Raw genomic sequence first — 57,671 nt, forward strand, 5'->3', positions numbered from 1 at the left:
AACGGGCAATTGAAGATCATTTCGACAACGCTTTTGAACTGGAGCACAACTTGCTGGAAAAAGGGAAACTGGGCTTGCTTGAAGAGGTCCGCAAATCTTCTAACGTGGATATCCACTACATAAGACAAAAAGAGGCCAAAGGACTTGGTCATGCTGTCTGGTGTGCACGTAACTTTATCGGTGACGAACCTTTTGCCGTGTTGCTCGGAGATGACATCGTCGTATCGGAAGTTCCATGCACCAAACAGTTGATTGATCAATATGATCAGGTTCAACATTCCATTGTTGGCGTACAAACCGTACTTGCTGAACAAACAGACAGATACGGCATTGTAGACCCGCTTCAATCGGATGGCCGTTTGACAGAGGTTCTCAGGTTCGTAGAGAAACCTGCCCAAGGCACAGCGCCTTCCAACCTGGCGATTATGGGGAGATACGTACTGAGTCCAGAGATTTTCGAACATCTGGAGCAACAAGAGATTGGTCAAGGGGGAGAGATTCAATTAACAGATGCGATTCAGCGCTTAAATGAGACACAAGGAGTGTATGCTTACGATTTCGAGGGAGTACGTTATGACGTGGGCGAGAAACTGGGATTCATTTTGACAACCATCGATTTCGCTCTGCAAAAACAGGAACTTAGAATTCCAATGCTGCAAGCTCTGCAACAGATTCTGGAAAAAGAGTCGGTAGAACATGCAGCCGGGGGGGAGTTTGAATGAGTCCATCTCCCCAATCGAAGGAAGCGGAGATTGTTATGGACCCAAGTCTGGGGTACAATGCATCAACGATGTCAGGACAAAATGCGGATAAAGTGTATCTATTTATGAAAAGAATGCTCGATTTGCTGGGTTCTTTCATAGGTTTGATCATTTTGTGCCCCTTGTTTGCGGTCATCGGAATACTCATCAAAATAGAGGCCCCGCAGGGGTCTGTTTTTTTTCGTCAGGTACGGGTAGGACAGAATGGAAAAGAGTTTCATATGTACAAATTCAGGTCCATGGTTGCGAATGCAGAAGATCTGCTGGAACAGCTGATTGATCAGAATGAAGTGAACGGGAATATGTTCAAAATGAAAAATGATCCCCGCATTACCCGGATTGGCAAGTTCATTCGGAAAACCAGTCTGGATGAGCTGCCTCAGTTGTGGAACGTGTTCAGAGGAGAGATGAGTCTCGTTGGGCCCAGACCGGCTCTGCCCAGAGAAGTGAAGAACTACACTTCCTATGACAGACAACGCCTTCAGATGATTCCGGGATGTACGGGATTATGGCAAGTCAGCGGTCGAAATAGTGTTGGTTTTGAGGAAATGGTAGAGCTGGATCTGACGTATGCCCGTGAGCGCAGCATGATGGTGGATATCAAAATTATCTTCAGAACGTTCAAGGTGCTGGTAGGTTCGAAGGATGCGTTTTGAAACACGATTCTGGCTTTGAGGTGGCATAGCAGATATGCAAAAGACCGGTATACTTGCTGCATTAAATATGAAGTTGTTTAATATCATTCTTTTTTCGCTGGTAATTGTCTTCGCAGCAATCTATCTTCCGCTAGTCTCGGTTGTTGCACTCATAGCTGTGATTCTGCTGGGCGTTTATATTAAACAGCCCAGCTGGATTTTTATGATTCTCATTGTAAGTTTTTCATTGTCCATTGATAAAATATTTAGTATTCATTTGGCAGGACTGGATTCGTTGTCCTTCTACAAGCTGGCGATTCTGGGTTTTGTCGTTTCTCTTTTTCTACGCTTTGGTATTCGCAAAGAGTTGATATATCCTGCACTGGCGATTGGTTTTTTATTTGTGGAGAGTTATTTTCTATCTGATCTGCCCAGTAAGGTTAGTCCGCTCGATCCATTCAAGGCCTTTCTGGGAGTCATTGTTCCTTTTTTGTTGCTGATGCCCCACTTTTCAAGAGAGATCAGTCAACGAATTATACGTGTACTCGCATGGTTGCCGCTGTTCAGTCTTGCTGGTGGTTATATTCTGCAACTCGCCGGCATATTGTCCATTACTAACCTGGAGATGTCGGGAGTAACCCGGTTACAGGGAGCTAACATCGCCGCGCATCTGGCCATGTTGTGTTTTATCTCGATCTGTGTCTGTCTGATTCAGATCAAGCAAGGCCATCAGGTAGTTCTGTATTACATGCTTACCTTGACACATCTGGTCATTCTGGTCCAGACGGGAACAAGGGGGCCACTTATTGCGCTTATTCCGATTATTCTGGTCTATCTTTTTGATCAACTGAAAGCCTTCATCAAAGGCAGAGTCAGTGCCATTATTCCTCTCATTCTGTTTGTTGTCGCTGTGGCCTATATGGTGATTGCGCAGTGGGACAATTATGAGATGAGGTCAGAGAGCAAAGGCCTGTCGGGAAGGGATGTAGCCTGGAATTATTTTATTGGCAAAGCAAATGAGTATCCGATATTTGGACGTGGACTCGGCTCAACTCTCGTAGCGAATGATGGAAGTATTTTTTCTGGATTCGTCGTTCCGCATAATGAATACATTCGTTTTTATTACGATGGCGGGTTAGTTGGAGCCATCCTGTTGTTTCTATCGCTGCTGCTGGTGTTTCGGGCTGTTTACTTCCGATTGGGCGGCATGATCCGGTTGTATTTTGCCGGTATGATTATCGGTTTCCTGACCTATTCCTTTTTTGACAATACCCTGTCCACGGTTCATCTGATTGCTCCATTCTGTATCTTCCTGAACGCGTTATATGCTACGGGAAATGGAGTCCATTCCAAGTCAGGGGCTGAAGCAGAAGTGGATATACAGATACAGCGAGCCAAGGACGTATCCTTTTCAAAGGAGATTAGAACATGAAGGTCTGTTTGATCAGTTCTACAGGCGGCCATTTTGATGAATTAACCAAAATTATTCCTGCGGTTGAAGAACATGATTATTTCCTGATTACCGAGAAAAATAAAAGCAGAAAAGTCGATTCGGCACAGGGCAAAGTATACTTCTTAATGCAGCAAGAGCGTAAAAATGCGATGTTCTTGCTAATCTTTGTGGCTAACATTATCAAATCGTTCTTTTTATATCTGCGTGAGCGTCCAAAGGTAATCATTACAACAGGGGCAGGAGCTACTTATCCTTTTTGCCTCATCGGTAAAATCTTCGGTGCCAAGCTGATTTATATCGAAAGTTATGCCAAAATCTATTCCTCCAGCGCAACCGGGAGATTGATGTACAAAATCTCGGATGAGTTCTTCATCCAATGGGAAACGTTGCAGGATAGCTATCCCAATGCGAAATACAGGGGGGCTTTATTTTGATATTTGCTATCGTTGGAACGCAGCGCTTTCCCTTCAATCGGATGTTTGAGCTTATTGATGAGGCGATTGAGGCCGGAATAATTGAAGAAGAGGTTGTTGCCCAATCCGGATATACCGAGTATCAGCCGCGAAATTTCACTGTAATTCCTTTCCTCACGCAGGAAGAGATGAATGAATATGTGGAGCGCAGCAGATGCATTATTTCTCATGCGGGTGTTGGCTCCATTACAAATTGTCTAGAACGTGGCAAGCCGGTTATTGTCATTCCACGCCGGAAAGAATGGGGAGAGCATGTGGATGACCATCAGCTTGAGATCTCCAAGGTTTTTCAGGATAACGGCTATGTGGCCGTCGCGGAGAGTCAGGCTGAGTTGCAAAAGTTGGTTCCTTGCATAGAGGAGCTGACGTTCCAGCCCTATGTAAGAAAACAGTCTGATCTGATCTCATCCATTAAAAATTACGTGAATAGTCTGTAAGAGGTATGAAGATTAACCATGAAAAAAAGGAGTCTATCATGAAACCAAAAGTATTGGTTGTTGGATCATCCTTGAAGGATATGGGTGGAATTGTGAGTGTCATCAAAAACATTGAGGATTCCTCCATCTCGGAAATGTACGCCATGCAGCGGGTCGAAACGTATATCACGGGCAGCGTGTTCTCACGACTGCTTATTTTTATACGGGGATTCATTCAATTCTGGATGAAGCTGTACACGTTTAAGCCGGATATCGTGCATATTCATATGGCAAACAACGGGAGCTTTTATCGGAAGTCTCTATTTCTGCTAACCGCACGAAAGTTGTTTCGAAAGTCAGTCATTCTGCATATTCATGCGGCCAGCTTTGATGATTTCTACAATCAATTTGCTCTGCAGCGCAAGTATTGTCACTACATTCTGAATCAGGCAGACAAGTTGATTGTCTTGTCCCAGACGTGGAAAGAATACTTTGCTACGATTGTGCCGGAGACAGCCATTGAGGTTCTTTATAACGGGGTCTTTGTTAAAGAACCATTTGCCAAAGAACAACAGGCAGCCGTTAGCGCTCTCTTCATGGGCAGACTGGGTGAGCGAAAAGGAGTCTACGATCTGCTTCAGTCCATTCAGCAATTGAAGGCGCTGGGCGTTACAGCTACCTTTAATCTGGCAGGGGATGGCGAAGTCGAAGAAGTCAAAGCAATCGTGCAGCAGTATGGAATAGAGGATCGTGTCAATGTACTCGGCTGGATTAACGGAGAGCAAAAGGAAAAGCTGATGCTGGAAGCGGATCTACTGGTCCTGCCTTCTTATCATGAGGGATTACCTATGGCCATACTTGAAGCAATGAATTGTGGCTTGCCCATTATATCGACCACCGTCGGAGGCATCCCCGAAGTGATTACATCCGGTCATAATGGGCTGTTAATCGAGCCGGGAGATGTGCACGGGCTGACATCAGCGCTGGAATATCTCATCATGGATGAAGAGGTTAGAGCAAGAATGGGTTCACATAACAGAGCGATTATATCGGATAAGTTCGATATGAATCTTCTCGTGGGCAGATTATCAGGAATATATGATGCACTTCAAGTGAAGGTATCCTAGTGAACAGGAAAAGGTGATGAAATGAACCCCTTGGTATCTTGCATCATTACGACCCATAACCGGGCCGAGTTATTGAAAAATGCGTTGAGAAGTGTACGTGAGCAAACACATCCGTATCTGGAGATTTTCATTGTGGATGATGGTTCAGAAGATCAGACGCCAGAGATCTGTCAGGCGTGGACCCGGGAAGATTCACGGATTCGGTACATCCGGGTTCCATATCCCAAAGGAGCCAACCATGCACGGAATGTGGGGATATCCCAAGCCAATGGCAAGTACATTGCCTTTCTGGATGATGATGATGAATGGCTGCCTGACAAAATAAAAACCCAGGCGGAAGTGCTGGAACGAACAAAGGAATCATTCACCTTTTGCAGCAAGTATCTCGCATACACGAATGAGCAGCATCAGGTGGTCAAACGGAAATTGTCGGTGGAACCTCGCGATGTTATTCGGTATGAGGACCTGCTTACATTCAACTGGATTGGGGAAACGTCCAAAATCATGGTACTTACCTCACTGGCCCGTGAAGTTCGATTTGATGAAAATCTGACATCCGCTCAGGATTATGACTTTTATCTGCGTATATTGAAACGAGGCTACATCGCCGTGAATGTGAAAGAACCGCTGGTGGATATCAACATCCATAGTGGTCCACGAATTTCAACCTCTACAACGGCCAAGTACAAGGGCCAACGCAAGATTATTTTGAAATACTACAATGACATGTCCAAGGAACAGAAGCGCCGTCAGTTACACCATTATCGAATGCTCGAATGGTCGAGAAATACACTTCGCAATAACGTTTATTTGAAAAAAGCACTGTCGCTGTATCCTTGGTGGAAAGATTGGGTGCTGCTCAAGCGTAATACCAAAATTATGATGCAAGGATTTCTAATGAGATTTCATGCAAGACGTGCAGTTGGAACGTATACAGAGGAACCTGTGCGAATGAAACTAAAGTAAGAGGTGCCTGGATGGAAAATCCGACGGTGTATATGCTGCCTAAGATGATTGAGAACAATAAATTCAATGAGCTGTTATCCGATTCCATTGAGAACAAGGGATGGGAAGTGAAACAGTTTACCAAAAGAGATCTAATCAAACTGAAAAAAAATGATGTGCTGCATTTTCATTGGCCCAGCTTCTATTACAGAGGTTCATCCGTGCTGACAACAGTGATCAAGTCCATTCTATATGTATTGATGATTTGTTTTGCACGCTTGCGAGGGGCCAAATTGTTCTGGACGGTGCATAACATCTGGCCACACAACAGCGGCAAGACGCGGTTTGATTATTGGATGAGAAAAATACTGGTCCAAAATTGCTCCAAGCTGATTGTCATGGGTAAACCCTTGATTTCGGAGATCTGTTCGACGTTTGGGATTGATTCCAGCCGGATCGAGGTTATACCGCATGGACATTACAAGGGAGTGTATCAGGGAAAAGGAGTGAATATCCGTTCCCGGTTTGGCATCCCGGAGGATAGTTATGTGTATGCTTTCTTCGGTCAGGTGTCGCCTTACAAGGGCGTGGATGATTTGCTGGAGGCATTCAAGGATCTGGATTCCGAACAAGCCCATCTGTTGATTGCCGGTAAAAAGGTGAAGGACTATGACCTTGGAGATGAATTTCTCAAGAGTGGACATATTCATACCCATTTTCATTTCATCGAAGATGATGAATATTCGGACTATTTTGATGCAGTTGATTCTATCATTCTTCCATACAAGCAAATTGCAACTTCTGGCAGTGCAATTCTGGCATTGACCTTCTGTAAACCGGTGGTGGCACCACGGATTGGCTTGTTGGAGGAATACCTGCCTGAAGATTGTGCGGTACTCTACGAACCTTCGGATCCGGATGGATTGCTCAAGGCAATGAATATGATCCGGTTAAAACAATCGGAGTTTCAGGAAGGCAGTGGTTTTGTCAAAGCGTTGGAGCGGCTGGATTGGCCAGTGATTGCCCAAAGGACACTTACCCTGTACTCCAGTTAGTGCAGATGAACGAGTGGACCTAATTGAAAAATATGGGGATGAAATGATGAAGGTAACCGTCGCGATCTGTACGTATAACCGTGCACATGATGCGGTAGAGGCCATACGAAGTGCAATACAACAGAATTACGCAAGCAGCGACTATGAGATTATACTCATTGATAACAATTCAAAAGACAATACACGGGAAGTCGTGCTTCAAACCATCTTGCAGCATGAGAACCATTCGATCCGGTATGTGTTGGAAGAAAAGCAAGGCTTGTCTGTAGCCCGTAACCGGGCCATTCACGAGGCGCGCGGCGAGTATATCCTGTTTCTTGACGATGATGCTTTTGCTTGCAGGGATTGGATTCGCCAGATCGTTAGCGTGTTTGAGATGAATGAAAATATCGGTTGTGTCGGTGGCAAGATTGATCCGATCTGGGAAGTACCTGAGCCGATGTGGATTCCACCGGAGAACAGGTCGCTGTTCACCATTCTGGATTTTGCAGATGAAGTCACTGAAATGAAAAGTCCTTATATTCCATTTGGTGCAAATGTGGCTTTTCGTTTATCTGTCTTTGATCAACTGGCTCCCTTCCGTGAGGACCTTGGAAGAGTGGGGAATAATCTTCTCTCCAGTGAAGAGAGTGAGTTGATTGCAAGAATACGGACAAAGTTCAAGGTATATTACACGCCGTATGGCGCGGTACAACATAAAGTAGCCAAAGAGCGAACGACAAAGAACTGGTTTCTGCGCCGAATCTATTGGCAGGGTGTGAGTGATGCTATTCGGGATCAGGATCGTGGTGTTGTGCGTACGGCCAAACATGGCATCAAGCTTGCACAGGGGATCACAACCTCACTGATCTACATTTATAATGCAGATCGGTTCACACGTCAGCTCGCCAAAGTATGTTACCGAAACGGCATGATTGTTGGGTCGCTTCGTCAAAACAGTAAGGGATGAGGATCGCTATGGCGCAAGTTGCACTTCGCAAAGTATTCAGAGGAAACGGCTTAATGAGTGCCATATTTCAGACAAGTGGAACCAATCTGCTGGTCATGACACTGACGATGTTGTCTTCCATTTTGACGTCACGCATGTTCGGGGTAGAGGGAAAGGGTGCGTTCTCGGCCATCCTGTTCTGGCCTGCGCTCTTAACCGGATTGGTCGGATTTGGACTACCCACTTCTATCATTTATAACATCAAACAGAGCGCAACCGAGAAGAGTGCACAGTATGTTCGGTTAAGTTTTCTTTTTCAAGTTCCGGTGTGCATCATCATTGGTATTGTGGCCTGGTTTGGATTACCTTTCTGGCTCTCCAGCTTTCCGACGGAGGTCGTGCAGATATCCAGATGGTATACGATTGCTACCGTTCCTGTACTTATCGTCATCAATCTCATATCAGCGCTCTCGCAGAGTCGGGAGAAATTCGCTGTATATAATGGTATCCGGTTAATGATCCCCCTGTTTAATGTAGGCGGGCTTTTTGTGTTATGGGGCCTGGGCATGCTGAGCATTCAGCTCGCGGCTGCGATCTATTTTGTAACCAGCTTCTCAGTGGTGGCGTGGGCTATCTATGCCAACCGTAATGAATTGAGACTGAGATGGTTCAAGGATCGGGTGGACCAGAGTTCGGCCAAGAAGCTTTTTGGTTATGGCAGCAGGGTGTATGGTGTTGAATTGTTAGGAACGTTGTATACACAGTTTGATAAAATCATTATTTTGGCTTTGCTCACCCCGCGTGATTTTGGACTGTATTCCGTCGTATTTGCGTTATCCCGAATCTACAATGCCGTTCAGACGGCGATTAGCAATGTTGTTTTTCCAAAAGTGACCGGATTGCCCCAAGAGCAGATTATTCGAACAGTTGGCAGAGCCTTCCGTATCTCGCTCATGGTCATGATGATCATAGTAATACCCACCATGTTTGTGGGGAACTACCTGATGGGTCTTCTGTTTGGCTCCGAATTTTTGGAAGCGAGCGTTGCATTTTATATTTTGGCTGTGGAATGCATCATTGGTGGTGGCTCCTGGATTCTGGCATCTGCATTTAATGCACTTGGTCGGCCTGGACTTGTGATGATCAGACAGCTCATTGCACTCTCGGTTACGGTGGCTTTGTTTTTTGTATTCACCCCGCTGTGGGGGCTCAACGGAATTGCGATTGCCTTATTGATCGGGTCCATTGTACGAATGGTGGTTACTGTGGCTGCGATGAAGATTGTATTTAAGGTGAAGTTTGCCGCCATGTTCTATGACAAGGAAGATATACCGTTTCTCTATGAACGGTTAAACAAAAAAAGAAGAAGAGTCACCCAAGGAGGAGATGGAGATGCTGGGCACTAACAATATTCATCCAATGGAAGAGTTGAAGGGACATTTACGTCAAATTTTGAAGGTCATTCCACCGCGTACCGAAATCTATTATTTGGATTACCCGGTGCATAGCAACGGTGGCGACTTGTTGATTATGAAAGGTACTGAGGCTTTCTTCCGGGACAATGATATTCATGTACGTGCCAGATACAGCATTCTGGATTGCCCATTGTCTCTCAAGGTACCAGAAGGTATCACGATTGTGTTGCACGGGGGAGGTAACTTTGGTGATCTGTACCCTGCCCATCAGAAATTGAGAGAACGAATGATTGCCCAGCATCCGAATCACCGGATTGTCATTTTGCCTCAGACGATGTTTTATAAAAGTGATATTGAATTGAAAAAGACAGCCCAAGTATTCAATCGTCATAAGGATGTGCACTTTTTTGTCCGGGACACCTTATCTTATGAGATAGCCAGTAAAGAATTTCAACAAACCAATGTGTATCTATCCCCGGATATGGCGCATCAATTGTGGCCTCTTAAGTCCAAGAGCAAGCCTACCGCAGAGATGTTGTATTTCTTCCGTAAAGACATTGAGAAAACTCAGAATCAGGTGCATTACGAATCCGTCAGTGGACCTAAGGCCACGTTTAAAGACTGGGAGACATTGTACAACCGGGTAGACCGGAAGATCATTCGCATGATTACATCCCGGTTAAAGTCAGGGAAAGGCAGCTCTTTCGCCCGCTGGTTGTGGTACAAATACTCTGATCGGATGGTACATACGGCCATTAAGGAATTCAATCAATACCAAACCATCACGACATCCCGTCTGCATGGACATATTCTGGCCTGTCTCCTGGATCAACCGAACATCCTGCTGGATAATTCATACGGCAAGAACTCGAATTATTATGCAGCTTGGACCAAGAACAATCCGGCAGGCAGACTGGAGTCCAATCAGACCAGCACATATAACAAGCCAACCGAGACCGGCAAGGGAGCAAGTACGGTTGTGTTGTCGGATGGTGCAGCCCTATGAGAAGTATTCTGTTATCCGGTGGTTCTGGCAAGCGTCTCTGGCCGTTATCCAACGATTCCAGATCCAAGCAATTTCTTAAAGTTCTTCATGGCCCAGAGGGAAATCCGGAATCCATGGTACAGCGGGTATGGCGACAGCTGAATCATGCCGGACTTGCATCAGAGGCGCTTATCGCGACCAGTTTGCCACAGGTGGAGATTCTGACTTCTCAGCTGGGAGACGATGTGAGACTGGTTGTGGAGCCTGAGCGCAGAGATACGTTTCCTGCCATCGCGCTGGCAGCCTCCTATCTGTATTCCGTAGAGAGTGTGAGTCTGAATGAGACGATTGCAGTGTTGCCTGTAGATCCCTTTGTTGAAAAAGAATTCTTCGAAGTGCTGGCAACCTTACCGGAGATGCTTGATAAGTCTGGTGCTGATCTGGCCTTGATGGGAGTTGTGCCGACGTACCCGTCAGAGAAGTACGGATACATCATTCCGCAATCCCTATCTTCCAGTGAAAATAACAATGAATACGTGAATGTAGCGAAGTTCCAGGAGAAACCCTGCGAATCCGATGCGGTCCTCATGATTGAGCAGGCCGCATTATGGAATTGCGGGGTTTTTGCTTTTAAGCTTGGTTATTTGATTAATCTGCTCATTGAGATGGAACTGCCGATCCAGTATGACGAAATGCTGAAGCAATACGGAAGATTGAACAAGATCAGTTTTGATTACCAGGTTGTCGAGAAGGCAAATCAGATTATCGCTATTCCGTATAACGGCTTCTGGAAAGATCTAGGCACGTGGAACACACTCACGGAAGAGATGGGAAGCTCGGTTGTAGGAAAAGGGTGGATTACGGGAGATTCCTTGAATACACACCTGGTCAATGAATTGAACATTCCGGTTGCCATATTGGGATTGTCGGATGTGGTGGTCGCCGTGAGTCCGGATGGCATTCTGGTCAGTGACAAAGAAGCCAGCCCACGGATCAAGGAAATCTTGAAGAACGAGGATCAACGCCCCATGTATGAGGAGCGTAGGTGGGGTTGCTACCGGGTTCTGGATTACACAAAAAACGAAGCTGGCGGCGAGGTTCTCACCAAACGAATCTGCATCAGTGCCGGGAAAAACCTGAGTTATCAATACCATTTGCTTCGCAATGAGGTATGGACGGTTGTATCGGGAACAGGGGAATTGATTCTGGATGGGAAGAGCCGAATGATCGGGCAAGGAGATACGGTGATCATTGACCGGAGTATGCTTCATTCCGTCAGAGCCGTTACGGAACTGGAGATCATTGAAGTACAGATCGGCAGCCAGTTGATTGAGGAAGATATCGTTAGAGTGTCTACCGAATGGCAGGACATTGTTCAGACATATGTGAAGCACGCGTAACCAACACATTAGAACATGGGGGAGATTATGGAATGAATATTACGGTGATTGGCACAGGGTATGTGGGTTTGGTATCGGGCGTATGTTTTTCGGAACTGGGAAATAACGTGATCTGTGTCGACAACAATGTGGAAAAAGTGAATATGTTAATGGACGGTCATGTTCCGATCTATGAACCGGGTCTGAAGGATATCATGAATGCCAATATGAAAGCAGGAAGGCTGTCATTCACCACCAACATTCAGGATGCCATTAGTCGTTCGGATATCATCATTATCGCGGTGGGAACGCCATCCCTGCCTAATGGCGAAGCGAACCTGAGCTTTATTGAGCTTGTTGCGCGAGAAATAGGTTCTTATATGGATAATTATAAAATAATAATGACTAAAAGCACTGTTCCTGTCGGAACCAACGATCGTATTCAGGAATGGATCAGCAGTTTGACGAATCATCCATTCGACATGGCATCGGTACCGGAGTTCCTGCGAGAAGGTACCGCTGTCCAGGATACGCTCTATCCTGACCGGATAGTCATTGGGACACATAGTGAGCGGGCAGTCGCCACGTTGAAAGAGCTGCATCAGCCATTAACCGATCAGATTATTGTTACGGATATTCGCTCGGCCGAAATGATTAAATATGCATCCAACGCTTTCTTGGCAACCAAGATCTCATTTATCAACGAAATCTCTAACATCTGTGAAAAAGTAGGAGCAGATGTCAGTCGCGTTGCCGAAGGCATGGGCTATGACAGACGAATCGGTGCCTCCTTTCTCAAGGCAGGCATTGGTTACGGAGGTTCCTGTTTCCCTAAGGATACACAAGCTCTGATTCAAATTGCAGGTAATGTGGATTATGACTTCAAACTGCTGAAGTCCGTGGTGGAAGTGAACAAAGATCAACGCTTCAACGTCATTCGTAAACTGGAAGACGCACTAGGCTCACTCGAAGGGAAGGAGATTGCCATCTGGGGGCTCGCTTTCAAACCGGATACCGATGACGTTCGTGATGCTCCGGCGATTGAGATTATTCAACGTTTGCTTGAGCAGGGAGCGGTGATTCGGGCATATGACCCCATCGCTACCGAGAACTTCCGCAAAGAGGTGGATTCCCCATCCATTACGTGGGAAGAGCGTGCCATGAAAGCGGCGGAAGGTGCTGATGCACTCTGTGTTCTGACGGAATGGAAAGAGTTCATGGAGGTTAATCTGACTGATTTGGCAGCGCATATGAATCAACCCATTCTGATTGATGGAAGAAACATCTACGGAGAAGATCAGATTAAAGATACGTCCTTCCAATACTACTCCGTCGGTCGTCCAGGTCTAACCAATATTGATGGTAGAAAAACGGCAGTCATCTAACGGAGGCCATAACATGAGACGCGGGATCAAAATAACATTAGGTGCCATCTCCCTTGTTGCAGTTGTTATGATTGGATATTCTGTGTACCTGTATCTGCATGTTAAATCAGCGGCGGATCAAATGTATGAACCCCGGGAACCCATCAAGCAGGTATCTATTGTCGATCAGCGGGGTGGGGGAGATTTCCCTGTGGACATGGAGAATGAAGAACCTTTTAATGCTTTGATTCTGGGTGTGGATGAACGTTCCAATGATCGGGGGCGCTCCGACACCATGATTGTATTAAGTGTTAATCCTGCGAAACAATCCGCACTTATGTTTAACATCCCCCGAGATACCAGAACGAATATTGTTGGTCACGGCACGGAGGATAAGATCAACCATGCCTATGCTTTTGGGGGCGTTAACATGTCTGTGCAAACGGTGGAACAATTGCTTGACGTTCCCATACATTACTACATGAAAGTGAATATGGAGGGCTTTGCACAAGTCATCGACATGGTGGGTGGAGTGAATGTGAATAACCCGTTTGCATTTGACTATGAGGGTTACCGGTTCGAGCAAGGGAATATTCATCTGGATGGTGAAGCTGCTTTGGGATTTTCGCGGATGCGTTATGATGATCCGAAGGGAGATCTCGGGCGGAATGACCGTCAGCGGGAGATCATCAAACAAGTGCTGAAGAATACGGTCCAGGTATCTAACGTGTTGCAATTGGAGACGTTGCTGGACGAAGTCAGTGCTCACGTCAGAACCGACGTTACCTTTGATGAGATGAAGCAGATGTTCTCCAATTATCGTTCGGTACTGGATCATATTGAATCCGTTGAGATTAAAGGCACGGGCAAGAAAATAGACGGAGTGTATTACTATATCGTGGAACAGTCGGAACGAGACAGGATACATCAGATGATTGAAGAACATTCAAAATGATCGGATAGGGCGGTGAACCAGATGCGTATCTCCAGGCTAATGAAATTGTCCCTGATTGTACTACTAATGTATATGCTCATGATACCGGCAAGTACAAATTATGTTCAATCAGCTCAAAACTATGAGTGGAATAATATACCTATTGGTGGTGGTGGGTACGTTACGGGGGTGGTCATTCATCCGACTGAGCCTGATCTGGTTTACGCTCGAACTGACGTTGGAGGAGCTTACCGACTGGATGTAACTTCAGGAGATTGGGTTCCACTACTGGATCATTTTGGAGATGAGGACAGCAATCTGTACGGCGTGGATGGAATTGCGCTGGATCAGCAAAACCCCAATGTCGTGTATATCGCTGCTGGGAAGTACGGTAACGTGGGGCCGAGCGATATTCTGAAATCCACGGATCGGGGAGAGACCTGGATTCGAACCGGACTTAATCTTCGGAATGAATCAAATGGAAATATCCATCGAGCCATGGGAGAGAGCATCGCGGTTAATCCCACGAACTCCAATTACCTGCATGTGGGTACACGATATGATGGATTGTACACTTCCAGTGATGGTGCAGCCACATGGAGCAAGGTATGGGATGTACCTAGCGGACTGTCCGGTGAGGGAATTCGGAGTGTAGCTTATGGATTGAATCCCGTGACGAAGCAAGGTCAAGTTGTGTATGCGGGGGTTCGCGGCATTGGTGTGTACAGCAAAGCACCAAGAAGCAATGGGCAGACCACTTGGCAACTTACCGGGAGAAGTCCCGAATATCCTGCACGTATGACTGTGGCGAAGAACGGGACGTTGTATGTGACCACGGATAATCAGGGCGTCTACAAGTTCAATGGTGTGCAGTGGACGAATATAACACCCAGCTCCAGTTACTCATCTTATTATGGAATCACGATTGATCCCCAAAACGATAATCATATCTTGGCAGCCGTTCGAACAGGCGGAGATAATCTGCCACTGTATCGTTCCGTTAATGGCGGACAGAGTTGGACAACAGTGAGCAAAACGCTGGTATCCAAACCGTCCTGGTGGACACCCAACATGTTTTTCTCAGCGACATCCAGTATCAAGTTTGACCCACATAATCCGGGCACCGTATACGCTACAGACTGGTTTGGCGTGTACAAGACGGAAAATATCAATGGTACCACTGGATTGACTGGCAGTACTGCGAGTACTTGGGAAGCCATTACCGATGGTCATGAAGAAGTCGTCGCACTCACGGCATCCACACCACCACAGGGTGTTTCATTCTTTAGTGGTTTAACGGATCAGGTCGGATTTAGACATGAAAATGTAACCGATGTTCCTCTTAATAAAATCCCGCTCGCAGGTATGCGAGAAATTGTGAGTATTGACTATCATGAGGCAAATCCGAATTACATGATATTTCTGGGAAGCAGTGACTGGTATGGTACGACCACACGTTTATTTGTCTCTTCCAATAACGGAGTTACCGTAACTCCAGTAAACGTTCCGGCAGGTTCTACACTGGGGCGGGTGGCCTATTCAGCCATTAATCCAAATGTAATTGTTTATTACCCCCAGACCGGTAATCCGGTCAGAAGCACGAATCGTGGCGCAACATGGCAAAATATGAATGGTGCCCCTTTTCAGGCCATCGGGGGGAATATGGTTTTTGCCTATAATCATCCACTGGCTGCGGATCGCATCAATGGATATAAATTTTATATGTATGCTGCTGGTTATCTGTATCGGTCTACGGATGCAGGTGCCAACTGGTCCAAAGCGAATACAGTTCGCCTTCCTATTAATACGGATATCAATACAAGCTTCATTAAAGTCGAGGCTGCACCTGGCGTGGCGAATAATGTATGGGTGAGTCTGGGAACCGATGGATTATATGCATCAACGAACTCGGGAAATACATTTTCCAAGATCCAAGGTGTACAGAATTCCAAATTATTTGCCTTTGGTAAAGCTCAGCCAGGCAAATTTGTCCCAGCCGTTTATGTATATGGCACCGTAAATAATGTGAATGGATTCTTCCGTTCCGATGATATGGGGGTAACCTGGAACAATATAGGTCCTTTAGGTAATGGAATCGGGCTGGGCAATGAACCGCAAATTATGGCGGCAGACCGTCAAATCTATGGTCAGGTATATGTTGGTACAAATGGCAGAGGCATGTATGTTGGATCAATAGAATAACGAGAGAGATATGAAAGTGGTGAAGATCAAAATGATGGAGGAGGGCTCCGGGCGCACGAGACAAAAGCATGTACGAAGAACGTACGGATTTCTCATTGCTCTGCTGTTGATTGTGATCTGGATTCTGGTCATCTGGTCCATGTCCACGCAATCCTCTCAACAGCAAGACATTCAGCCTTGGCTTCATAAATGGTCTCAAAAATTGCACATCGGTTTTACGCTTCCCGATGTGCAATTCACTTACGGGGAGTATGAGTATTCGCTGAAGCAGCGGCCGTATGATTTTGCAGAGTTCATCTTTCGCAAGAGTGCGCACTTATTTGTATACGCTGTGCTTGCCGTGCTTGTGTACGGCGGGCTGCGGTACAGAAGAACATCCCTTGTGACCAGTATCGTTTCTGCTCTGGCTGTGGTGTTTGTTATAGCCTCCATTGATGAGTATATTCAGCAGTTCAGCCCGGACCGGACAAGCTCGATACGTGATGTTGGAGTAGACTTGCTCGGCGGCTGCTGTGGGATTGCCATATATGCAGGACTTCAGTCCATGATCCGAAGGATCAGAAAGGGAAAGCGTACTTCCATTCACAGTGAGTGATTTCCCAGGAAATTAGATGTATCGTTCAACTTCTACTTGTCTGTCATCCATCATAAGTATGGAGTAGGACAAGGAGGACTGGACATGCTGCGAAGAAGGAACCGGAATGCTTTGCTCAAAAAGATCGGCTTCATCACGATCATTGTATTATTGCTGTGGTTGATTGCCAGAACCATTCCGTATTTGTTTCAGGCAGATACAACGGATGAAGCTGCTGCTGTTGCCGAAGAGTTTTACAAATATGAGCAGACAGGTGACTTCGGCAGTTCGTGGGAACTCTTTCATCCCCTGATGAAAGAGCGGTTTCCCAAGAGTGCTTACGTACAGAACAGAGCACATATATTTATGCAGCACTTTGGCGTGGAAACGTTTGAGCTGGAGATGGAAAAGCCGGAGCGCGAGTTCGATGTAACCGTGATCGATGGCGTTAAGCCATTTTCTGAAGCCTACAGAATTCGGGTCACCCAGAAGTACTCAGGTACCTTTGGCCAATTCGATATTGTGCAAACCTGTTATCTGGTAGAGGATGGCGATGAGTGGACCTTACTCTGGTATTATCCAAATCAGAAAAATGAGGATACCTCGCAGGTCGATAATAGTGACTGATCAGGAAATAATATTAACCCATACATTGAACCGATTTGTATCATTTACCTAACATGAGGCTCCATAAATGCGAGACTTTTGTCGCATTTATGGAGCTTTTTTTGTGTTTTGCTTGTTTTTATGGCTGTAAAGCCTTGACATTAGTCCCGGTGTCAAGTAAATTACGAGATAGATACAAAATGTATCAATTTTCAGCGTCTAACGACAAATAACAAGGACTTCTAAGCTCCTTGTGAGGGGAAGGAATATCATTGATCGAAACGGGCCGCTTTTACTGTGTCAGTTGTGGGATGATTGTGTCGGTCACTAGAAGCTCTGTCGAAATGAAGGAAGAGGGCAATGGAGGCAATCACGTATTTCGCACCGGATTCTACCGGAGTGAAATGCCGCTTGGATGCTGTGAAGCGTGTGTAGTTGAAGCGAAACGTCAGGGGAAATCCCAGTTTGCGGGACAATATACTAAAGATTATGATACACTATGTTCATATGAGAAACGGGCATGAATGATGTGCTCGTCCATGAAGGAGGGGATTGAATGCAGCAGGAGCCGGTCGTCCGGATTCAGGGCGTCAGCAAGATCATATCCTCCCGATCATTGGTCAGCGACCTGACTCTGGATATTTCTCCGGGGCAGGTTTTTGGTTTTTTAGGACCTAATGGCGCGGGAAAAACAACGACGATTCGGATGATGGTTGGACTGATGTCCATCAGTAAAGGTGACATTTTCATCTCGGGACACAGTGTGAAGAATGAATTTGAGAAGGCGGTAGCCCAGGTAGGAGCTATTGTGGAAAATCCGGAAATGTACAAGTTTCTGACCGGGTACCAGAATCTCGTTCACTTTGCCCGCATGTCGCCGGGAGTTACGAAGGAACGTATTGCGGAAACAATTGAGCGTGTGGGGCTCACAGCTCGTATTCACGATAAGGTCAAAACCTATTCACTGGGCATGCGCCAGCGTCTGGGGGTCGCGCAAGCGATATTACATAAACCGAAGCTGCTTGTACTGGATGAGCCGACCAATGGTCTGGACCCACAGGGTATACGGGAACTGAGAGATTATTTGCGTCAGCTCACCCAAGAGGAAGGCATTACGGTCTTTGTATCCAGTCATCTGCTGTCAGAGATGGAGCTGATGTGTGATACGGTAGCCATCATCCAGAATGGCAAGTTGATTGATGTAAGAAACCTTCGGGCTGAAGCCGGTTCGGATGCATTAATCGAAGTTGCTTTTGAGCTGAATGATGCTGACCGCGCTGCGGATCTGATTCAGGGTGCTATCGTACAGGGCAATGTCCTGGTGATGCGGGTGTCTCGTGAGCAGATTCCGGATATCAATGCCAAGCTGGTTAGCGAAGGGTTTCAGGTATACGGTATTCGTAACGTGACTCACACCCTGGAAGAACAATTCTTGCAAGTCACTGGGGGTGGAGGCATTGGGTAGTTTTGGTAATCTGATATTAAATGAGAATATGAAAATTTTCCGTCGTCCCCGTACCTGGATCATGTTATCGATTCTGGCGCTGATCTCGCTATTAATGCCAGTGTTACTGCGAGAAGGCATGGGGTCCAATGAAGTGTTGTACTGGGAAGCGGCTGTAACGACCATCCAGATTACATTTTTCCTGAACACGATCTTCTGTGTCGTGATTGCAGCGGAATCGGTTGCGGGCGAATTTACGTGGGGCACCATTAAGCTATTGCTGATCCGTCCATGGTCACGAAGCAAAGTTCTCGCTTCCAAATATCTGACCGTCATTGGCTTCAGTATTGTCAGTACATTGCTGATCATCGCGATGGCCATGCTAACGTCTTATATCCTTTTCTCGCATGATGCTCCGGGAGGAAGCAGTAGTCCGGCTACGAATGCTCTGACGTTATGGGGATATTTGTACGTTGATCTGTTCATTACGCTTGCGATTGCCTTTATGGTGTCCTCCGTATTTCGTTCAGGTGCACTTGCGATTGGATTATCCCTGTTCATTATGTTCTCACAGAGTATCTTCTCACTCATATTCAATCCGGTCCGTTATGAGTGGGCCAAGTATGTTCTGTTCAACAACATGGATCTTAGCAAATACATGACCTCCGGGGCGGATTTTGCGCTAATGGGTGGTCCAAGTGCGGGAATGACACTGGGTTTCTCCATTGCAGTTCTGGCGGTGTATTACGTTATTTTCATGGTGATTTCCTGGGTTGTATTCAGCAAAAGAGATGTGGCAGGCTAACGCCTGCTTCTTTTTTTTGCTCCAATGTTTGTTTTGGAAAGAAAATAAGTGTATATTCAGCATCGCCTGTGGCATGACTGTCATTTAAGGGTACTTAGTATCATAAGTAAATGACTAGATATACATATGAACGCCGCAGTCACTTTGGCAACGCAGCGCATGGAGGGATCACGTTTCTTGATAAATAACAAGTTCTACCGCATATGCACAGCGATTATTCTGCTGCTGCTCATCGTGTATCTGGGGGAAAAAGTGAACTTTATTTTCAGCCCCCTGACCTCACTGATTCACATCATCATCATTCCGCTGCTGATTGCTGGTTTCTTCTATTATCTGCTGCGCCCGCTTGTCGATTATATGGAAAGGCATAAGATCAAACGTGCATTGTCAGTTCTAATTATTTATGTCGTAATTGCATTAATACTTGCAGGTTTTAGTGTGCTTGTATGGCCTTCCCTGCGTGAACAATTGATGAATTTCGTGGAGAATGCTCCAGCGTTGGTTACTTCACTCAGCGATCAGTTGAATGCACTTGAAAAGAGCAATGTTGTATCCAGATACCTGCCTGATGATTCCAATCTATTCTCACGATTATCCGATGTTCTGAGCCAAGGGATCACTCAGGTAACCAATTATGTCTCCGGGTTATTCTCCGTGGTATCCAATCTGGTTATTATTCTGGCAACGTTCCCGATCATGTTGTATTACATGCTTAAGGAAGGCAGCAAGTTTGGAACGAATCTAACCTTATTGTTGCCAAGGCATTATCGGAAGGATGGGGAAGAAACCGTCCATGAGATCGATGAAGCGCTAAGCAACTATATTGTTGGCCGGGTTATTGTTAATGTAGCCTTGGGGATTCTGATGTACATCGGTTTTCTCATCTTAGGTTTGCCTTACGCTTTGCTGCTGACTGTTGTATCGATTATTCTGAACTTCATCCCTTATGTGGGTGCTTTGCTGGCAGCTATCCCGGTTGTCATTGTCGCGTTTATCGAATCACCTTCGATGGCGATCTGGTCACTGGTCATCATTGTAATCGCACAGCAAATTCAGGATAACCTAATCTCACCTTATGTCTATGGCAAACAGCTCGATATTCACCCACTGACTACTGTTATCCTTTTGCTCGTGGGGGCTGACCTGGGAAATATCTTGGGTATGATCATCGTGATTCCCCTATATATGATTCTGAAAATTATAGTTCGCAAAATCCATTATCGGATTGTCGAAGATAAGACTGAAACTTAAATGGAATTTGAAATACAACGCTGTCGTGTGCTCGACTAGTGTTTGTTCTTGAATCACATCGATAAGTTCATCAGGATAAGCCGCATATCAATGGTGAAGGGTCAGGTAAGTTTGCCCTCGCCATTAATATGCGGCTTTTTTATCATACATATTGCTCACTCATGTTATACCTGTTATACTTGATATATAACAGATAACAAAAGAAGGTGAACCCTTGATTATTCAACTGGATATGCAATCCGAACTTCCCATCTATTCGCAACTTGTTTATCAAATTATTGAAGGTATTGCTAGTGGTGAGTTACAGCTAGGTGAGGCGTTACCTTCGGTTCGGAATTTGGCCGCAGATATCGGTGTTAACCTTCACACCGTCAACAAGGCATATACACTACTCAAGCAAGATGGATACATTCTGGTTCATAGACAAAAGGGAGTTGTAGTGAACCCTGATGGAATGCCTGGTTTAACAGATGATTTTTTGAAAAAGCAGCAAAGAGAATTAAGACCGATTATTGCCGAAGCGATCTGTCGTGGAATGACCAAAGAGGAACTATCTGCGGTGTTAGACCAAATGTATGACGATGTGAAGATGGGTCACAACAGAGAATAACGAATCAAGGGAGTGTGTTATGTATGCAACTATTTAGTATATTACCTATCATTTTAATCTTTGCTCCATTAGCCTTACTTCTATCCTTTGCACCATATGTGACAAGGGAAACCATTAGCTTTGGGGTTGCGGTAAGTCAATATAATTACTACACACCCATCTTACGTAAGCTAAGGAGTACGTTTGCTACCGTAAGTCTGATCGGAAACGGGATGATTATACTTGTCTGTCTGTATTTACTCCGATCTGCTAATGAAGATTCTACCGCAATGATTACCGGTGTTAGCACAATGATATTTATTGTGTACTGGGTAGCACTACACATCTTATTTCATTTCAAGATGAAAAAGATAAAAGGAACACTTACAACTGTAGAAGCACCTCAAAGAGTGAAAATCGATACCACCTTCCGCCAAAATAAACTCACCTATTCCAACTATTGGTTTCTCATTCACATTGCTATTATTGTAGCCATTGCGATCATTTCGATCCTGAATTATAAGGCACTCCCTAACGTCATTCCAATAAAATATGATCTTCAGGGCCATGTCACTTCCAGTGTGCCTAAAACCTACTTCTCGGTACTGGCTATAAATCTTGTACAGCTAGGAATCATTGCAATTATGATGTTGGTTAACTGGAGTATTAAATCAAGCAAACAACAGCTTACTACGTCTAATCCGGGCCAATTTGCTGCTGAAAATATTCAATTCCGCCGTAAATGGTCCCTATTTACGCTTGTAACAGGCTTACTTCTTACTATTTTATTTGCCTTCATTCAGATCAATATGTTCGTCCCTAATCTGGTCTTGTTAACAGCTATTAGCTTCATCACTCCTGTGGTGATTGTGTTAGGTGTTGTATGGCTGTCTCTCACAGGCAGACAAGGCGGTGGGAAAATTCGTAATCAACAAGAGGATCACGAACGATCTAAGGAGCAGCCAGTGAATGACGATGATTATTGGAAGTTTGGATTTATTTACTTCAATGCCAATGATCCTTCTTTAACCATAGAAAAGCGTTATGGAATAGGCTGGACAATTAACTTCGCTCGTCCACTATCTTGGGTCCTGTTGTTATTCATCATTGCTATTGTTGTTATAAGTATAGTCCTGAGCCAATAAAGGCTCATAATTCTATGCATATAATAGATGAAATTAATTATTAGGAGGAGTTAATTACAATGAACAATTGGAAAAAGCTATTACTTTCTCTTACTTTCGTAGGTCTCATCCTTCCGGTAACATCCATCTCAGAAGCTGCTGAAAAATCCGCTGGTAGTGAAAATCTTGTTCCTATTCGTGAGATTGCAGAAAAAAATGGGGCAGAGGTATCTTGGCAACAAAAGACAGGAGAAATCACAATACGAAAAAGTGAGCTTACGATTGTAGTTAAGGTAGGAGAGAAACAGGCGATGGTGAATGGGCAAGCCATATCCTTAGACAATCCTGTTCAGTTAACGAAAGGAACTACCTATATGGATGGGGCATTTCTTTCCGAGACGCTGAAGGCAGCACCTGAGGATATATTCATTTCCCTTATTAGTGAGGGCGATGGCAAGGAGGCTGCCAAGTATGTTCATACCTCTGTGAGTGGAGTGTTGTCACCCACGTTGTTGAGTCAGTTGTGGGGAGCTTTAGAAGGACAAAATGGCAAAATTACAAGTGAAGCCATAGCTAAGCATGTAGAAAATAATACAGTGCATCGCAATGTTACCTATACGTTCAAAACAGAGCTAACTCGTTTAAATATTACGGTCAGAATGAATCATAACGGACTTGTGGATGATTTGCATATTGCCGCCGCTACGCCAGATGTGTATCAAAAACCAAGCTACGACGACCCATCTACCTATACAGAACAAGACATTACGGTTGGTCAGGGTGATTTAGCTTTGCCAGGGACATTAACTTTGCCCAAGGGAGAGGGACCTTTCCCGGTTGTCATTCTGGTACACGGATCTGGGCCTAGCAATCAAGATGCTGCCATTGGTGGTGCAAAGCCGTTTCGCGATCTTGCGGTAGGTTTGGCTTCACAAGGAGTTGCTGTATTAAGATACGATAAGGTTACGTATGAGCATACCTATAAGGTGGCTTCACAGCCTAAATTCACATTAAAACAAGAGAGCGTAGATCAGGTAAACGATGCAGTGGAATTGCTTAAAAAGAATGCATATATTGATTCTACAGCGATTTTTGTAGCTGGACATAGTCAAGGCGGGTTTGCAATGCCGTTAATCATTGCTGAGGATAAACAACATGATATTGCAGGAAGTATACTACTTGCTGCACCAAGTAGTAGCTTTGCAGATGTGCTTACCGAGCAGCAGGACGAATTGGTAGAGCGGATGAAGCAGCTTGGTTTAGACACGGATGTCATTCAAGGACAAGCTGATTTTTATAAAAATGTAGCTGCGATGGTCAAAGATCCAAAATATTCTGTAGATCATCTTCCTGAGGCGTTTCCACTTCAACCTGCTTATTGGTGGTTTGAGCAAAGAGATTATGTGCCTGCGGAACTGGCTAAAACACAAAATACACCTATGCTTGTTATACAAGGCGAAAACGATGTGCAAGTGTCTATGAATCAATTCCAAACCTGGAAATCGTCTCTTCAAGGTCATTCCAATGTAATGTACAATAGCTATCCAAAGGTAAATCATCTTTTATCCAGCTATGATGGACTTTCGATCGGTCAAGAGTACGCTGAGCCATCTAATGTCTCCAAAGCCATTATCGATGATATTGCGAAGTGGGTATTAAAATCAAACTAAAAACGGGAGTTCCATTCTTGGGTTGAATGATAACTTGGAGAATTGACGGATAGGGCGAGATATAATAAGAAGAGGAGCACTTACCAATATAGGTAAGTGCTCCTCTTCTTATTTATAAATTTGCTTTATTTAGACCAATTGGACTCTTTCTCGTCTTCATCGGTATAATCAGACATGGTCAGTGGTTCCTTGGGAACAACGGCCACTTTGTAGAACCGATTCTTGTCTTTTTCCAGCAAAACAAAGATTAGATTCTCGAACTCATATTCTTCCTGTTCGTTCATCTCGGGACGATGGCTGTAGAGCCATCCACCAATGGTGTCCCACTCATCTGCATCCAGGCTGGACATAAACATGTCGTTCACCTTAGATAAGGAAACCTTGCCATCCATAATGACATAGTTCTCATTGATGACTTGAATATCTTCCACTTCGTCTGCGTCGAACTCGTCGCGAATCTCACCAACAATCTGCTCAAGCACATCCTCGATGGTTACAATTCCGGAAGTTCCTCCATATTCGTCGACAAGTACGGCGATATGTACGCCATCCTTCTGCATTTTCTTGAGCAAGTCCTTCACAGGAGTTGTTTCGTGAACAGCCGATACAGGCTGAATCAGGGAGGATAGATCAACAGGTTCATCGTTTCCGTAAAGTTCCAGGAAGAATTGTTTCGTATTAATGATACCGATGATATCGTCTTTACTCTCATTCACTACTGGAAAACGTGTATATTGTTCTTCACGAATGATCTCCAGGTTTTCCTCGTTTGTTCTATTCACATAAAGGCAGACCATATCGGTCCGGGGTACCATGATTTCTTTGGCTAACATCTCATCAAAAGCAAAGATCCGGCTTACATAACCGAATTCGGCTTGGTTGATTTTACCACTTTCAAAGCTTTCATTAATGATGATCTGCAACTCTTCTTCGGAGTGTGCATCTTCATGTTCAGAAGCGGGTTTGATTCCGAACAGTTTCACCAGTTGGTTCGCTGAGCCGTTTAACAGCCAGATAAAAGGATACATAATTCGGTTAAACCAGATGATAGGTGTAGACGTCAGCAGTGCAACAGTCTCGGCTTTCCGGATTGCAATCGTTTTTGGAGCGAGTTCACCAACCACAACATGCAGATACGTGATGGAAGCAAACGCGATAACAAATGATAAGAATGAAGAAACCGCCTCAGGAATTTGCAAGCTTTCGAACACAGGGTGGAGAATCTTCTCTACCGTTGGTTCACCCAGCCAGCCCAGTCCCAGAGATGTGATCGTGATTCCAAGCTGGCAGGCAGACAAATATCCGTCCAGATTGGCAACGGCTTGTTTAACAGCCAGCGCACGCTTGTTTCCTTCTGCAATCATTTGATCGATCCGGCTCGGACGAACCCGTACCAGAGCGAATTCCACTGCGACAAAAAACGCCGAAAGTCCTATCAAAAAAGCAACCATTACTAAATTTAACGCATACCTCTCACTTTCCATTCACTGCTCTTCTCCTTTAGGTAATAAGTTTTTAACGATTATTATATCTAATTTTACGTAAGAAGACCACCTCCAGACAAAGAAATGAGGAAGAGTCTGGAAGGTGGAATGAGCAGATTAGCGTCACAATGCGAATCTGCTCCATCATTAAACTGATATGTAGAAGGTAACACAGTCAGAATATACAATGAACAAAGTAGAAATTTGAATTTCCAGAATCAAGTATTCCGTCTGCTTATGTAAAGTTTTATCTAAGCAAACGTTACGAATAGGGGGTACATTGGGTATCTATGATTAGCTGTATACATAATCGTCAAAGATGTGTAGGTGAGAGAAAGGCAAGGTCATGAAGCTTGCCACTTGAGGAGGAAGCCGAATGTTCTGGCTGGTCATTATATTACTCGTATTTATTTTCCAGGCAGCCACAATTCTTTTGCTGGAATTTCGTAATCCGGCTAAAGCCGTGGCTTGGCTGTTTATTTTGTTCTGCGTGCCTTTGATCGGTTTTGTAGTGTACTATTTCGTGGCGCAGGATTATAACAAACGAAAAAAACTCCGCAAGGGTGGATCGCGCATCTTCCGTGAAATGAAGGAAACGATCTGGGAACAAGCCCACATCATTGGAGATGTCGAACAGATGCCTGGCGATCGTTTCAGCCACCAGCATCGATTGTTTAACCTGTTATCCCATCTGTCGGAGAGCCCGATTACAGGTTGTAACCACAGTACAGTGCTCACAAATGGTGAAGAGGCGTTTGCCGCAATGCTGAGGGAAATGGAAAAAGCAAAGCACCATCTGCATGTGGAATTTTACATTTTCCGTGATGATGTGATCAGTACGAAGTTTCAGGATGTCATGATTCGCAAGGCACAGGAGGGCGTGAAGGTTCGGTTTATTTGTGACGGTCTCGGCAGTCACAAGATGAGCTGGAGTTTTATCCGCAAACTGCAAGATGCAGGTGTGGAGTTTCATTATTTTCTACCGCCACTGATTGCAACGATTGACCGAAGAGTCAACTACCGCAATCACCGAAAAATAGTCGTTGTGGATGGACAGGTTGGTTTCGTGGGTGGCATTAATGTAGGTGATGATTATCTTGGACAATATCCAGAGGTGGGTTTCTGGCGGGATACACATGTGCAGATCGAGGGAGATGCCGTGTACTTCCTGCAAAGTACGTTCCTGAACGACTGGAAATTAGCTTCTGGTGAGCGAATTACCGAACCCCAGCTTGTGGAATTGTTTCCACCTCATATCTGTAGCGGGGAAGAGCGAATTCAGATTCTGGCCAGTGGGCCGGATCAGGACTGGGATGCCATTCAGGAAATGTGTTTTGGGGCCATTTCGGTAGCCTGTGACCGGATTTACATTACCACACCTTATTTTATCCCTGATCCTGCCCTGTATGAGGCACTCAAAACAGCTGCTGTCAGTGGCGTTGATGTGAAAATTATCATTCCATATCAATCCGATTCAAAGCTTGTTCATTTGGCATCCCTTTCATATGTAGAGGAACTTCTGCGAGCAGGTGTTGAGTTCTTCCAATATCGCAAAGGTTTTGTACATGCCAAAGTGATGATTGTGGATGAGTTGCTTGCAACGGTAGGCACGGCCAATATGGATATGCGCAGTTTTTTTTGCAATTTTGAGTTAACGGCTGTCCTGTTCGAGTCCTCTCCGATTCGTCGTTTGATCACTGACTTTGAACGTGATCTCGGGGAATGCAGTCAGATCGATGGGGAGGTGTTTCAGAAGCGTTCACGACGGCAAAAAGGCGCAGAAATGCTTTCTCGGATGCTTTCTCCGCTTCTTTAGCCGATTTAGGGCAGATTTCTGAAGATAAGTTCACTTTTTGTGAATTTATCTTCTTTTTGCTAAGTATTTTGCGCAAATTTGATCTTTTATGATATAATAGATATATAAATCATGTCTTGGCGAAGGAGGGGAGTCTGCGGGAAAACAGGCTCCCTTTTGCTCTCTTTTGAAAGTGCAAACCGGGATGAATAACATTTTGAATCCATTTTATATCGCCTTTAGATGCTTGCGCTGTATAGCCAGGGTACATATAGAACGCAGTTTGCTGTTCTCCATATGTAGATTCACCCTGAGTATTTAAATGATTTATAAAATGGATTCACACACTGATTTAACGGGGGGGATACCATGTCCAATGTAACGGTGAAAGAACTAACAGCCAAGCAAGCTGACCGCGGGGTCAAAAGCTCGGTGTTTACATTAAAGCTGCTGCAACGTATTGTGATGATTCTGATCGGTGCTGCACTAATGGCTGTATCGCTTGAAGTGTTTCTCGTACCGAATGGTGTTATTGATGGTGGGATTACGGGGATTTCAATTATGGTGTCAGAACTTACAAATCTGCCACTCGGAGTATTCCTGACCTTGCTTAACTTGCCTTTCCTGATTCTTGGTTACAAGCAGATTGGTAAAACATTTGCGTTATCCACGCTGCTGGGGATCGTGGTCATGTCCATCGGGACATCATTATTACACCACGTTCCTGCATTAACACCAGGGGAGCCTTTGCTCGGAGCTGTATTTGGCGGATTGATCCTGGGTGTGGGTGTTGGACTTGTTATTCGGTCTGGCGGTTCACTGGATGGTACGGAGATTGTGGCGATCTTGCTTAGTGAGAAGTCACCTTTGTCTGTAGGACAGATCGTATTGTTCATTAACGTGTTTATTTTCGCAGGTGCAGGATTTGTATTCGGCTGGCCGAATGCCCTGTATTCCATGATTGCATATTATATTGCGATGAAGATGATTGATATTGTGAATGAAGGACTTGACCAGTCCAAATCGGTATGGATCATTAGTGAGAAATATCGTGATATCGGTTCAGCCCTGACAGACCGTCTTGGTCGTGGTGTAACTTTCCTGGATGGAGAGGGTGGATTCAGCGGGGACGAGAAAAAGATCATTTTTGTCGTGATTACCCGTTTAGAAGAAGCGAAGCTGAAGACCATCGTTGAAGATTGGGACCCGCAAGCCTTTGTGGCTATTGGTAACATTCATGACGTGAAGGGCGGACGTTTCAAGAAAAAAGGTATCCATTAGCGATTGATATATACATGAATGATAATAGCCGACACCCTTGTGATGAGGGAGTCGGCTATTTTTTCTTCAAATGTTTGAGAATGAGCTCTACCGGTTGGGGTTCAACAGCTGCGATTAAATCACCGGTTTGGTTCAAGCGTTCAATAATGTTCATCAGATGGTAATCCTGGATGGAGACGTTGCTTCTAACCTCATCCCAGGTAAGGGGTGTGGAGACAGTGGCGCCGGATTTGGCACGTGGTGTATAGGGAGCAGCAAGGGTCTTGCCTCCATAATGCTGGAGATAGTCAAAATAAATGCGGTCTCCACGGTCCTTTTTGAGTCGTTCCAGTGTGAACAGATCCGGGTGCTTTTGAGTGACATATTTGCCTACAAAATAACCAACCTCTCTCAATTCATCAAAGGTTACCCCTTGCACAATGGGAACGATGATCTGAACTCCTGTTGCGCCCGAAGTTTTGGGAATGGACCTCAGACCAAGGGAAGTCAGGGTTTCGCCAACGATGAGTGCAGCTTGCATGATCCGGGGTTCATGTTCCTGAGAGGGGTCCAGATCAATCATCCATTCACTGGGCAGATGGCTTCCCACAGTATGCAGAGAAGGATGAAATTCAAGAGCAGCCAGATTACCAAGCCATAATAATTCGGGAAGTCCATTCATGACCACATAGCGGATGCCGTCGTGAACTTCAGTGCGCACATAATCTGGTACAGGCTCAGGGGCATTCTTTTGATAGAAAAATGTTCCTCCAGCGCCGTGGGGATATCTTATCGTCGTGAGAAGTCGATTGCTCGTATACGTGAGCAGATAAGGAGCCAGAGCGGCCAGCTTTTGCAGATAGATGGCTTTGGTAACACCCGCTTCCGGCCATAAGAGCTTGTCCGGGTTGGTGACCGTCAGCTCAGTGCCTTCTATTATGATGGTTCCCTGGATCTTGGGGGCCATATGGTACACCTCCTATACGTGTAATCAATCTTGGACTGACTCATTGAAGAAGCTGGTTCGCCAGACAATCCTCACGGGTTACATCCGCGAAGGTCTGAATACTGGGATGGCGCAGAGTGTGATGATGAGTCAGCTCCATATATTGCACTTTGACTCCTATTCGCGGTTCCACCCAGGTGGTCTCTGCACTGCGCTCGGGTACATTATGGAATGGTCTGTCCTGCCTGATCAGAGGCTCGACTTGATGTGTGAGTTCCCGCCACGTATTGGAGTTCAGCTTGCCAGTCCCGACATGACCAATATAGACAAAGTTTGGCCCATCATATACACCGATCGCGACGGCATTCACAATACCGCTCCGGTACGTGACTCCCCCGATCATGGCATATACGTCATGCATGATTTTGACCTTCTGCCAGCGCTGGTCCTTGCCCTGTATGCCATAATTGCTGGTGAGATCCTTGCAGACAATGCCTTCCATCTGATGTTGTCTCATGACCGTAAGCAGGGAAGCGGCATCAAGCGTATTGGTGACCTCCTGAACATGGGGAGCGGTGTTAAGGACCTCGTGCAACAGGCGCTGTCGATCTGCCAAAGGCTGATTCGTCACCCATTCCCCCTCATAGAACAGGATATCAAATACCATATAGGTGACCGGAATCTGATGTATGGCTTGGGTGATACCTTCGGGTCTGCTCATCCGATCCCGCCGAAGAACGTGATAAAACGAAGGTTTTCCGGTGTCCGGGTCCAGTGCAATAACTTCTCCATCCAAGATATAGGAGGAGCCTGAACATAGATTGCGTGGTGTTACCAGCTCGGGATACTGTGCGGTTCGATCATGTAATCTGCGATTCACCAGGCGCAGCTCCTGCCCGTCCTCATAGGCAAGCATGCGGACTCCATCCCACTTGATCTGGGCAATCCATTGTGGCCCTGTGGGCAAAGTATCTCTGGATATGGGTTCGAACGGAATCAACGGTTTGAACATGGGGAACTCCTCTCTCGCACTAACCAGTCGGCGCAGGTTAATTCGGAATTTAGTTATATTTTTTGAAAGCGGGACTTCATATGATGCACCAAAATGAGCAGTAACGGAAGTGCTATGCCACAGGTCAGATCCCAATCAATCCAATAGGGAATAACGACCTTGAGATAAAAGTTCTCGTTCGGAGAGATTAGAATAGACATGGCGAGAATAAGCATGGCACCCGGCAGGATCAGAGAACGGTGACTGGACAAGCGAAACAGATGAGCGACGCCCAGGACAAAACCGTAGAAGAACAGAGCGGCTTTGAAGAAAACAGCTATAATCCAGACCGATGCTATGAAGGCTTCGATGCGTTGCATAAAGTTTCCGATATTGATCTTCTGTGAAAGGTTGAATGAAGCGAACCAGTGATGCTGGGTCATCCATGGTCCCATGACGAGCAGACACATACTTAGCGTCAGTGTGAGTAACAATCCGCCAATCATCCCAGCTAACAGGATGTCCTTCTCCAGATGGGGCTCATTTTTAGTGTAGGGAAAAAGCATCATGAAGATGCATAGCTCACAGTAGGGATATGTGAGTACTGCAACAAAACCTTTGAATGGATCGAGAAATCCTTGTGCCAGCACAGGTTGGATGTTGGCCAAACGTACATGGGGGATTAGACACACCGTCAGAATAAGCAGAAACAACACGATCAGAGGAAGAAAGACCTCAGCAGTTTTACCAATGCTCTCCAGACCCGACAGAAGCCCCCAGACAAGCGCACACATAAATACCAAATGCAGAATCAGTAATGGAGATTCCGGCAAGATCTGAGTAGACATAAAATCGCCAATCTCCCTAATGAACGTTGAGGTACTGATCAGGAAATAAAAGAGATAAAAAGAACCAAACAAGGTCCCGATCCAGGGTCCCAGTGTTCGAAGAGCATTTTGAATCAGATTCAACCGGGGATGCAGTTTGTAGGCAACTAGCATAATGAAGAGTATTCCCAAGCCCCCTGCGACTCCCAATAAGGCTGATAACCAGGCATCCTGATGAGCGTAGGATGTGATCATGGAAGGGAAGACCAGAATCTGCTCCCCAATTGTGCACAGGAACATGAGTGAAGCGAGCTGTCTAACAGTCAAACGTCCCTTTTCGATCATGAGGTATCTCCTTAACATATCTTGTCTATGTATTGGTTAGAATGCACCAATTGTGCCAGTTTTATAAAAGCCAACTCAAAAAGCCCGGTAACTGATCTCTCTGTAATGTAGAGAAATCAGTTACCCGGGCTTAATAAAAATGAGGTTAAGCAAACATATGGTAACGCCTAAACAAAATCAGTTCGTAGTTGTCAGACGTATACGAATATTTTGTGGGTCTACCGTAAACCAGGTACCTTCCACTTGTGTAACGACTGCACCGGATTGACGCAATTGTTCAAGTGCCTGATCCAATTGTTCCTTTGTGGTGTACACAATGGTGAAGTAGTCAATTCCTGTAGCGTTATCTGGATTGACAGGTGCGTTCACTCCCGCCCAGATATTCAGTCCCAGATGATGATGATAGCCGCCTGCGGATACAAATAGTGCTGACATGTTGGCGAAGTTACCCACGATATCAAAACCGAGTATGCCGGTGTAGAAGTTGCGGGCTTCTTCCAGGCTGCGGACATGGAAATGTACGTGACCAATAACGGTGCCAGCAGGCAGACCCTGCCAAGGTTCATTCTCCGAGATGGCAAACAGGCTTTCCACATCAACAGGATCACTTGCCATCACGTAGTTATTGTCACTATCCCGTTTCCAGGTATCACGTGCACGGTCGGCATAGATCTCAATCCCGTTCTGATCGGGATCGGAGATATAGAAGGCTTCGCTGACCAAGTGATCGCCTTGGCCGATATCGATACCGGATGCAGCCAGATTACGAAGAGCAAGACCCAGGGACTTGCGGTCAGGCAGCAGGATGGCGAAATGATACAAGCCAGCGTGTGAGCGTTCCGGCAGGGTAATTCCATCCGTGAGCTCTTCCAATCGCAGCAGGGACTGTTTTCCGTCGGCTGTCAACGTGGCCACTTTGCCACTACGCTCCAGTAATTTTAATCCAACCACATCGGTATAGAACTTAATTGAACGGTCTAGGTTCATAATTCGGAGACTCACTTCACCCAGATGGGTTGTGGCAGGGATTTGATACGTAGTATTCATAATGGTTTCCTCCTGATAATAGATAATATAGGTTCTCGTTTGATTGTGTATATGCGTTGAAAACAGATTATTTAATTGCATACTGTTGAAGTAGAATTACAGGGTGACTGTATATTTATAAATAAGTTACTTTTCATAAGTTAATATAAAATATAAATCAGCTTTCGTCAATCGTATTTTGCAATTATAACTATAGTTTTATTGACAAGAACTGCTTCAATAGTTCTGTAAAACAAAAAAATCCGACTGTAAAGCCGGACTTGAGTTGAACGCATTACACACGCATATAATGGAATCGTTCTTTCCTAGGCGACAATCAAACTTTTGGTTTGGGTGTCGCCTTTTTTCTTTTGGCTGGTGCAGCAGGTGTATCGGATTCTCCTCCGGCAACCGCTTGAGCAGACGTTTTTCGCGGTGCACGTTTCTTAGGCTTGGCCGTTGTTGTCCCAGGGTCAGCCGGAATGGGCTTCACGGCCTCGATACTTGCCTGCAAGGCAGCCATCAAATCCATCACATTAGCTTCAGGTTTGGCTGGAGCAATCTTGATTTCTTCGCCTGCGACTTTGTGCTGGATTAGATCCAGCAGTTTGCTGCGATAGTCATCGGTGTATTTACCGGGTTCAAAAGGCGTGGACAATTGATCAATCAGCAACTTTGCCATCGTAAGTTCCTTTTCATTCACGTTCTGCACTTCCGGCAAGTTGGGCACCTGGGAGACAGGACGAATCTCGTCCGGATAGAAAATTGTCTCCATGGAGAGGCAATCTTCCAGCACGCGTATGGCAGCCAGACTGCTCTTCGAGCGAATGGAGATTTTGGCGATGCCAATTTTGCCGGTATCCCGCATCGCGTTCATCAACAGTTGGTAGGCATTTCCCCCAGCCTGATCGGGCGATAGGTAATATGTTTTCTGAAAATAGATCGGGTCAATCTCAGTCAAGTCGACAAAATCCAGTATGGTAATGGTTTTGCTGGTGGAATCATTTAACGCTTCCAATTCATCTTTCTCGAAGAGTACAAACTTTCCTTTTTCATATTCATAGCCTTTGGTAATCTCTTCCCACTTGACGTCCACTTCACAGGATGGACATTGACGAACATAAGCGAGCGGGCTGCCGCAGACTTTATGGATATAGCGCATGGAGATGTCTTTGTCTTCGGTAGCCGAGAACATTTTGACAGGGACATGCACAAGGCCAAAACTGATTGCGCCTTTCCAAACGGTATGCATAGATCGGCTCCTTTCATTGAGGTACCTTTTAGAGGTTGTTCAAAAATTCCATCTTCTCTGTACTGAAAACCGGTCTTTTTGAACACGGATTTATATTTAATAGTATGGGCATCTGGTGCAAGGGATAATCGTCTTGTAGATGAACGAATTCGTATGGTTCGGCGAGACTCGGGGATGATAACAGAAACATGCTTGGGATTCCAACAGGAAGATGAGCATGAGATAAGTAAAGTAGTTATTCTCGCAGCACATATGCCGGGAGGTGCAATATTGAAGAACAGACGTGATGAGGAAGAAGCACACAAGCATACATTTTCTCCGTATCCTCTTGCCAAAGCCGAAAGTGCTGAAGAATTCTATACACCTGCTACAGCTGTAAACTGGGAAGCGGTCACTTCGGAAGAATTGCCCCTTGATCGGGAGTCGTTCATGCTCGACATTGACCGGATGGTGAATGAAGGGTTAGGCGGGGGACAAGTTACGGAAGATAACGGTTTTATTGGTGAAAGTACAACAGATAGCATGGTTCGAGAGTCACATGATGATCCGGAAGGGGAGTATGAATAAGATGATGGATGCAAAACGCGCCAAAGCGATCTATGATTCGAAGGATACCATTGCCGTTACATTGGAGGGAGATCCAGTCTGGATCGAGAATGTGGATGAAGCCAATGGCATGGCAACCGTTCAGGTTGGCAGCAGACCGGGAAATACCCAGACGGTTCGTGTGGATCGCTTGGAGGAGTAAATACAAGTAGCATATAGTTATTGAGGGATTCGAGAATGAATAAAAGCTGAAATATATGCATAACACGGCCGGTACCGAGAGGTGCCGGTTTTTTTGTTTTTCCTAATAGGAGTCTGAAACTTCGAAGGAAGCGAGTTTTGAGACACGTCTTAATGCATGTTATATTTCCGCTTGCCTCCTTGGATGTTGCGGGGGAAGAAAGGGACCGATATAATAAGGTTCAAAGTGAACTCAGGCGGCTGGACCGCCAAAGGTGGGGCGAATATTGAATCAGACGCACGAGCAGTGGGTGTATCAATCCCATGGCATTGCAGATACAGAAGCACTTGCTTCCGCACTCGCCAGACAGGCAAACACCGGCATGGTGATTGCTTTGGATGGTGATCTGGGCGCGGGAAAAACGGCATTTTCACAGAAATTTGCCTGGCATTTGGGTGTACGTGATGTGGTAAGCAGTCCCACATTCACACTAATCAAGGAGTACGAAGGGCGTCTGCCTTTATATCACATGGATGTATATCGCATATCGCTGGAAGAAGCGGATGAGCTTGGACTTGATGAATATTTCTATGGAGCCGGAGTCAGTCTGGTGGAGTGGTCGAGTATCATTCCCGAATTGCTGCCGCAAGAGCATTTGCATGTGCAGATTGAAACAACGGGCCTGGAGGATCGAACGATTACACTGGATGGGTACGGCGAGACTTATGCAGCCATGTGCCGACAGTTCAGACAGAATGGGGTCAAATGATGATGGAAGATTTACAAAAAGAGCCGCGTCAGCGGTTTTTGGCGTTGGATACATCCACCGCAGTGATGGCAGCTGCGATGATGGAAGATCATGCGCTTCTGGAAGAACGCAATGAACGGGCTGAGCGCAACCATTCGGTACACGTCGTACCGGTGATGGAGCAGCTGCTGGCCGCCAGCAACACACAGCCTGGGCAACTGGACGGCATTGCCGTTGGCGTTGGCCCAGGCTCGTACACGGGCATCCGCATTGCGGTGACCGCGGCGAAGACACTGGCCTGGGCGTGGGACATCCCCGTAGCCGGGGTGTCCAGCCTTCTGGCCATCGCCTGGGGCGGCTGGCACAGTGGCCTTGCCGCCAAGGCGGAAGCTGCGGGAGAGGATGCCGCAGCAGGGGCTGGCGGAACGCCATCCGCGGACCAGGGCAGCACAGGTGCTGCCCCTGTCCACTGGATCGTTCCGCTTGTGGATGCACGGCGCGGTCAAGCGTGCACCGCGCTGTTTGCCTCCGCCGGGAGCGATGCGCCCCGGCGTCTGGCGCCTGATGCCATCCGCAAGATGGACGGATGGCTGGAAGCCCTCGCCGCCCGCATGGCGGAGGCGGCGCCGGAAGAGCGGCCCGTAGCCGTCTGGATCGTCGGCGAGACGGGCCCTCATGCTGCGGCAGCGGCGGAGCTTCGCTGCCCCGCAGGAACGGCGCTCCAGCTCGTACCTTATGAGCTGGAAGGCCGCTGGGTTGGGCGCCTTGGCGCGGCCGCGCTGCTTGCAGGTCAGCGTGATGACGTGCATGCGCTGGTGCCGAACTACACCCAGCTGTCTGAAGCGGAAGCCAATCTGCTGCGCAAAGGCTGAAGGGGGAGGGGAAGCAGATGGACAATGTGGCGAATAATAAGCAGGAAGCAACGCTTCAGTTCAGGTTCATGACACTCGCGGATATTCCCGATGTGATGGAGATTGAACATGAGGCCTTTACCCTGCCCTGGACGGAAGAAGCATTTCAAAATGAATTGACACACAATCATTTTGCTAAATATATGGTGATGGAATTGGAAGGCAAGGCCATTGGCTATGCAGGTATGTGGACGATCATGGATGAAGCCCATATTACCAATATTGCAGTCAGAGGTGCGTACCGTGGACGCAAGCTTGGTGAAAAGTTACTGGATGAATTAATGAGCACAGCGGCTTATCTCGGGATGGAACGAATGACGCTGGAGGTCAGAGTCTCGAATAGCATTGCCCAGCGTTTGTATCAGAAAAAAGGGTTTGAATCGGCGGGTCTTCGTAAAGGGTATTACTCCGATAATGGGGAAGATGCGATGATTATGTGGGCGAACTTGCCGTCTGCAGGCCGGAGCGGCGAAGAGGAAGGAAGCGTACTGGATTCATGAACGAACTCAATGAAAAAATAAATTCTGCACCATCCTACATTTTGGCGGTGGAGACAAGCTGTGATGAAACATCGGTAGCTGTAGTTAAGGATGGGAGAGAAGTGCTATCCAATCTGATCTCAAGCCAGATCGAGACCCATAAGGCATTTGGTGGAGTGGTACCTGAAGTGGCTTCACGCAAACACGTTGAAGTCATAACGTTGATGCTGGAACAGGCGATCGAGCAGTCCGGCATTCGTCCACGTGATCTAAGTGCAATCGCCGTGACGCAAGGCCCGGGACTCGTTGGGGCATTGCTGGTAGGGATCGTTGCGGCCAAAACGCTGGCGATGGCACTGGGCAAACCGCTCATTGGTACACATCATATTGCAGGGCATATCTATGCCAACCGACTTACTCATGAACTGCAATATCCAGCGATGGCACTGGTCGTATCCGGTGGACATACAGAACTCGTGCATATGGAATCCGAGGGCAAGTTCAAACTGATTGGTCGTACACGTGATGATGCCGTAGGTGAAGCGTATGACAAAGTAGCACGTGCATTGGGTTGTCCTTATCCGGGTGGACCGCATGTGGACCGGATGGCGTCTGAAGCGGAGGATGTAGTGCCATTGCCCCGGGTATGGCTGGAAGCAGGTTCGTACGATTTCAGTCTCAGTGGTCTGAAGTCTGCTGTACTGAATGTGCTCAACCAAGCCAAAATGCGCGGAGAAACCTTGGAGCCGTCTGCGGTTGCACGTGGTTTCCAGGAATCTGTCGTAGAAGTGCTGGTGGAGAAAGCAGTTAGAGCAGTTCGTGAATATGGTTCACGTCAACTGTTATTATGCGGTGGTGTTGCAGCTAACCGGGGGTTACGCTCGGCATTACAGGAGCGATGCACGAAGGAAGGGCTTGAACTGTTAATCCCGCCAATGGAGTATTGTACAGATAATGCGGCCATGATTGGAGCGGCTGCGTATCTGAAATGGCAGCGGGGAGAAATTGCTGAATTTGATGCGAAGGCAGATCCGGGACTTTCTCTGGAGGAATGGTCCGTTCAGTCCTTATAGAGGTTGTTCAAAAAGCCCGCTTTTGATTACGAATGATGCCTAGCGGCATCATCAGCATCGAATATGGGATTCAGCCGAAATGTCCGTTGCTCACGTAGTTTTGACTACGCTCCGCTACTCCATTTCTAGCTTCATCCCATCTTCTCGATACTGAAAACCGATCTTTTTGAACACGCACTTATAGTTTATATAAACAGGCAGTTTGAGATTAAGAGTTGACAGCAGGGATGTAAAGAATGTATATTTAGTTACAAATTTAAACAGGAATTCAGATTCCTGAACTGATAAACGCGATGAACAGGAATAGTAAGGTCATTCCCGGTCTTAGAGAGCTGCGGTATGGTGCAACGCAGTCGAAGGAAACCTGAAACTCACCTGGAAGCGGAACGATGGAACACGGTGACTCCCTGGGAGAATCCGAAGGCCGATTATGGCCCAAAGTACATGGTTACGGGTTGCCTCCGTGAATGGGCCGTTGTCGGTAGGACCGTTATTACAAGGATCAACTGACGATAACTGAGGGGGCTTTCAGGCTGCTTCAAGTGATCCGGATATGCGAAAGCATTCAGGGGTTGTCTTGAATGAACAGGAAGGAAGTCAACAAGAGTGGTACCGCGAAGGTGAACAGCCTGTCGTCTCTTGCATTATTGCATGAGGTGGCAGGCTTTTTTGATTTTCAAAATAAGAATGAATGAAGTTAGGTCATATTATAAATGTGATGAACGGGAGCAGTAGAACGATAAAGCGCTCAGAGAGCTGCGGGGTGGTGCGACGCAGTGGCTGGAATCATTCGAATCTCGCCCGGGAACGGAGCTGTGGAAGCGTGGGGATGATATCAATCGCCCAGTTGTCCTGATGGACAATAACATGTGTTTACACAGCAACGGTTAACCCCCGTTATAGGGTGTTTCTCCGAATTCCAGTGGTGTCGTGCGTGCACGCACATCCAGCGGATTTCGGAGACGACGAGGTGGATGGAGTCCGGCGCAAGCCTGGCCCATCAAGCGAGAGTGGTACCGCGGAGGGGATAATAACCCGCCGTCTCTTATATGAGATGGCGGGTTATTTGTGTTTGCTGCCGGCAGCAGGGTGGGTATGGGAAGAACCATATGGAGATTGAAAAGTGAGAAAGACAGGGTGTAAGTCGACGTACACCCTGTCACAAGCAAGCAGGATCAGCAACGACTAATGGACATCGTACATCAGGTATAGCCATTAGATATCCAGCAGGCATTATGGAGACCAAGACCAAGGACTAAGCAACAAACGACATACGCGTTACAAACAAAATATATAACAACAGTGATGGAGAACAACTGATGTTCTATCCTCGTGGATCGTAACAAAAAGGATTATAAAATTTGATGGAGGTTGATGGATATGACAACAACTAATAACAAACGCATGATTGAGATTTTTGATACAACGCTGCGTGATGGAGAGCAGGCACCAGGGGCAAGTCTGCAACCCGAGCAAAAGATTGAACTGGCACACCAACTGGCTTCTCTGGGTATCGACGTCATTGAGCCTGGATTCCCGATCTCCAGTCCAGGTGAGTTCGCGGCGGTTCAGGCGATTTCGAGACAGTTGCAGAACGTGGAGATCTGTGGATTCGCGCGTGCGGTCAAAGGTGATATCGATGCAGCAGTTCAAGCAACAGCGGATGCAGCACGTCGCCGAATTCACCTGTTTATCTCTTCTTCGGATATTCATATTGAGCATCAACTGCGCCGTCCACGCAGTGAAGTGGTGGCTACTGCTCGTGAGATGGTATCTTATGCACGCCAGTTCACGGACATCGTAGAGTTCACAGCGATGGACGCTGCCCGTACCAAGATGGACGATTTGATTGAAATGGTTGAAGTCGCCATTGAAGCTGGAGCGAGCATTATTAATCTGCCGGATACGGTCGGTTATGCCCTGCCACATGAGTATGGGGAGATGTTCCGCCGGGTGCGTGAGGGTGCAAGAGGCGGCGATCAGGTTCGCTATAGTGCTCACTGTCACAATGATCTGGGCCTAGCCGTAGCCAATAGTTTGGCTGCGATTGCCAATGGGGCTACCCAGATTGAAGTGACCATCAATGGTATCGGAGAACGGACGGGGAACTGTGCACTGGAAGAGCTGATTATGGCGCTGGAGACTCGGGGAGACGCAATTGGTGCAACGACTAACATTAAGCTGAATCAGCTGTATGAGACTTCACGTCAGATTAGCCGTGCGATGCACTTCCCGATTGCGTACAACAAGCCAGTGGTGGGACGTAATGCGTTCCAGCATGAATCCGGCATCCATCAGGATGGTCTGCTGAAGAATCGGAGCACCTATGAGATTATGGATCCGGAAGCGCTGGGTATCCCACGCAGCATGATTATTTTGGGGAAACACTCCGGTCGTCACGCCCTGAAGGATCGGGTTCGCAAATACGGTTTTGAGCCGGATGAGCAACAGATGGAGCAATTGTATGAGGTATTCAAAGAAACCGCAGACCAGCAAAAAGTGGTCAGTGACGACCAGTTATTACAGATGGTTAGCCAGACCATGAATATTCCTGCACAGGACTATGAACTGGTTGAATTGCAGGTGACGGCGGGCAGTATGACGGATCGAATGGCCGCCGTTCGCATTCGCACAAGCGCTGGAGAACAATCTTACTCCGCTGTTGGCGGTGGACCCGTGGATGCAACCATCCGTGCGATTGGTCAGAGCATTTCCGATGATATTGCATTTGTAGATATGGAGATGCATGCCTTGAGTGGTGGAGAGGGTGCAAGTGCAGAAGCTGTAGTTACCGTGGAGCGTGCAGGACGTGAGTTCCGGGGAACAGCAACACATAATGATATCGTCATGGCTGCCGGTTTGGCTTATGTAGCGGCTTGTAATGCTGCTGGGCTGAAGGCCGAGTCTTCCGAACATCATGAACAAGAAGCACATGCGTAAAACATCTTTTGCCAGATCGCATCTACAGCGGCAATAGTAGCAATTGCAATTCGATGTAAATAAACATGGCATATAGTAAATAAATGACGGGCAGGCCTTGAACGACAAAGGTCTGCTTTTGTCTTATTATGGAGGAACATTGAGGAGTGGAAGGATGCATTTGTCAAGGTGTTACTATAGTTATCCACATATCCAGTATAATTTGTGGGTAACTACTGCAAAACCAAACCAGTATAGTTTTCGAAACGAAAAGGGTTTAGGGGATAGAATGACTCCTTACTATCCACAAAGTTGTGGATAATGTGGATAATTTGGTGGATAAATATGGTTTTTGTGTGTAAAAGGCTATTCTACCGCTGTATAATTAAGCTTATTAATGTGCTTGCTATCTTGCTTTATTGTGGATAAGTGAGAGGGACAGGGGGCTAAAAATATTTCTCTTCATTCGAGTAAATTTGACAAAAGTCAAAACAGCTTCCCTAGCCTCCGTAGGTTAGAGTTCAATCTCAAGGAACATATAGAACATAAGGTGCATACCTTCAATACTCATCCGTAACAAACAAAAAGCTGATCCCAATAAGGAATCAGCTGGTGGTACAACTAAACTTGGATGGACGCGATTAAGCCATGGTCTGAGTCTGTACTATTCGTACTATTCCATAGCTAGTTCTTCCCAGTCCTCGTATGCCTTGGTGAGTTCTGCTTTGTGTTCCTCCGATTGTTGCTGGAGTTCTTGCAGCTTCATATAATCCTGATAGATTTCAGGCAGAGCCATCTGTGCCTCAAGTTCGGTAATCTTTGTTTCCAGCTCCGCAATCTGTTGTTCCAAAGCTTCCTGCTTGCGTTGCCGGTTACGCTCTTCACGCTTCGCCTGTTTTTCCGCTTCGAATGAAGCCGCTCCGGATTTTTCGGTTGTGGCTGTGTTCAGATCAGATTTGGACGAGTTCTTGGACGAAGCTTGACGTGCCTCAGCAGCTTCACGTGCGATGTCCTCAAGCTCCTGTTTTTTCTCCACATAATCATCGTAATTACCGAGATATTGTTCTGTGCCGCCTGGATGAAGTTCAACAATGCGTTCAGCCATTTTATTGAGGAAATACCGGTCATGTGAGATGAACAGCAGGGTGCCTTCGTAATCCATTAATGCCGCTTCCAGCACTTCTTTGGCAAACAGGTCGAGATGGTTCGTAGGCTCATCCAGAATGAGCATATTGGCTTCCTTCAGCATCAGCTTGGAGAGAGAGACACGTGCTTTCTCACCGCCGCTGAGGGAGGATATTTTCTTGAGCACATCGTCACCGCTGAACAAAAAGTTCCCCAGTACGGTCCGAATGCGTGCTTCTTCCATCCCGGGATAGGCACTCCACAGTTCTTCCAGAACCGTGTTGGACGGATTGAGCCCAGTCTGTTCCTGATCATAATAGCCAATCTGCACTTTTGTTCCCCATTGGATCTCCCCGGTTACCGGACGTAAACTTCCCGTAAGACACTTCAGCATGGTGGATTTACCAATACCGTTTGGACCAATCAGAGCAACCGTTTCCCCACGCCGCAGATCGAAGGATACATTGCGGAACAATGGAGAGGCCTCGTCATAAGCGACAGACAGCTGATCCACTCGAAGCACTTCCTTGCCGGACATAACGGCGGTTTCGAAGGAAAAATGGGCTTTTTTCAAATCTCCCATCGGTTTATCAAGCCGCTCCATTTTGTCGAGGGCTTTGCGCCGGCTCTGCGCCCGTTTGGTTGTCGAAGCGCGTACAATATTTTTCTGAACAAAATCTTCCATCTTGGAGATTTCACCCTGTTGTTTCTCATATTGCTTCATCTGAGTTTCATATTCGGCAGCTTTGAGTTCCATATAACGGCTGTAATTGCCCGTATATTTTTTGGAGCGGTGACGTTCGATCTCAACGATGGTTGTTACGAGTCGATCAAGGAAGTACCGGTCATGGGATACCACGAGCAGCGCGCCTGAATAACCTCTCAGATAATCTTCCAACCATGTAAGAGTGGCGATATCGAGATAGTTGGTAGGCTCGTCCAGCATGAGCAGATCGGGTGCCTGAAGCAAAATACGAGCAAGCGCAAGGCGTGTCTTCTGCCCGCCGCTCAGAGTAGCAATGGGGGTGTCTGGCGAAAATTCGCCGAATCCCATCCCGTGCAGTACGCTGCGAATGTGGGTTTCCATTTCATAACCGCCATGGTCCTTGAACCAATCGGAGCGTTTCGCATAACGTTCCAGCAGGTCAGCATACTTTTTCTCGTCTTCCATCTGGGCAGGGTCGGCAATATCACGTTCCATCTGACGCAAATCTGCTTCAGCCTGTGTCAGGTGAGCGAAGACGTTCATCATTTCTTCCCAGATGTTACGGTCGGATTGCAGCCCGCTGTTTTGAGCGAGGTAACCGAGCGTTGTTTCTTTGGACTTGAAAATCTGTCCTCCGTCATAGGACATTTCACCGGCTACAATTTTGAGCAAAGTGGATTTCCCTGCACCGTTTACACCAACGAGGCCAATGCGCTCGCGTTCTAATATTTGTAAGTTCACGCCGTCCAGGATTGGATCGACACCAAAACGTTTGATAATTCCGGATACTTGCAGCAGCATAAAATTAAGTTCCTCCATAGGTCCAGTTCTTGATATGACAACTATATCCCAGTTTACATGAAATACAGAGCAATTGCACCGATTGGGAACGCATGGGGCATGTAGTCTTTTTGATCAATCAATGATAAACTGAAAGAAGGCATGTTATTACATGAGGATTTTGCAGAAAATGAATCATTTTAACCATTTCAACAAGATGACAACTGGTCATAACATATAAATCATTTTTAATGAGAGCTTTTTTCTACCTTCCCTATCAACAGGAGGTTATTCAAGGATATGCAGGATCATGCGGAACTGAAAAGTCAGCTTCGATCCAGACTGAGACAGAGCCGTGATCTGATGGATGCAAGCATGCGTCAGCAGGCAATGACTAAGATTAACGCTGGAGTGAAGCGGGAGCTGGAGCGCCTTAGACAGGCCAAGAGTAAGGTCGTGAACAGACCACTCGTTATATTCAGTTATTTGTCCTATGGAAGCGAAGCATCCACAGCTTTTCTGTTTCAAGAGGGCTGGAAACATGGAGATGTGATGTTTGCACCAAAAGTATTGGCGAATCCACCCCGAATGGAGCTACGGCGAGTGACCGGAGAACAAGATCTGGAGCCAGGCATATGGGGGATACCCGAACCTAAGGATTCCTGTGAAGTCCTGACGCCTGATGATTGGCCGGATATCGATCTCGTATTGGTACCGGGGCTTGGTTATGATCTCCATGGCGGGCGTATTGGTTATGGTGGCGGTTATTATGATCGTTTTGCCGAGACGCTTGCAGCAACATGTGTGATGACGGGCAAGAAACCGTTGATGGCTGCGATGGTATTGCCGGGTCAGCTACAGGAGGAGATCCCGATGGACCTGCTCGATCTGCGGATTGATCTGTTGATAACAACCGAAGGTATATTACATATCGAATAAAGGGTTGTGATGTGATTGAGTTCAGAAGTGAACAACGGCCAGGCTTCCGGTGGTAAACTGACCCATTTTAATGAACAGGGGCGGGCCCGGATGGTTGATATCTCAGGTAAGGAAATTACCGTACGTACGGCTGTGGCTGTAACCAAAGTGACGATGAATCCAGATACACTGGAAGCGATTCGGGAGGGCCGAATCGGCAAAGGTGATGTTCTGGCTGTGGCTCAGATTGCCGGGATTCAAGGCGCGAAAAAAACGTCGGACTGGATTCCGATGTGCCATCCGCTGGCACTGACGGGTGTGGATATTCGTTTTCATGATAATGGAGTGGATGAATTACACATTGAAGTTACTGTCAAAACCGAAGGCAAAACGGGTGTTGAGATGGAGGCACTCACGGCTGCCTCAGCTGCAGCACTGACGGTCTATGACATGTGCAAGGCCATGCAAAAAGATATGATTATCGGTCCAACCATGCTGAATTCCAAGAGTGGTGGCAAAAACGGTGATTACAGCCGATAGGCAATATTTATTTTCATAGAGGAGAAGGGTGATCTTTATGGTGTGGAGAACAGCAATCCTGACAGCCAGTGACAAAGGAGCCCGCGGGGAACGTGAGGATACGAGTGCACAAGTCATTCGGGAGCTGGTGGAAGAAGAGCTGGGTGGTCAAATCGTGGAGTACCGTATCGTTCCGGATGAACCCGATGAGATTATTGCGGCTTTGATTGAGATGACGGATTATTTTCACGCCGATCTGGTGCTGACTACCGGTGGCACGGAGCTGGCCATTCGTGATATTACTCCGGAAGCGACCCGGCGCGTAATTGAGCGGGAAGTTCCCGGGATGGCAGAGGCCATGCGGTATAGTGTAATGAGCAAAAACCGTTCTGCAATGCTGTTCCGTGGGGTATGTGGCATTCGTGGACGTACGCTGATTGTTAATCTGCCAGGTACACCAAAGGGTGTGCACGAACATCTGGCGGCCATTATGGATCAGCTTCCGGAAGCGCTGCTGATGGTTACGGGTCAGTTCAAGCAATAATCGAGCATGGACTCTGGGGCAAGATATCCGATTAGCCATGACCGTTGTTAGATTGTTCTAGTGACATCTCTTATTTGTGAATTTTGCGGGTTATGTAAGTGGTTACATCTATGGTATGATGGGCTTAAATTAAGAACGCAGCAGAGACATCTATGAACATCTGGCCGAGTATGCGCATCTTCGAAGCTTGAGACGAGGAGGAATATCAATGTTAAGTTCCATTGGACCTACGGGTTTTATTTTGCTGGCCGTGATTGCATTGTTGTTGTTTGGACCCAACAAACTTCCGGAACTGGGACGTGCAGTTGGGCGTACCTTCCGTGAATTCAAAGAGGGCGCTCGCGAGATTATCTCTGAGGATGACTCGTCCAATCGCAAAGAGCAGGAGAAGGCGAAACCGCTGGCGGCTGAGAGCACACCTGCAGACAAGCCTGCTGATAAACGCCTGCCGGAATAATCTTGACGGCAATGAAAGAGAAATCCCTTCCTGCCGGAAGGGTTTTGTATTTTAAGCTGGCAATAATGGGGGGCAGGCATGACGCAGCAAATGGAAGAAATGTCGATTACGGAACATCTGAGTGAGCTGCGGAAGCGGCTGATCTACGTATTAAGTATATTTGTGCTGGGACTGATTGCAGGATTTTTTGTGGCGGACCCGGTATACCAATATCTGACCAAGGCAGAGTCGGCAAAAGGTTTTGTATTACATGCCTTCTCGTTCTGGGACGGGATTGGCATCTACATGAAGATTGCCGGTTTGTTTTCACTTATTATTACGCTGCCGTTTACGGTGTATCAGATCTGGAAGTTTGTTAGTCCAGGGCTAAAGCCGCGCGAGCGTAAAGCAACGCTGAAGTATGTGCCCTATGTGTTTCTTTTATTTCTGACAGGTATGGCTTTCTCGTATTATGTTATTTTTCCGATGGCACTCGCCTTCACAACAGCGATTACGGAGAAGATGGGACTTGTGGAGACCTACGGGATGAAACAGTATTTCAGCTTCCTGTTTGGCATTGTGCTGCCTGTGTCCCTGTTATTTGAACTTCCTTTACTTATTATGTTTCTGACAGGACTGCGGATTCTGAATCCAATTCGTCTTCGAAAAATGCGCAGAGTCTCTTATTTTGTTCTGATCTTCATTGCAGTGGTTATTACACCACCAGACTTTATTTCCGATCTGCTGGTGATGATTCCCTTACTGCTGTTATATGAGATCAGTGTGTTATTATCCGCAATCGTATATCGCAAGCAGCTTGCAGCCGATGAAGAGATCGAATCCCGCTACGTTCGTGCCGAGGATAAGAAACATGCGGGCTGAATGAGGATAAGCTGTAATTTGCCCGGAAAAGACGGTATGTTCTTATCCGGGCTATTTCTGTAGACTGCCGACAACACGACAGGACAAGCAGGCATATTATGTTCAACAATGGATACAATGGGGAAGGGACTGTCTGTTAACGTTGCAGAAGGGTCAAACAATTTCGTAGAATAAGATTAGTGAATTGCAACATAGAACCAGGCACAGCGGGTGTAATTTGGCTATGTTTGTGTAAATTCAACGTAAATTCTCGCAGGAATTCGTCAAAAGGACTTGAAATCATGCTTCAAGTTGAGTATCATAAAGTTGGTTGTTAGCACTGAACACTGTCGAGTGCTAATACATATGGCTACAACCTACAATGTAACGTTATATAATTTCAAAAGGAGGCTATTTTTCATGATCAGACCTTTAGGTGAACGCGTATTGGTAGAACCACTGGAGCAAGAACAAACAACTTCTTTCGGGATCGTACTCCCGGACTCCGCCAAAGAAAAACCGCAAGAGGGTAGAATCATTGCAGTTGGTGCTGGAGTATTGAAAGACGGCGTACGTGTAGCTCTGGAAGTGAAAGAAGGAGATCGCGTTATTTTCTCCAAATATGCCGGTACAGAAATCAAATTCGAAGGTAAAGAATATTTGATTATGAAAGAGAGCGATATTCACGCGATTCTCGACTAATTCAAATTTAATCGGATAACCGAACCATATAGCACGACCATTTTCCAACAAAAACTAGGGAGGTTTTCTTAACATGGCTAAAGACATTAAATTCAGTGAAGACGCTCGTCGCTCCATGCTTCGTGGTGTGGACGCATTGGCTAATGCAGTAAAAGTAACACTCGGTCCTAAAGGCCGCAACGTGGTTCTGGAGAAAAAATTCGGAAGCCCGCTCATCACTAACGATGGTGTAACCATTGCTAAAGAAATCGAACTGGAAGATGCATTCGAGAACATGGGTGCACAACTGGTTAAAGAAGTAGCAACAAAAACCAACGATGTTGCCGGTGACGGTACTACAACAGCAACTGTACTCGCGCAAGCGCTGATCACAGAAGGTCTGAAAAACGTAACTGCAGGCGCTAGCCCAATCGGTATCCGTAAAGGGATCGACAAAGCGGTTAAAGCTGCGGTTGCTGAATTGCAATCCATCTCCAAACCAATCGATTCCAAACAATCCATCGCACAAGTTGCAGCAATCTCTGCAGCTGACGAAGAAGTAGGCGAATTGATCGCTGAAGCTATGGAAAAAGTAGGTAAAGATGGCGTAATCACAGTAGAAGAATCCAAAGGATTCGCTACAGAGCTTGAAGTGGTTGAAGGTATGCAATTTGACCGTGGATACATCTCTCCTTACATGATCACTGATACGGACAAAATGGAAGCTGTTTTGGACAATCCGTACATCCTGATCACAGACAAAAAAATTTCCAGCACGCAAGATATCTTGCCATTGCTTGAGAAAATCGTTCAACAAGGCAAACCGCTGGTATTGATCGCTGAAGATATCGAAGGCGAAGCACTGGCTATGCTGGTTGTGAACAAATTGCGTGGTACATTCAATGCTGTAGCTGTTAAAGCTCCAGGATTCGGTGACCGTCGTAAAGCAATGCTGCAAGACATCGCTGCCCTCACTGGTGGCCAATTGATCACGGAAGAACTGGGTCTGGACCTGAAATCCGCTGTTGTGGAACAACTGGGTACAGCTCGTCAAATCCGCGTAACAAAAGAAAACACAATCATCGTTGACGGTGCTGGTAACAAATCCGATATCGATGCACGTGTTAGCCAAATCCGTACACAATTGGAAGAAACAACTTCCGAGTTCGACAAAGAGAAACTGCAAGAGCGTCTGGCTAAATTGTCCGGCGGTGTAGCAGTAATCAAAGTTGGTGCGGCTACTGAAACAGAATTGAAAGAACGCAAACTTCGCATCGAAGATGCCCTGAACGCAACTCGCGCAGCGGTTGAAGAAGGTATCGTATCCGGTGGTGGTACAGCGCTCATGAACGTATATAGCGCGGTTGCGGCTGTAGCTCTGTCCGGTGACGAGCAAACAGGCGTAAACATCGTCCTGCGTGCTCTGGAAGCACCAATCCGCACAATCGCAGCTAACGCTGGCGAAGAAGGTTCCGTAATCGTGGAACGTCTGAAAAAAGAACAAACAGGCATCGGCTTCAACGCTGCAACTGGCGAGTGGGTTAACATGATCGAAGCGGGTATCGTTGACCCTGCGAAAGTAACTCGTTATGCATTGCAAAACGCGGCTTCCGTAGCAGCAATGTTCCTGACTACTGAAGCGGTTATCGCTGACAAACCAGAACCAGCAGGTGCTGGTGGCGGAATGCCTGACATGGGCGGTATGGGTGGAATGGGCGGCATGATGTAATAAAGGTGTAAAAACCTTTAAAGCATCATGTGCCTGGCATAGTGAATTCTCGTTACGATGTGACAAGAATTTGTGAAGCAGTCACTGATACAAATTATAAATAATACAAAAACCACTTCTTAGTAATTATTAAGGAGTGGTTTTTGTGTTATTGAGTATTTTATAATCAAAGTTAGTATCAAGAGATATGGAGGTCATATATCATTAAACTTATTAGAAAAATGATAGTGGCAGGTTTGGTGTCTGCTGCTGTTATCATCTTAATTTATAATTTCACTTCCACTTCTGAAGGGAGAGTAGCAAATGAACCTAGAAGTACTCCATCAACTCCATTAACAGTAATCAATAATGAGGATTTCGCAGGTACTACAAATACGCATCGGTTTGATATTCCAGCAGGATTTAGTTATGTGAAAGTGAGTTTTAAAAACACGGGTTCGAAACACTTCACGTTCACGATCAATGAAGGATCTACTAGTGGAACCCGGATAACGTCTGGCAGTGTTCCGGCAGATGGAAAAGAGCATACATATTATAGTGACAAAGCATTGTCGACGGGCTCGTATTATGTGAGTACCTCTTCTGCGCAAGGGATGTCTGGCGCATTAGATGTTTCTTTGGGAACTGATGCTTATAAATGATTTGGGAATTCGCTCTAAATGTAGATTTGAAGCCATGAGATTGAAGCCTTGTTTCTATGATTTCGTATGTACAGTGATACATAGAAGGTTTATTAGGAACTATTTGAGGAGGAAATGATTTGAGAAAGGGTACAAAGTGGACATTGTGGATACTGGGCTTGATGCTCGCTGCAATATTTATCAACTTTTTTATGAATCTATATAGCTTCGCTTATGCGCTGATTACGGTGCTGTTACTTGCCTTTATGGGGTGGGGGTTCTTAGCGAAATTAAAGAACGACGTTCGTCAGCATGAAGATTACCATAGAAGAGAGCACCAGTCTGCGATCGATGACATTGATCGATACACCAGGTAATAACTAACTAACGAACAAAAGAACATAGCATACTTAGGATCATAGTTACTTTACATGCAACCTACGCTGAAATGAGTAAAGGCTCCCGTCAGGGAGTCTTTTTAATGTTGTTTTTTTTAAAAAAGTAGGGATGTTTTCTTCTATTGCTAAACAGACAGTTGTTAAGTAAAATTAACATATGAATAAGTACTCATATATTAATACATAAAACGATATTGGGGATGATACATATGTACGATGTATTGGTTATCGGAGCTGGGCAAGCAGGTTTGGCAGCAGGTTACTATCTTCAGAGTTCGGGGTTAACCTTTTTAATTGTTGACGTTGCCTCAACTGTTGGGCAATCTTGGCGTAAACGGTACGATTCCTTGCGTCTTTTCACCCCGCGCATGTATGATGGATTACCCGGAATGCCTCTTAGTGGTAATAAAAATAGCCTGCCAAGCAAAGATGAAATTGCAGATTATTTTGAAAACTATGCTAAACAAATGGAGCTTCCAATAAAGTTAAACTGTGAAATCTCCCGTCTCTCGAAGCAAGATGAGGTGTACTATGCTGAAACCAATGATGGAATGATTGAAGCGCGCAATATTATCGTTGCGACGGGACCTTTCCAGAACAAGAATGTTCCTCATTTTGCGAAATCATTATCCGAGAATGTGATTCAGCTTCACTCATCAGAATATAAAAATATCTCTCAATTGATCCCTGGAACAACAGTAGTTGTAGGCGGAGGGAATTCAGGTGCCCAAATCGCTGTAGAGTTAACATCAGATGAACAACAAACCGTATACATATCCATAGCTCGAAATATAACCTTTAGGCCTTTGCATATCATGAAACGAAGTATATTCTGGTATTTTGAAAAGCTCGGAATATTACGTGCAAGTGCAGATCGTATGGTTGGAAAATGGTTGCGAAATCAGCCTGAGTACGTATATGGCTATGAGTTAAAAGAGTTGATGACCCAGGGAAAAGTTAACATGCGCCCACGTGCTATTAATGCAATAGATGATCGCATCCTATATGAGGATGGTAGTGAGACAACAGTAGACAATATTATTTGGGCGACTGGGTTTAAGCGAAATGATGGTTGGATCGATATCAATACTGCTTTGGATGACCAAGGTGTAATTATACACGAGAGAGGCGTATCACCGGTTGCTGGACTGTACTTTGTAGGGCTACCTTGGCAAACATCACGGGGTTCAGCACTTTTGGGATGGGTTAAATACGATGCTCAGAAAATCGTTAATCATGTGATACAAAGGTAAGACGCATTATATTAGGCAGATGCTCGGGATGAGTAGAAAATATCATAACTCACATTTTTGGGTATATTCCTAAAAGGAGGGATTTGATGAAATTATTCAAACTGCCAATTATTCTTTGTGTTATAGTACTTTTATCTATTGTCTCAGCTTGTGGTGCTGATGATAGGCTACACGGAAAAAGCGATAACTGGGATGTGTCTCTTCAGAGGTCAACAGGGATCTATAGTATTACTTATATAGGTGATGAAAAGCGTATAAAAGATTTTGTGTTTGACCTTACCGGCAATAATATAGACCAACAGGGGAAAGCGCTTGAAGAACAAGGGGTACCGTTCAGTATGTCGGGAACGGTTACTGAGGCGGAGAATACGAAAGATCCAATTACCTTTAAAATGAGTTGGAACAATCAGAGCGAGATTGTAACTTTTGAGTAACTCTCGCATGCGGGAGGTGTTCATCATTGGACTTATGGCAACTATTAATCGCCTGGATATGCATTGTTTGTTGGATTGTCACTTACAAAGATAAGATCAGTAAATGGATACTGTACCCTGTATCGCTTTTTTGTATAGTGATCACTTTAATTTTTTGGCTTACTAATCCATAAAATAGGAAAATGTTAGATCAGAGACTGTGACTACTGAATTATCCAAAAAAAGTACATATCCCACGTCAGGCCGTTCCTTCATGGAGCGGCCTTTTTGCACAATCGCATCTTATTTCGCAACAGTTATCTCAAAAGTCGAGTGCTCATGATCCTGTACGCTGAAGCGATATTCAAATCCATTTCGAACCGTCGCTCCATCAAAATCAGACTGATTCACATCACGATCCAATAGACCGATATCCTGGATGACATCTTGTGCATCGTTATACGTGTACTCACTATTGGTTGTGAGAATGAGTGTGGCGATAGCAGTCATAAAAATTCCACCTGTTGGTTTACGCGTATCACCAGTTCCGTACAACCTGACTTCCTGTATGCTCTCATCTGCATTCACTGCACCAACCAAACGCAACTCGTCATTGAATACATACTCGAAAGTGCCAGTGCCCTGCTCAGAAGACTCTTTCATATTCAAACGGGTAATACTCAAACCATTCAGCCGGTATTTGCCCACGGCGCCATTAAACTTGTTTTTAAATTCATCGGTAGTCATGTGGAGGCCAGAAAGTTTAATCTGGGGTGAAGTTGCCGGATTTTTTTCTGTTGTAGCGTCACTTGATTCGTGTTCCAACGCCTGATCAATTTCAGACTGAGTAGGGTTCGAAGATAAAGTCAGCATGCCATACAATCCTATTGAAGCAATCGCAAAACAAGCCGTCGTTAGAAAAATATATTTGATCGGCAACCTATTACCTTTGCGAATAGATAAGAGCATCAGAACAACAAATACCAAAAAAGTAATAAAGCCAATAATGAAGAGAGTGGTAAACAGATATTGCAAATTCTCACCTCGTAATAGAGTAATAGCTGGTAAAGATCTTTTCTTGCATCTCATTCATTATAATGTTCCCATGACAAAGTTCAAACTCCCACTATTCACTGCCCCAACAAAAAAACACTGCCGGCATGCTGCCAGCAGTGCTTGCTTGATGTTATACAGGTCTTACCGTAAAGGTGAAGTGATACGCGCGGTTGGCTGGCAAGGTGTATTCAGCGTGGGTACGTGCGCCCCAGCTGTCATCTCCGCCAACACCCATTTGTTTGTAATTGATGCGGGCAACGGTTTGTGTGCTCTGAGGTAATTTGTACACATGGTCGTTTGCTTCCAGTTCCTCCGGTGTCCACGGCAACGCATTAATTTCAAATGGTATGGTGGCTTCAACATGAAGGCCAAGCTGACCATCCGCTGACGTAATTTCTGCAAAACGTACATCCGTTTTGTTACCACACTCTTGTGGTTTCAGATATGGAACAAATTGATCTCGAACCGCACCTGTGTAATAACCGAGACGTGCACTGGTTAGACGGTCTGCATAATTGTCATGTGGGCCTCTGCCGTACCAAGAGATTGTATCCAAGCGGTTATTCAGTTGAAGCAGCATACCAAATTCCGGTAGATCGGGTAAGCCCTCGCCTGGAATAAGAGTTTGGCTGATTTCGAGCACGCCATCCGGATCGATTCGGTACGTAATGGACAGCGTACATCCCGGATGTTGATCCCACGTATAATCGGTCGTCACGAGAATGCCTTGTTCGTCTGCATGGTGCTCGAAACGAATTAATCTGCTAGTAGCGTGAGCATCTCTCCAGAACGCAGAACGCTCATTCAGGCGGTTCCCCATATCGTTGTCTGTCATGGCTCTCCAGTAATTCGGCCGGACAGGTGCGAGCAATTGCTCCTGATTGTTGATCTGATAGGATGTTAACGCGCCAGTGGCTGGATTGAAGCTCAACGTGGCTTGGCCTGTAGATACTTTCAATTCATCTTGCAGATCCTGTACCTGTGGCGCATTGTCTAGTCCTTGACGCATCGGTTGGAGTGGACGCAATCTCGGAGATACCACGAACTGATCCCAAGCAATTTCGTGACCTACTCTTGCCCATTTGGTTGCCACTTTTGTAACCAGAGATACAGTCAGCACCGCTTCCTGGAACAAATCGGATGATGGCGTGTACGGGATACGGACTTCAGCCGATTCGCCAGGAGGTACCGCGATATCCAACGTGCCGTTCTCTACGGATACACCATCGTGAGTTACTGTCCATACGAGCGAATATTCGCTCAGATTCGTGAACAGGAACTGGTTTCGGATGCGCAGCAGGCCGTCTTTTATATCAATAGCCTCCATACGAACGTTCTGATAACATTTCTTCACTTCTTCCAGCTTCGGTGTAACCGTCTTATCCGCCAGAATCAGTCCGTTCCCGCAGAAATTGCCATCATGAGGGGATTCACCGAAATCGCCGCCATAAGCAAAATATTCTACACCGTCTGCCGTAGTGGTACGAATGGACTGATCGACCCAGTCCCAGATGAATGCACCCTGCAACACATCATATTTATCGAACAACTCCCAATACAGATGCAGACCTCCACAGGAGTTACCCATGGCATGGCTGTATTCGCAGATAATATAAGGTTTCTTCGGACCCTTCATGCGCGCGTATTGCTCCACATCTTGTGGGCTGATATACATTGTCGATTCAATATCGCTTGCAGAATCAGAAGGGCGATAATGGAAGGTGCCTTCATAATGAACGAGACGGGTTGGATCGACTTGTTTCAGATAATCGTACATGGCGATGAAGTTATCGCCGCCGAAGGATTCATTACCCAGAGACCAGATAATCACGGACGCATGGTTTTTGTCCCGCTGGAACATCGAGTTACAGCGATCTATTACGTTATTACGCCATTCCGGCTTGCTCGCGGGAATATTGTTTTCATTCATTTCCTTTTGCCCATATTCCCAGGTGCCGTGAGTTTCCAGATTCGTTTCGTCAATGACATAGAGGCCATATTCATCACACAGTTCGTACCAGAGTGACTGATTCGGATAATGGGATGTACGCACCGCGTTAACGTTATAGGACTTCATCAACTCGATGTCACGGATCATGTCTTCCCGCCCAATGGCTCGACCCTTATCCGGGGAAAATTCATGACGATTGACGCCTTTGAATACAATGCGTTTGCCATTGATCTGCATCAGGCCGTCCTTCAGTTCAAACTTGCGGAATCCGATCCGGCTGCGAACAGCCTCCAGTGTTTCGCCTGATTCGTCCTGAATGGACAGCACAAGTGTATATAGATGAGGGGTCTCGGCGCTCCAAAGAAGAGGCTTCATAACCTCTGCTGACAACTGGAATGAAAGTTCATCCTCACCCTGGAAAGTAACCTCCACAGTAAGTGGTTGCTCCAGTACAGTTTGCTGCTGTGCATCATAGAGCTGCGCCTGAACGGACAATCCGGCAGGGGTCTGCGCGGCATTATGATTAAATAATTTCAAATCCAGCAGTAGCTCCGCATCCTGATACGCGTCATCCAGTTCAGTACGAACAAAGAAATCGGCGATCTGAACTGGTGAAGGTGAATGCAGGTATACACCACGGAAGATGCCGCTTAACCGCCAGAAATCCTGATTCTCCAGCCAGCTCGCATCACACCAGCGATATACCTCCACAGCGAGATTGTTCTCACCTTCCGTTAGATACGAAGTGATATCGAATTCTGCGGGCGTGAACGTGTCTTCACTATAACCGACGAGTTCCCCGTTGACCCATACATAAAAGGCAGATTCAACGCCCTCAAAATGAAGCAGGACAGGCCGGTCTTTCCAGTCTGCAGGAACAGTAAACGTGCGGATGTACGAACCCACCGGATTATAAGTTGTTGGTGCAAATGGTGGCTTCAATTCAGGCTCACGCTCGACCCACGGATACGTCATATTTGTATAGTGGGGATAATCGTAACCTTGCAGCTGCCAGTTGGAAGGAACGGCGATCTCGTCCCAGTCACTGGCATCATAGTTGTTCTCATAAAAGGATGTAATCCGTTGCTCCGGTGTCTCCGCAAAGGCAAACTTCCATTGACCATTCAGTGATTCGTACCATGGCGATGCGCTGGAATCATTGGACAATGCTTCTGTTATAGATGGAAACGCTACCATAGACGCATGTGCGGGTAGACGGCCTACTTGAAAAGTCTCGGGATTGTTGTTCCATTCCGGGTATCCATTGGCCGGAGGGGTGTGTACCAGTTTCTTTCGCATAACAGCAACTCCTTCTGAAATGTTATAATATTGTCATTATAGAATTGAATGATGACTTAGAGAATAAAGAATATTGCCCATATATATCACAATATGAAACTAACGATGGAGAAAGTGGTGTACTGGATGGATACCCGGATTTTTTTTGGTAAAACAGAAGAAGCTGCTCGCCTGCCGATCTATATGACCACGGTTGGTTACTGGGAACACCAATATGAAACTGAGCGTCCAGAGGGATTCCCGGATTATCAGATCCACCAGATTATTCATGGTCAGGGGAGGCTGATTATACAAGAAGACGAGTATATCGTCGGGCCGGGTGACGTTTTCTTTCTGTATCCCGATGTTCCGCATCGATATATGCCCATCAGTGACCGCTGGGAGCTGGCGTGGGTCTCGTTTCAGGGGAGAGAAGCCAGCCAGTTATTATCTTATGCGGGGATAACCGGTTCACGTGTATGCAGACTCAGGACAGCCACACTGCTGCATGGCCTAGAGCAACTTCTGGTTAGAGGAGAGAATGACGGTGATACGGATTACGCAGATTACGATGTGGAGTGTTCCAAACAATTATATGCCCTGCTGTTGGATCTGAAGCCACTGCTCATCGCATCCGCCAATTATAATGATGAACTGGAGCGCTTGAAGCCTGTGCTGCGTTATATCGCAGAGCATCTGGATCGTTCGCTTTCGCTGAAGGAACTGGCCGATGTGGCTGTGGTATCTCCCCAATATTTGTGTAGGCTGTTTCAGAGGGCACTCCATACCAGACCTGTATTTTACGTGAACCAGGAACGGATCAATCGAAGCAAACAACTCATGTTCAGTGAGAGAGAGCTTCGAATATATGAAGTGGCTGATCGGGTGGGTTACGAGAACGCCAGTTATTTCTGTGCGATGTTCAAAAGGCATACAGGCATGAGTCCGGAGCGTTTTCGCAAACTGCACGGACTGAATTGATGGAGTTACAATTTTAGTGCTCCACTCGCGGTAGGAGCAACAGAGTACACTTCACTTAAATGACATGCCAGATACACCTTCATCCAACCCTCGGAATCGTTCAGATCAACACCTAGAATCTCCTCTATTTTGCGCAGGCGCAGGTACAACGTATTGGTATGAATATGCAGACGTTCGGCTGTGGTTTGCACAGATCGATTCGCGGCAATGTAGGTTTTGAGTGTGAGTTCAAGCTCTCCTGATTTTTGCTGTTGAAGAGGGGACAGAATTTCGTGAATGTAGTTCTCGATATCGGAAGGTTCCTGGTTCAGAAACAGCCGATTGATCCCGATTTCTTCGTAGAGCATCAGGCCCGCTTTGTTTTGTTTCAGCAAAAAGGACAATGAGCGTGTAGCCTCGTCATTGCTTTTGCACACATACTCAAGCCCTTGATAAAGTCCACCGATACCAATGGATAGGGCAGGAGTCTTAGAGGTGGTCCATTTCTCCACAGCCGTTTCCAGC

Annotated in this window: 55 protein-coding genes and 2 other annotated features (2 of these 57 running past the window's edge); of the genes, 45 read left to right on the forward strand and 10 right to left on the reverse strand. The window is 46.1% G+C overall.

Annotation, left to right across the window (positions count from 1 at the left end):
* The 24 genes from galU to MHI12_RS06430 form a co-directional block, all read left to right on the forward strand.
* Positions 1-722 carry the 3' portion of a UTP--glucose-1-phosphate uridylyltransferase GalU gene (gene galU, locus MHI12_RS06315; protein ID WP_091035105.1) on the forward strand. Its footprint begins 181 nt before the window's first position, so 722 of the gene's 903 nt are visible here — the last part of the coding sequence; its start codon lies beyond the left edge, outside the window; it ends in the stop codon at positions 720-722.
* Positions 719-1,417, forward strand: coding sequence for a sugar transferase (locus MHI12_RS06320; RefSeq protein WP_405171884.1), 699 nt, complete (start codon positions 719-721; stop codon positions 1,415-1,417). Before galU ends, MHI12_RS06320 begins: the two co-directional genes overlap by 4 nt.
* Positions 1,418-1,451: 34 nt before the next feature.
* Positions 1,452-2,828, forward strand: a complete 1,377-nt coding sequence (locus MHI12_RS06325; RefSeq protein WP_405171885.1) for an O-antigen ligase family protein — start codon at positions 1,452-1,454, stop codon at positions 2,826-2,828.
* Entirely contained in the window at positions 2,825-3,283 is a 459-nt protein-coding gene (gene pssD / locus MHI12_RS06330) for a PssD/Cps14F family polysaccharide biosynthesis glycosyltransferase (RefSeq protein WP_036611329.1), read from the forward strand. Before MHI12_RS06325 ends, pssD begins: the two co-directional genes overlap by 4 nt.
* Positions 3,280-3,759 (forward strand): PssE/Cps14G family polysaccharide biosynthesis glycosyltransferase, encoded by a 480-nt coding sequence (pssE, locus tag MHI12_RS06335; RefSeq protein WP_036611327.1) that lies wholly within the window; start codon positions 3,280-3,282, stop codon positions 3,757-3,759. Before pssD ends, pssE begins: the two co-directional genes overlap by 4 nt.
* Positions 3,760-3,797: 38 nt before the next feature.
* A complete protein-coding gene (locus MHI12_RS06340) occupies positions 3,798-4,865 on the forward strand; it encodes a glycosyltransferase family 4 protein (protein ID WP_405171886.1) in 1,068 nt (355 codons plus the stop codon).
* Between the two features lie 21 nt (positions 4,866-4,886).
* Positions 4,887-5,831 carry a glycosyltransferase family 2 protein gene (locus MHI12_RS06345; protein WP_211084318.1) on the forward strand — a complete coding sequence of 315 codons (945 nt, stop codon included), beginning with the start codon at positions 4,887-4,889 and terminating at the stop codon, positions 5,829-5,831.
* 11 nt (positions 5,832-5,842) lie between these two features.
* Entirely contained in the window at positions 5,843-6,865 is a 1,023-nt protein-coding gene (locus MHI12_RS06350; RefSeq protein WP_076209611.1) for a glycosyltransferase, read from the forward strand.
* 43 nt (positions 6,866-6,908) lie between these two features.
* The gene (locus tag MHI12_RS06355) at positions 6,909-7,814 is read left to right on the forward strand and encodes a glycosyltransferase (RefSeq protein WP_341010163.1); all 906 of its coding nucleotides are present in this window, start codon (positions 6,909-6,911) and stop codon (positions 7,812-7,814) included.
* 8 nt (positions 7,815-7,822) lie between these two features.
* Positions 7,823-9,199, forward strand: a complete 1,377-nt coding sequence (locus tag MHI12_RS06360; protein ID WP_405171887.1) for a lipopolysaccharide biosynthesis protein — start codon at positions 7,823-7,825, stop codon at positions 9,197-9,199.
* A complete protein-coding gene (locus MHI12_RS06365; RefSeq protein WP_405171888.1) occupies positions 9,186-10,214 on the forward strand; it encodes a polysaccharide pyruvyl transferase family protein in 1,029 nt (342 codons plus the stop codon). The genes MHI12_RS06360 and MHI12_RS06365 overlap by 14 nt, the downstream gene beginning before the upstream one ends.
* Entirely contained in the window at positions 10,211-11,593 is a 1,383-nt protein-coding gene (locus MHI12_RS06370; RefSeq protein ID WP_405171889.1) for a sugar phosphate nucleotidyltransferase, read from the forward strand. Before MHI12_RS06365 ends, MHI12_RS06370 begins: the two co-directional genes overlap by 4 nt.
* Positions 11,594-11,625: 32 nt before the next feature.
* Complete coding sequence (locus tag MHI12_RS06375; RefSeq protein ID WP_047841972.1) at positions 11,626-12,957, forward strand: UDP-glucose/GDP-mannose dehydrogenase family protein; 1,332 nt, start codon at positions 11,626-11,628, stop codon at positions 12,955-12,957.
* Between the two features lie 13 nt (positions 12,958-12,970).
* Positions 12,971-13,891 (forward strand): LCP family protein, encoded by a 921-nt coding sequence (locus tag MHI12_RS06380; RefSeq protein ID WP_405171890.1) that lies wholly within the window; start codon positions 12,971-12,973, stop codon positions 13,889-13,891.
* A 21-nt stretch (positions 13,892-13,912) separates the two neighbouring features.
* Entirely contained in the window at positions 13,913-16,072 is a 2,160-nt protein-coding gene (locus MHI12_RS06385) for a hypothetical protein (protein WP_341010157.1), read from the forward strand.
* A gap of 10 nt (positions 16,073-16,082) precedes the next feature.
* Complete coding sequence (locus tag MHI12_RS06390) at positions 16,083-16,667, forward strand: VanZ family protein (RefSeq protein ID WP_253506283.1); 585 nt, start codon at positions 16,083-16,085, stop codon at positions 16,665-16,667.
* Positions 16,668-16,751: 84 nt separating this feature from the next.
* The gene (locus MHI12_RS06395; RefSeq protein ID WP_221819125.1) at positions 16,752-17,273 is read left to right on the forward strand and encodes a hypothetical protein; all 522 of its coding nucleotides are present in this window, start codon (positions 16,752-16,754) and stop codon (positions 17,271-17,273) included.
* 251 nt (positions 17,274-17,524) lie between these two features.
* Positions 17,525-17,776 (forward strand): hypothetical protein, encoded by a 252-nt coding sequence (locus MHI12_RS06400; RefSeq protein ID WP_143760279.1) that lies wholly within the window; start codon positions 17,525-17,527, stop codon positions 17,774-17,776.
* 32 nt (positions 17,777-17,808) lie between these two features.
* Positions 17,809-18,717, forward strand: a complete 909-nt coding sequence (locus MHI12_RS06405; RefSeq protein WP_310338365.1) for an ABC transporter ATP-binding protein — start codon at positions 17,809-17,811, stop codon at positions 18,715-18,717.
* Positions 18,710-19,501, forward strand: a complete 792-nt coding sequence (locus MHI12_RS06410) for a DUF2705 family protein (RefSeq protein WP_341010148.1) — start codon at positions 18,710-18,712, stop codon at positions 19,499-19,501. The genes MHI12_RS06405 and MHI12_RS06410 overlap by 8 nt, the downstream gene beginning before the upstream one ends.
* Positions 19,502-19,678: 177 nt before the next feature.
* Entirely contained in the window at positions 19,679-20,752 is a 1,074-nt protein-coding gene (locus tag MHI12_RS06415) for an AI-2E family transporter (RefSeq protein WP_081745953.1), read from the forward strand.
* 214 nt (positions 20,753-20,966) lie between these two features.
* Positions 20,967-21,362 carry a GntR family transcriptional regulator gene (locus MHI12_RS06420; RefSeq protein ID WP_074093926.1) on the forward strand — a complete coding sequence of 132 codons (396 nt, stop codon included), beginning with the start codon at positions 20,967-20,969 and terminating at the stop codon, positions 21,360-21,362.
* A 23-nt stretch (positions 21,363-21,385) separates the two neighbouring features.
* A complete protein-coding gene (locus MHI12_RS06425; protein WP_405171891.1) occupies positions 21,386-22,486 on the forward strand; it encodes a DUF1648 domain-containing protein in 1,101 nt (366 codons plus the stop codon).
* A gap of 59 nt (positions 22,487-22,545) precedes the next feature.
* Positions 22,546-24,135 (forward strand): alpha/beta fold hydrolase, encoded by a 1,590-nt coding sequence (locus MHI12_RS06430; protein WP_405171892.1) that lies wholly within the window; start codon positions 22,546-22,548, stop codon positions 24,133-24,135.
* Between the two features lie 125 nt (positions 24,136-24,260).
* On the opposite strand, the gene MHI12_RS06435 is transcribed toward MHI12_RS06430, so the two are convergent.
* On the reverse strand, positions 24,261-25,619 hold the full coding sequence (locus MHI12_RS06435; protein WP_076209623.1) for a hemolysin family protein: 1,359 nt from the start codon (positions 25,617-25,619) through the stop codon (positions 24,261-24,263).
* Between the two features lie 376 nt (positions 25,620-25,995).
* Here MHI12_RS06435 and cls point away from each other — a divergent pair, with 376 nt between their 5' ends.
* Together cls and MHI12_RS06445 are read left to right on the forward strand one after the other, a co-directional pair.
* Complete coding sequence (gene cls, locus MHI12_RS06440) at positions 25,996-27,435, forward strand: cardiolipin synthase (RefSeq protein WP_405171893.1); 1,440 nt, start codon at positions 25,996-25,998, stop codon at positions 27,433-27,435.
* 348 nt (positions 27,436-27,783) lie between these two features.
* A complete protein-coding gene (locus MHI12_RS06445) occupies positions 27,784-28,695 on the forward strand; it encodes a YitT family protein (protein ID WP_036611290.1) in 912 nt (303 codons plus the stop codon).
* 55 nt (positions 28,696-28,750) lie between these two features.
* On the opposite strand, the gene ligD is transcribed toward MHI12_RS06445, so the two are convergent.
* From ligD to MHI12_RS06470, 5 genes are all read right to left on the reverse strand, one after another.
* Entirely contained in the window at positions 28,751-29,641 is an 891-nt protein-coding gene (gene ligD / locus MHI12_RS06450; protein ID WP_076251456.1) for a non-homologous end-joining DNA ligase, read from the reverse strand.
* 40 nt (positions 29,642-29,681) lie between these two features.
* Positions 29,682-30,632, reverse strand: a complete 951-nt coding sequence (locus MHI12_RS06455) for a DNA ligase (RefSeq protein ID WP_405171894.1) — start codon at positions 30,630-30,632, stop codon at positions 29,682-29,684.
* A 53-nt stretch (positions 30,633-30,685) separates the two neighbouring features.
* Entirely contained in the window at positions 30,686-31,783 is a 1,098-nt protein-coding gene (locus tag MHI12_RS06460; RefSeq protein WP_405171895.1) for an endospore germination permease, read from the reverse strand.
* A 177-nt stretch (positions 31,784-31,960) separates the two neighbouring features.
* Positions 31,961-32,830: a VOC family protein gene (locus MHI12_RS06465; protein ID WP_405171896.1), complete on the reverse strand. Its 870-nt coding sequence runs from the start codon at positions 32,828-32,830 to the stop codon at positions 31,961-31,963.
* Positions 32,831-33,146: 316 nt separating this feature from the next.
* Positions 33,147-34,061, reverse strand: a complete 915-nt coding sequence (locus tag MHI12_RS06470; protein WP_339299785.1) for a Ku protein — start codon at positions 34,059-34,061, stop codon at positions 33,147-33,149.
* A 270-nt stretch (positions 34,062-34,331) separates the two neighbouring features.
* On the opposite strand from MHI12_RS06470, the gene MHI12_RS06475 reads away from it, so the two are divergent.
* The 7 genes from MHI12_RS06475 (at position 34,332) to MHI12_RS06505 (ending at position 40,939) form a co-directional block, all read left to right on the forward strand.
* Positions 34,332-34,628, forward strand: coding sequence for a hypothetical protein (locus MHI12_RS06475; RefSeq protein ID WP_405171897.1), 297 nt, complete (start codon positions 34,332-34,334; stop codon positions 34,626-34,628).
* Positions 34,629-34,632: 4 nt separating this feature from the next.
* Positions 34,633-34,809: an H-type small acid-soluble spore protein gene (locus tag MHI12_RS06480; RefSeq protein ID WP_026081228.1), complete on the forward strand. Its 177-nt coding sequence runs from the start codon at positions 34,633-34,635 to the stop codon at positions 34,807-34,809.
* Positions 34,810-35,074: 265 nt separating this feature from the next.
* Positions 35,075-35,557 carry a tRNA (adenosine(37)-N6)-threonylcarbamoyltransferase complex ATPase subunit type 1 TsaE gene (gene tsaE, locus MHI12_RS06485; RefSeq protein ID WP_036611276.1) on the forward strand — a complete coding sequence of 161 codons (483 nt, stop codon included), beginning with the start codon at positions 35,075-35,077 and terminating at the stop codon, positions 35,555-35,557.
* 2 nt (positions 35,558-35,559) lie between these two features.
* Positions 35,560-36,408: a tRNA (adenosine(37)-N6)-threonylcarbamoyltransferase complex dimerization subunit type 1 TsaB gene (gene tsaB, locus MHI12_RS06490; protein WP_405172946.1), complete on the forward strand. Its 849-nt coding sequence runs from the start codon at positions 35,560-35,562 to the stop codon at positions 36,406-36,408.
* 17 nt (positions 36,409-36,425) lie between these two features.
* A complete protein-coding gene (gene rimI / locus MHI12_RS06495; RefSeq protein ID WP_036668955.1) occupies positions 36,426-36,947 on the forward strand; it encodes a ribosomal protein S18-alanine N-acetyltransferase in 522 nt (173 codons plus the stop codon).
* A complete protein-coding gene (gene tsaD / locus MHI12_RS06500; RefSeq protein WP_405171898.1) occupies positions 36,944-37,999 on the forward strand; it encodes a tRNA (adenosine(37)-N6)-threonylcarbamoyltransferase complex transferase subunit TsaD in 1,056 nt (351 codons plus the stop codon). Before rimI ends, tsaD begins: the two co-directional genes overlap by 4 nt.
* Positions 38,000-38,283: 284 nt before the next feature.
* Positions 38,284-38,642, forward strand: a binding site (T-box leader).
* Positions 38,643-38,708: 66 nt separating this feature from the next.
* Positions 38,709-39,048, forward strand: a binding site (T-box leader).
* Positions 39,049-39,379: 331 nt separating this feature from the next.
* The gene (locus MHI12_RS06505; protein WP_036668956.1) at positions 39,380-40,939 is read left to right on the forward strand and encodes a 2-isopropylmalate synthase; all 1,560 of its coding nucleotides are present in this window, start codon (positions 39,380-39,382) and stop codon (positions 40,937-40,939) included.
* Positions 40,940-41,591: 652 nt separating this feature from the next.
* Here MHI12_RS06505 and MHI12_RS06510 read toward each other — a convergent pair.
* Positions 41,592-43,550: an ABC-F family ATP-binding cassette domain-containing protein gene (locus MHI12_RS06510; RefSeq protein WP_405171899.1), complete on the reverse strand. Its 1,959-nt coding sequence runs from the start codon at positions 43,548-43,550 to the stop codon at positions 41,592-41,594.
* 279 nt (positions 43,551-43,829) lie between these two features.
* Between MHI12_RS06510 and MHI12_RS06515 the strand changes: the two genes are divergently transcribed.
* The 11 genes from MHI12_RS06515 (at position 43,830) to MHI12_RS06565 (ending at position 51,922) form a co-directional block, all read left to right on the forward strand.
* Positions 43,830-44,468 carry a 5-formyltetrahydrofolate cyclo-ligase gene (locus tag MHI12_RS06515; RefSeq protein ID WP_341010132.1) on the forward strand — a complete coding sequence of 213 codons (639 nt, stop codon included), beginning with the start codon at positions 43,830-43,832 and terminating at the stop codon, positions 44,466-44,468.
* A gap of 15 nt (positions 44,469-44,483) precedes the next feature.
* Positions 44,484-44,987, forward strand: coding sequence for a cyclic pyranopterin monophosphate synthase MoaC (moaC, locus tag MHI12_RS06520; RefSeq protein WP_223869015.1), 504 nt, complete (start codon positions 44,484-44,486; stop codon positions 44,985-44,987).
* 37 nt (positions 44,988-45,024) lie between these two features.
* On the forward strand, positions 45,025-45,510 hold the full coding sequence (locus tag MHI12_RS06525) for a molybdenum cofactor biosynthesis protein B (RefSeq protein ID WP_017690080.1): 486 nt from the start codon (positions 45,025-45,027) through the stop codon (positions 45,508-45,510).
* Between the two features lie 208 nt (positions 45,511-45,718).
* Complete coding sequence (gene tatA, locus MHI12_RS06530) at positions 45,719-45,967, forward strand: twin-arginine translocase TatA/TatE family subunit (RefSeq protein WP_036611264.1); 249 nt, start codon at positions 45,719-45,721, stop codon at positions 45,965-45,967.
* A 78-nt stretch (positions 45,968-46,045) separates the two neighbouring features.
* On the forward strand, positions 46,046-46,828 hold the full coding sequence (gene tatC, locus MHI12_RS06535) for a twin-arginine translocase subunit TatC (protein WP_017690078.1): 783 nt from the start codon (positions 46,046-46,048) through the stop codon (positions 46,826-46,828).
* 399 nt (positions 46,829-47,227) lie between these two features.
* Positions 47,228-47,509 (forward strand): co-chaperone GroES, encoded by a 282-nt coding sequence (gene groES / locus MHI12_RS06540; protein WP_017690077.1) that lies wholly within the window; start codon positions 47,228-47,230, stop codon positions 47,507-47,509.
* A 73-nt stretch (positions 47,510-47,582) separates the two neighbouring features.
* Positions 47,583-49,217, forward strand: a complete 1,635-nt coding sequence (gene groL, locus MHI12_RS06545; RefSeq protein ID WP_036611259.1) for a chaperonin GroEL — start codon at positions 47,583-47,585, stop codon at positions 49,215-49,217.
* Between the two features lie 227 nt (positions 49,218-49,444).
* Positions 49,445-49,858: a hypothetical protein gene (locus tag MHI12_RS06550; RefSeq protein ID WP_341010129.1), complete on the forward strand. Its 414-nt coding sequence runs from the start codon at positions 49,445-49,447 to the stop codon at positions 49,856-49,858.
* A gap of 119 nt (positions 49,859-49,977) precedes the next feature.
* Positions 49,978-50,214: a hypothetical protein gene (locus tag MHI12_RS06555; RefSeq protein WP_341010128.1), complete on the forward strand. Its 237-nt coding sequence runs from the start codon at positions 49,978-49,980 to the stop codon at positions 50,212-50,214.
* Between the two features lie 221 nt (positions 50,215-50,435).
* Positions 50,436-51,488: a flavin-containing monooxygenase gene (locus tag MHI12_RS06560; protein WP_405171900.1), complete on the forward strand. Its 1,053-nt coding sequence runs from the start codon at positions 50,436-50,438 to the stop codon at positions 51,486-51,488.
* 86 nt (positions 51,489-51,574) lie between these two features.
* Positions 51,575-51,922: a hypothetical protein gene (locus MHI12_RS06565; RefSeq protein WP_341010126.1), complete on the forward strand. Its 348-nt coding sequence runs from the start codon at positions 51,575-51,577 to the stop codon at positions 51,920-51,922.
* A 282-nt stretch (positions 51,923-52,204) separates the two neighbouring features.
* Here the strand turns inward: MHI12_RS06565 and MHI12_RS06570 are convergent, their stop codons facing one another.
* On the reverse strand, positions 52,205-52,936 hold the full coding sequence (locus MHI12_RS06570; protein ID WP_405171901.1) for a hypothetical protein: 732 nt from the start codon (positions 52,934-52,936) through the stop codon (positions 52,205-52,207).
* 151 nt (positions 52,937-53,087) lie between these two features.
* The gene (locus MHI12_RS06575; RefSeq protein ID WP_405171902.1) at positions 53,088-56,207 is read right to left on the reverse strand and encodes a glycoside hydrolase family 2 TIM barrel-domain containing protein; all 3,120 of its coding nucleotides are present in this window, start codon (positions 56,205-56,207) and stop codon (positions 53,088-53,090) included.
* 105 nt (positions 56,208-56,312) lie between these two features.
* Between MHI12_RS06575 and MHI12_RS06580 the strand changes: the two genes are divergently transcribed.
* Positions 56,313-57,167: an AraC family transcriptional regulator gene (locus MHI12_RS06580; protein ID WP_405171903.1), complete on the forward strand. Its 855-nt coding sequence runs from the start codon at positions 56,313-56,315 to the stop codon at positions 57,165-57,167.
* Positions 57,168-57,172: 5 nt separating this feature from the next.
* Here the strand turns inward: MHI12_RS06580 and MHI12_RS06585 are convergent, their stop codons facing one another.
* Positions 57,173-57,671, reverse strand: the 3' end of a protein-coding gene (locus tag MHI12_RS06585) for a helix-turn-helix domain-containing protein (protein ID WP_405171904.1). The gene runs 1,556 nt beyond the window's last position; 499 of the gene's 2,055 nt are visible here — the last part of the coding sequence; its start codon lies off the right edge, out of view; its stop codon occupies positions 57,173-57,175.

Origin of the sequence: Paenibacillus sp. FSL H8-0280 (genome assembly GCF_045040665.1) — a bacterium.
Lineage (GTDB): Bacteria > Bacillota > Bacilli > Paenibacillales > Paenibacillaceae > Paenibacillus > Paenibacillus xylanexedens_A.

What these genes read in the sequence shown, in the direction of transcription:
- MHI12_RS06320 (WP_405171884.1), top strand. Translation starts at nt 719, where the DNA reads ATGAGTCCATCTCCCCAATCGAAGGAAGCGGAGATTGTTATGGACCCA.
- MHI12_RS06325 (WP_405171885.1), top strand. Translation starts at nt 1,452, where the DNA reads ATGCAAAAGACCGGTATACTTGCTGCATTAAATATGAAGTTGTTTAAT.
- pssD (WP_036611329.1), top strand. Translation starts at nt 2,825, where the DNA reads ATGAAGGTCTGTTTGATCAGTTCTACAGGCGGCCATTTTGATGAATTA.
- MHI12_RS06340 (WP_405171886.1), top strand. Translation starts at nt 3,798, where the DNA reads ATGAAACCAAAAGTATTGGTTGTTGGATCATCCTTGAAGGATATGGGT.
- MHI12_RS06345 (WP_211084318.1), top strand. Translation starts at nt 4,887, where the DNA reads ATGAACCCCTTGGTATCTTGCATCATTACGACCCATAACCGGGCCGAG.
- MHI12_RS06350 (WP_076209611.1), top strand. Translation starts at nt 5,843, where the DNA reads ATGGAAAATCCGACGGTGTATATGCTGCCTAAGATGATTGAGAACAAT.
- MHI12_RS06355 (WP_341010163.1), top strand. Translation starts at nt 6,909, where the DNA reads ATGATGAAGGTAACCGTCGCGATCTGTACGTATAACCGTGCACATGAT.
- MHI12_RS06360 (WP_405171887.1), top strand. Translation starts at nt 7,823, where the DNA reads ATGGCGCAAGTTGCACTTCGCAAAGTATTCAGAGGAAACGGCTTAATG.
- MHI12_RS06365 (WP_405171888.1), top strand. Translation starts at nt 9,186, where the DNA reads ATGCTGGGCACTAACAATATTCATCCAATGGAAGAGTTGAAGGGACAT.
- MHI12_RS06370 (WP_405171889.1), top strand. Translation starts at nt 10,211, where the DNA reads ATGAGAAGTATTCTGTTATCCGGTGGTTCTGGCAAGCGTCTCTGGCCG.
- MHI12_RS06375 (WP_047841972.1), top strand. Translation starts at nt 11,626, where the DNA reads ATGAATATTACGGTGATTGGCACAGGGTATGTGGGTTTGGTATCGGGC.
- MHI12_RS06380 (WP_405171890.1), top strand. Translation starts at nt 12,971, where the DNA reads ATGAGACGCGGGATCAAAATAACATTAGGTGCCATCTCCCTTGTTGCA.
- MHI12_RS06385 (WP_341010157.1), top strand. Translation starts at nt 13,913, where the DNA reads ATGCGTATCTCCAGGCTAATGAAATTGTCCCTGATTGTACTACTAATG.
- MHI12_RS06390 (WP_253506283.1), top strand. Translation starts at nt 16,083, where the DNA reads ATGAAAGTGGTGAAGATCAAAATGATGGAGGAGGGCTCCGGGCGCACG.
- MHI12_RS06395 (WP_221819125.1), top strand. Translation starts at nt 16,752, where the DNA reads ATGCTGCGAAGAAGGAACCGGAATGCTTTGCTCAAAAAGATCGGCTTC.
- MHI12_RS06405 (WP_310338365.1), top strand. Translation starts at nt 17,809, where the DNA reads ATGCAGCAGGAGCCGGTCGTCCGGATTCAGGGCGTCAGCAAGATCATA.
- MHI12_RS06425 (WP_405171891.1), top strand. Translation starts at nt 21,386, where the DNA reads ATGCAACTATTTAGTATATTACCTATCATTTTAATCTTTGCTCCATTA.
- MHI12_RS06430 (WP_405171892.1), top strand. Translation starts at nt 22,546, where the DNA reads ATGAACAATTGGAAAAAGCTATTACTTTCTCTTACTTTCGTAGGTCTC.
- MHI12_RS06435 (WP_076209623.1), bottom strand. Translation starts at nt 25,619, where the DNA reads ATGGAAAGTGAGAGGTATGCGTTAAATTTAGTAATGGTTGCTTTTTTG.
- cls (WP_405171893.1), top strand. Translation starts at nt 25,996, where the DNA reads ATGTTCTGGCTGGTCATTATATTACTCGTATTTATTTTCCAGGCAGCC.
- MHI12_RS06445 (WP_036611290.1), top strand. Translation starts at nt 27,784, where the DNA reads ATGTCCAATGTAACGGTGAAAGAACTAACAGCCAAGCAAGCTGACCGC.
- ligD (WP_076251456.1), bottom strand. Translation starts at nt 29,641, where the DNA reads ATGGCCCCCAAGATCCAGGGAACCATCATAATAGAAGGCACTGAGCTG.
- MHI12_RS06455 (WP_405171894.1), bottom strand. Translation starts at nt 30,632, where the DNA reads ATGTTCAAACCGTTGATTCCGTTCGAACCCATATCCAGAGATACTTTG.
- MHI12_RS06460 (WP_405171895.1), bottom strand. Translation starts at nt 31,783, where the DNA reads ATGATCGAAAAGGGACGTTTGACTGTTAGACAGCTCGCTTCACTCATG.
- MHI12_RS06465 (WP_405171896.1), bottom strand. Translation starts at nt 32,830, where the DNA reads ATGAATACTACGTATCAAATCCCTGCCACAACCCATCTGGGTGAAGTG.
- MHI12_RS06470 (WP_339299785.1), bottom strand. Translation starts at nt 34,061, where the DNA reads ATGCATACCGTTTGGAAAGGCGCAATCAGTTTTGGCCTTGTGCATGTC.
- MHI12_RS06480 (WP_026081228.1), top strand. Translation starts at nt 34,633, where the DNA reads ATGGATGCAAAACGCGCCAAAGCGATCTATGATTCGAAGGATACCATT.
- tsaB (WP_405172946.1), top strand. Translation starts at nt 35,560, where the DNA reads ATGGAAGATTTACAAAAAGAGCCGCGTCAGCGGTTTTTGGCGTTGGAT.
- rimI (WP_036668955.1), top strand. Translation starts at nt 36,426, where the DNA reads ATGGACAATGTGGCGAATAATAAGCAGGAAGCAACGCTTCAGTTCAGG.
- tsaD (WP_405171898.1), top strand. Translation starts at nt 36,944, where the DNA reads ATGAACGAACTCAATGAAAAAATAAATTCTGCACCATCCTACATTTTG.
- MHI12_RS06505 (WP_036668956.1), top strand. Translation starts at nt 39,380, where the DNA reads ATGACAACAACTAATAACAAACGCATGATTGAGATTTTTGATACAACG.
- MHI12_RS06510 (WP_405171899.1), bottom strand. Translation starts at nt 43,550, where the DNA reads ATGCTGCTGCAAGTATCCGGAATTATCAAACGTTTTGGTGTCGATCCA.
- MHI12_RS06515 (WP_341010132.1), top strand. Translation starts at nt 43,830, where the DNA reads ATGCAGGATCATGCGGAACTGAAAAGTCAGCTTCGATCCAGACTGAGA.
- MHI12_RS06525 (WP_017690080.1), top strand. Translation starts at nt 45,025, where the DNA reads ATGGTGTGGAGAACAGCAATCCTGACAGCCAGTGACAAAGGAGCCCGC.
- tatA (WP_036611264.1), top strand. Translation starts at nt 45,719, where the DNA reads ATGTTAAGTTCCATTGGACCTACGGGTTTTATTTTGCTGGCCGTGATT.
- tatC (WP_017690078.1), top strand. Translation starts at nt 46,046, where the DNA reads ATGACGCAGCAAATGGAAGAAATGTCGATTACGGAACATCTGAGTGAG.
- groES (WP_017690077.1), top strand. Translation starts at nt 47,228, where the DNA reads ATGATCAGACCTTTAGGTGAACGCGTATTGGTAGAACCACTGGAGCAA.
- groL (WP_036611259.1), top strand. Translation starts at nt 47,583, where the DNA reads ATGGCTAAAGACATTAAATTCAGTGAAGACGCTCGTCGCTCCATGCTT.
- MHI12_RS06560 (WP_405171900.1), top strand. Translation starts at nt 50,436, where the DNA reads ATGATACATATGTACGATGTATTGGTTATCGGAGCTGGGCAAGCAGGT.
- MHI12_RS06565 (WP_341010126.1), top strand. Translation starts at nt 51,575, where the DNA reads ATGAAATTATTCAAACTGCCAATTATTCTTTGTGTTATAGTACTTTTA.
- MHI12_RS06575 (WP_405171902.1), bottom strand. Translation starts at nt 56,207, where the DNA reads ATGCGAAAGAAACTGGTACACACCCCTCCGGCCAATGGATACCCGGAA.
- MHI12_RS06580 (WP_405171903.1), top strand. Translation starts at nt 56,313, where the DNA reads ATGGAGAAAGTGGTGTACTGGATGGATACCCGGATTTTTTTTGGTAAA.